The following is a 57671-nucleotide window of genomic DNA, read 5'->3' on the forward strand; positions in this document are numbered from 1 at the left end:
TTGAACAATGTGAAGGCCAGCGTCTTTAGGCGCTGGTCGGTAACAGCCCCTTATAGGGGCAGAGCAAACCACCCGTTAGACGGGTGGTGCTGATTCTAGAAATGGCAGAGAGCATGAAAAATAGACAAGAGAGCAGGAAATTGTCTGCTAGCTTTTTCCTGGCTCATAGGGATCCTCTTCATAATCAAACTCTGTTTTTTTCATAGTTGCTTTGTTAGTAAAGCATTTGTATTTATTATTATTTTTGCTTATATTTTTCAATCGATCATAATCATCTTCTTCATAATCAAATTCTGTCTTAAAAAAACTATTTTTACTGATAGTAATCACACCCCTTCAAATATGAGAAAAATCGCAAGATAAATATTTAAAAGTATTCTAGTGTATTTTATCACATTAGAGCTTATAATGTCCAAAGATATTGAGCTAAGTATATATCAACGAAATATATATACTTTTTTTATGTCAAAACAAGATGTTTGTTGAGTATAATACATGTTTTTATTATTTGATTTACTTAATTCACTTTTTTAAGGGTATCTTCTTTTGAATATTTGTTATATAATGGAAGCGGATACAAATCATATACTAATTTATTAAAAATTAGATGTGATAAAAAGACTAAAGTCAAACATTGTAACTTGAGGGCAGGCTTTATGATTTTTAATCAACTATTAGTGGTTATTGGAGGAGTGTAAAATGGTGGTCAAAAAACTTAAGATTATATTTTTCTGTCTAATATCAGCATTTACTTTACTACTTATTGGCTGTTCAAAAAATGATGAAATTGATGAAGTCAATAGCAATGAGGTAGAAATCATTGAAGACGATACTACTGAAACAAGTGATATTAATAAAGAAAATTTAGGTATAGAGCAAGAAGAGTATGATGAAGACATTAATAGTTCAATTGATTCGAAAATAAATGAAATACCTAAGAAGATTTCAGGAGAAAGCTATGTACCAAAGTTTGTTGCTCAGAAAGATGGATGGATTTACTATATCAACATAGATGAAAATAATGAATTATACAAAATCAGAGAAGATGGAACTGGAAAAGCTAAATTATGCAGCTATAGTATGAACATAGAAAAAGAAAAGATAGAAAGATTAAGCTATGGTGCAGTTACTAACTTAAACATTGCAGATGACTGGATATACTACAGCAACCTATCGGAAGATGGTAAGATATATAAAATGAAATTAGATGGAACACTGAAGACAAAAGTAAACGATGTTGAATCAAGCTATATGGTTATTAACGATAATTGGATTTATTTCTGCAATGGTAAAGATAATAATAGCATATATAAAATCAAGATAGATGGAACTAATATGGAGCAGATTAATACAGATAAGAGTAAAGATATTATGGTTTCAAATGGATATATATATTATTTGAACATGAATAAGCATGATGTATATTCATATCTATATAAAATGAAGCTTGATGGAGGACAAAAAACAGAACTTAAAGAAATATCTATAGCTAGTTATACAATGGCAGGAGATTGGATTTATTTTGTAGATGGAGAGGATATGTATAACAGTATCTATAAAATGAAGAATGATGGAACAGAAGTTACTAGATTATATTCTTCAGATTGTGGCAATATATATGCTGCAGATGGCTTCATTTATTATGAGGGACAAGTATACGATTATAAAGAATTGTACTGCTTAGATATAACTGGATTGGAAGAGAAATATATAATAAGCTATGGTAATCCTAATAATTTTGATATTAAAGATGATTGGATATTTTATATAAACGGGTTAGATGGTAATAAACTATATAAGGTAAATATTAATACTTTAGAAAAAGTAAAAATAAGTGATGCAGGAGTATCATATTCAGAGATTTACAAGGATGATATTATTTATATTACTGAGACTAAAGAGAAGAGCATGTATAGTATGAACTTAGAAACTAATAAAACTGAGTACTTAGACAGCAATGTTACTGATATAGTTAAAATACAAGATGACTGGATTTATTACACAAATGAATCAGATAAACTATTGTGTAGAATTAATATTGAAGACATAAATGAAAAACATATTATTAAATCACCATTTGTTAAAGATATACGTGGCGGAGGTACAGAATTTTATACACAATTACAGCTAGAAGCAATCAAAGTAGAAGGAGAGTGGATTTACTACCTTAATAGAGAAGATAATCATCGATTATATAAGATGTCATTAGATGGAACCAAGGATACAAAGTTAACTGATTATTACATAGATGGGTTTGTTATATATGAAGATCAAATTTATTATACAGACGAACAGATAGAAAGTATATATAAGATGAATATAGATGGAAAACAGAAAACTAAGCTATCAGATGCTTATTTTGTTCAAAACATTTTAACAAAAGATAACTGGGTATATTATAGTCCATCTGATGATTCAATTTGTAGGATAAAAAATAATGGAAGTGATAAAACAGTAATAGAAAATGACAAAGCTTATGATATTAAGATTAAAGGAGATAGTCTTTACTATATAAAGTATCGTGTAGGAAGCATTCCAGATGATGATTATTTTGAAGTTATTAAATCAGATTTAGATGGAACAAATAAAACAACGCTTACTAGTGCAAATGGAGTGATTGGAAACCTGAAAATACAAGATGGTAAAATCTATTACTGTAAATACCTAGAGGGTAAGAAGATTATAAAAATGAATATGAATGGGAAAATAGTTCAGATTATTGACTAAATATATAATACCAAAAAGGAGATATAACAAAATGACTTTTTTAAAACAAATAGATCCTAAATATGGATTTATAGCTATATATCTGATTTCTTGAGATTAAACAAGTTGTATTATATTGAAGAAATAATTATATGTGCATCTTGGATTATTTTGTGTGCTTATAATATAGTTGTCCAACTGAAGAATGGAGAAGTAAGAGAACGAGGGATTAATACAATCAAAGGTATGCTTAAATGGGAAGATATAGAGAGTTACGAACTATCAGAGAATGATGTATTACAATTGTTTACAAACAAAAAAACAATATTAACTAAGAAATATAAAAAAATAAAATTTGAAATCAATGAAGAACAAGCTGAAAAAATCAAAAAAACATTAGATAAGTTTATTTCTTAAAATCACCCACTCATTATGAGCGGGTGATTGCTGGATATTAATTTTGTATTTTACTATTAATAATTTGTATTTTTCTTTTCCAAACATTATATTGAATGAACCAAACGATAATATAAATTATTACAAAGATTAATAAATAACTTATCAAACCCCAAATAGAATGCCCCATCCAATTACAAACATAAGCTATAGGTAACATGACCAAAGTAGAAACACAAAAATGGACAAAGGTTTGCTTTAAAATACTCCAGCTATCAAACTCCCAAATGATGGACGCTGATGCAAAAGCTATTCCTAAAGCACCCGACAAAAGGAATTGTAATATAACTGCATTAATTTCATTCTTAGATATTTGAATGACAGATGGTACAACTGGAGAATAATAACCATTTGCCCAAACAAGTGAAATCAATATAGAAATAGTGTAGCTAATGAATACACCTAAAATGAATCCCAAACCTCCGCGCTTAAGTGCTTTTCTTAACATAATAGTTCACCTCATACTCCTAAGAATTTTTTTATTTTCATTACATAACGTCGAGAAACATAGGATTTATCACCCGATTTAAAAATAATGCAAATAGTGCCGTTATAGCTTATATCAAGATTCTTAATCTTTTTAAAATTAACAATTTCTGAGTTTGATATACGTATAAAATTAGAAGAGTATAGTTTGTTTTCTACTTCGTATAATCTCAATTTGAGTGTAAAAACATCCTTATCTGTTTTTGCATATACTTTTTGTTGCTCTGCATAGATGCGGACAATTTCATCCAATTGTAAAATTTCTAATTTTTCATTTTTATAACCAATAAGGTTAAATGGCTGTTTTTCTGATAACCTTTCCACTAATTCATTTATTTCTGTCGTTATCTCATTTGTATGTATTACTATTTTGGGGGTAGTACATTTTTCATCAATTTTTACTTCTACCTCCATACGATTCACCTCCCATAGCCATACCAGTTAACTGTGATTTTATTATAGTGTATTTTGAATTATAGTGCTACAAATTTAATATAAGTGGTTAATCTTAATCAATAAGTGGTAATAAAGAAGTAATAAGTGTTCTTGTTTGGTACTATATATAATATTGGACATATCACTTAGAGATCAAATCTAATAACAATATGATAAAAACTTTCTAAGCTAGAAGAGAGGGGAGAAGAAAAATGTATAATTTTGATGAGGTCATAGAAAGACGAGGAACAGATTCTGTTAAATGGGATTTGTTAATAGAACGATATGGTAGAGATGATTTGCTATCTCTATGGGTTGCAGACATGGATTTTAAACCATCCATTGCTATACAAGAGGCTTTAGAGAAAAAAGCAAGAGACAGTGTATTTGGATATACTTTTGTTTCTGACTCGTATTATGATGCTGTAATAAGCTGGATGAAGAAAAGGCATAACTGGGATGTAAAGAAAGAATGGATCAAGACTACTCCTGGTGTAGTAACAGCACTTAGTCATGCAATAAAGGCCTTCACTAACCCTGGAGATGAAGTTATTGTTCAAAGTCCAGTGTACTATCCTTTTTATAGTGCTATAAGGAATAATGGATGCCAAATAATAAACAATCCTTTAATATATAAGGATAATACATATGTTATGGATTATGAAGATTTAGAAAGGAAAATAAGTCCTCGGACTAAATTGTTATTTTTATGCAATCCACATAATCCTGTAGGCAGAGTTTGGACAAGAAATGAATTATTAAAGTTAGGAGAAATTTGCCTTAAAAATAACATAATAATAATATCTGATGAGATACATTTTGATTTGATTCATAAAGGATATAATCATACAGTAATGGCTACAGTTTCCTCTGAGATAAAGGAAAACTGTATAGTTTGTACGGCTCCTAGCAAAACTTTTAATATTGCTGGATTACAAGTATCAAATATAATTATACCTAATGATAACTTAAGAAAAGTATATAACAATGAATTAGAAAACAGCTCTATTACAGAACCTAATTTATTTGGAATGGAGGCTTTGAAAGTAGCTTATAGCCAATGTGAAGACTGGTTAGAAGAGGTGCTGGAGTATGTAGAAGGAAATATAGACTTTTTTACCAAATATATAGAAAAGAACATTCCTCAACTAAAGGTGATTAAGCCTGAGGGAACGTATTTAATATGGGTAGATTGTTCAAAGTTACATATGAATCCTAAAGAACTTAGAGACTTTTTTATTAATAAATGTAGAATAGCTTTGGATGATGGAGAAATATTTGGAAAAGAAGGAGAACAATTTCAAAGATTTAATGTAGCATGTCCTCGTTCCATATTAGAAGAAACTTTAAAAAGAATTGAACAAGCTGTTAAAGCTTTATAAAAGATCGTATCTTCATGTTAGTAATTCACTAATAGTTGAATCAGTATATTAAAGGTAATAAAAGATGAGTATCATATCTTATAAACATTAGTATAGATATGATACTTGTCTTTTTATATGTAGTTAATTTTTAATTATTACAGTAGAAAAAATATTATTTAACAGTAAAATTTGAGTATTTATTTACATCTTTTTTACTCTATATAAACTAGCTCGATTAGAGAAATTAATATAATAAATATAATAGCTGAATACTTGAACATCCTTAAATTCGTCTGGTAATCTACAGCTATGTAGAAATTTCTCTGAGGAACAATGTATAAATTAAATTTAACCAAACTCTCTCTGTAAAAGGTGAAGACTAGAATATATACTTAATATAGATAGATTAAGAGGGATGCATTAGCTATGTTTAAAGAAAAAATGAGAAATTTCTATCGAGAAGTTAAGGAGGGTAAGCAATGAGTGATAGTAGTAAAGTATACGATATTGAAACTTATATTGCTGAAATTTATGATGAAATTGAAAACTTTACCGACGATGTTTTATTGATAAAAAAACTTATACATAATAAGAAAATGAATATTTTAGAGCCATTTTGTGGAACAGGAAGAATAACATTATCACTAGCTAATGATGGCCATAAAATTGTTGGAATTGATAATGCTAAGGGAATGATTGATTGGTATAAAAGAAAACTAAAAAGCGCAAGCTCACCGATAGAAAATGTTGAGTTAATACAAGAAAATGTATTAAATTATGAGTGGCCAGTTGGATTTGACCTAGTCATATTAGGTGGAAATTGTTTTTATGAGTTGGCTTCACAGGAAGAACAGGAATTATGTATTGAAAAAGCATATAAAAGTTTGAATGCAGAAGGATACATTTATGTAGATAATGATCATATGGAAGGTGATCTAGACTCTAGTTGGCAGGAAGAAGGAGTAGTTAGGAAGTCTTTATGTGGTACCACACAAGATGGTTCTATTGTTGAAACGACAAGAAAGACTATTTGGTATGATATAAAAAATCGATTGGCCAAATTTGAAAGAAAGGCAAAAATAACGAAAAAAACGGGAGAAATAATTGAAAGTATGTATATCCAACAAAAGCATCCAGTAAGCACGTATGAAGTACAGTCATGGCTAGAAAAACATGGATTCAAAATCATAAATAAATACGGCGATTGGAATGGCAAAACCTATACAGAAGACTCGAAACGAGCTATTTTTTGGGCTCAAAAGAAAGGATAAGCTGCTAGACAGCAGATAACAGCTTAATCTTGACAATTTATATAAGACATATAAAGATTTCTCTTCTTTATAATTTTAAGTATTTATCCAATGAACACTTTATTTTTTTAAGAATAAAATAATCTATGAGGGAAATGGGTGGCATTTTGGAAAATATTTATTATTATGTAAAGGGGAGAAAATCATGAGCTTTATAACTAACGTTATTGCAGATAGATTTAGAGATAAAAGCTTTGATATAGCTAAACAAGATTATAAATTCATGAAGATAAAAATGGCCAAAGAAGAAATCAAAAGAAAATACCCAGATAAAGAACTAATCGATATGGGCGTAGGAGAGCCAGATTCACCTGCTGACCCTATGATTGTTGAAATGCTTTCAAAAGAAGCAGGAAAACCAGAAAATAGATTTTATGCTGACAATGGAATAATAGAATTTCAAGAAGCGGCAGCAAAATATCTTAAAGAAGTTTATGGAGTGGATGATATTGACCCTTGTAGTGAGATTTTACATGGTATAGGGGCTAAGTCAATTTTATCTATGATACCACTATGTTTCATAAATCCAGGAGATATTACTATTACTACATTACCAAGTTACCCTATAATATCAACTCATACCAAATACTTAGGAGGGGTTGTGTATAGACTACCTCTAACTAAGGAAAATAATTTTTATCCAGACTTTTCTAAGATACCAAATATAATATTATATAGATCAAAGCTTTTATATATTAATTATCCCAATAATCCAACAGGACAAATTGCAACAGAAGATTTTTATAAAAGAGTAGTAGAGTTTGCACATAAAAATAATATTATAGTTGTTGCGGATTCATCCTATGCAGCATTAACATTTGATGAAGTCAATCCGCTTAGCTTTCTATCTATCGATGGAGCTAAGGATATAGGGGTTGAAATTCATTCATTATCTAAAGCATTTAATATGACTGGATGGAGACTTGCCTTTATTGCAGGAAACTCTGAAATAATAAACATATTCGGCAATGTTAAGGCTAATTGCGACTCTGGACAATTTAGAGCTATTCAAAAAGCAGGGGTACTTGCACTTAATCATCATGAAATAACTATGAGATACTGTGAAAAGTATTCAAGAAGATTGGATATGTTAGTTGCTGCCTTAAACGAAGTTGGATTCGTTGTGGAAAAACCTAAAGCAACCTTCTATTGCTATGTTCCTATTCCTAAAGGAACTAGATCGGGAGAAATATTTGAAAATGCAGAAGATTTCTCACTATACCTACTAAATAAGGCATCCATTTCTACTGTTCCATGGAATACTCCAGAACCATACATAAGATTCTCAGTAACCTTTGAGGCAAAAGACCACAAAGAAGAGATAAGAATAATAAATGAGATAAAGAATAGACTTTTAGAGCTTGAGTTAATGTTTTGAACTTAGTTGGTAGTGAGAAAATCAGTTGTTTACTATACAATTAGATATAAAACTAATGAAAGAAGTAAATGACTATCTAGAATCTAATGTCATTGAAGAGTTGGCAGGTATTTAGAGGTCATTTATTCAATTGTTAGGCAAAGGATACATCAATAGACGAGCTTGAAAGTATTAGAATAAAAAAGAATATAAGAAGAGAATGTTTCTAGCATTCTCTTTTTTTGAGATTAGAAACTGCTTTTGGGTATAACTTATATAAGGAATATACATACTTTTATATAGATACTAATAGATTACAGACATCAAATATTTCTTAAGTATGTAATAAGGAGGCTGCCATGAGCAAGATTATTGATTTGAATAAGTCTGTTTATGAACTATACAAATTATATCCAGAAACAATTGAAATAATGAAGGAGTTAGGGTTTGAAGATATATCGACACCAGGAATGATAAATACAGCAGGTAGATTTATGACAATTCAGAAAGGTGCAAAATTAAAAGGCATAGATATATCCAAGATTAAAGAGGCTTTTATTCAAAATGGATTTAAAATTATAGAATAGGAGGATTTTTATGAGTGAGTTTATCAATAACAGAGAGTATAGAAAGAAGGTATTAAAGGAACTTATAATGGAGCTTCATAACGGTAAAAAACTTGAAGAAGTGAAACCTAAATTTGAAGAAACCTTCAGTGATATTTCTTCAACAGAAATTGCAGAAATTGAACAAGAAATCATAATGGAAGGTATGCCAGTTGAAGAAGTACAAAGGCTTTGTGATGTCCATGCTTCCATATTTAAAGGAAATATAGAAGACATTCATAGACCACCTGCTGAAATCCCGGGGCACCCTGTGCATACGTTTAAGCTAGAGAATAGAGCACTCGAGAAGCATATTAATGAAGTTATCACTCCACATTTGGATGCATTTAAAGAATCAGACAGCAAAGAAAATATTTATCAATTAATTGAAGATATTAACCTGCTTCTAGACATTGATAAACATTATAGCAGAAAAGAAAATATACTGTTTCCGTACTTAGAGAAGTATGGTATTACTGCGCCACCGAAGGTTATGTGGGGCGTAGATGATGAAATAAGAAGTGAAATTAAAGAGGTCAAAAAATTATTACAACTCTATAATTGTGATAAAGAAGAGATACTTAACAAATATAAAGCAGTACTAGAAAAAATTAATGAAATGATTTTCAAAGAAGAAAGTATACTATATCCTATGGCATTAGATACATTAACTGAAGATGAATGGGTTAATATAATGAATGAGAGCTCTCAGATAGGCTATTGTCTAGTGGAACCACAGGATAGATGGGTACCTGAAAGAGTAGATGTTGAAAAGAAAGAGGAAGAAGAGGGTAAGTACGCTTCAAATGGTTATATTAAGTTCGAAACAGGTATATTGACAGCAAATGAAATAAGCAATATATTTAATCATCTTCCATTTGATATAACTTATATTGATAGAGATGATGTTGTAAAATATTTCTCCCACGGTAAAGAAAGAATCTTTGCACGAACTAAATCTGTCATAGGAAGAACAGTTCAAAACTGTCATCCTCCTGCTAGTGTTCATATCGTTGAAAAGATTCTGGAGGATTTCAAATCAGGGAAAAAGGATCATGAGGACTTTTGGATTAAGATGGGTAATATGTTCGTATATATAAGATATTTTGCAGTTAGAGACAAAAATGGAGAATATATGGGTACTGTTGAAGTAACTCAGAATATAAAGCCGATACAGGATATTGAAGGCGAAAAAAGACTGCTCTCAGAATAATTTTACTTTACAAATATTATAGTTTGCGAAAAATAAAATAAGAATTGGAGGACGCTACAAATGAAAACTGAAAAGCTTGCAGATAAAATGGTTTATTCAGAACAGAGTTTTACTAAAAGACTATTATTTAGTGAAGAAAAAGTACTTAACTTTATTTTAAACCTCATGCCAGAACAGGAGATTCCACCTCATAGACATGAGGACAGTGATCTTATACTTCACGTTTTAACTGGAGGAGGATTACTTACTGTAGACGATAACACGCAAAGTATAACTTCAGGAGATGTTATATACTGTGTGGGAGAAGAAGAGTTTAGCCTTAAAAATAATTCTAATGAAAATCTCTCTTGCTTTGTTGTTATAGCACCAAGGCCAATACCTAAAATATATGCCGAAGAAATTAAAGATGGTCAATAGGAACAAGAGAAACGTCTACTCCTGTTGGTAGTTTTAAGATAGTACAAAAAGGTATGAGGGGAAAAAGGCTTAGAACTAGATGGATGGGTATAAACGTACCCTGGATTATCAACTTATAGGAATACTATGCTAACAAATGGCTAAATATAGCCATCGATGTTTCTGGAATTTATACCAAATATACAGGGGTGTACAAGCGTATAAGATTAAATTACTACCTGCCTATATAAAATTGAGAGGATACCTTTTGGTATCCTTTTGTTGTTTATGAAATGAGGAGTTAGTTCATAGAAAACTAGCATAGGAAGTTTTAAAAAACTTGATGACATGAAACGACTATATTAGACAAAGGTTATTTTAAATATATGTAGAATGAAGTACTATAGTAAAAATTCATGTAATTGATTTCAGTAGCATTATTGAAAGAACTATTCTTTAATACTTTAAATTGAGTTTATCAAGGTTGCCCTAAATTGAAGAAAAAGTGAATTAGAATTAATAATTTAAAACTATATACAACAAATGACAATAAATACCAATACAAAGGTATGATTATAATGATAAGAGAATCATTTACATTCAGTGCATAATCCATAACAAAAGCTATTTCTAGATAACATCCAAATAAGATTAAACTTACAAGAGAGGTTGTATTGTGCTTTGTTGACATTTTACGTTCAGAACAACTATAATAAAATCGAGAAATTGTATATTTTGGATATTACTTTTAGAATTTTTATTATCAGAAAATGGTCTTTGTATGAAGAATAATTGAAAATCAAGTTCAAAAGCTTTGTACGACAAATATTGATCCTAGTGTTTTATGCAACTATATGGGGATGTAAAAATAGAATGCAGAGTGGAGGACAAAAAAATGGGTGAAATAATAAAAACGATTGAAAAAGAGACATATGGTATGAGTTTCAAGTCATATAAGTATTGCCATGATACTGAGGAACGCTCTGGTATTCAATATGACGATAATACCAATGTAGAATGGAAAGAGTACGGAGAAACGGAAAAACATAAAAAACCTGTTAATTTAAAATTAGAAGCTGATAGACGGAAAGGTTTAAAATCAATTTTTACATATTTTTTGGATGGGTCTCGTCATACTTATAAAATTGATGATATGTCATATAACAAAAATGTATACCCTGTATTGGCAGGACAAGTTGGCGTAGGTTGTTGTAAACGTGAGAATAAAAAACTATCTCCAGAATTGTTCTATAGAAAAATGGTAATCGTTCTTCCTAATATCGCTTTTAGAGATGGGTGGGACGAGAGAGTAAGGGCTGCTGACTTACTTAAGCAAGTTAACGGGATACCGAAACTCTGTAAACAATTTAATATTCAATTTGATGATATTTTAACTTATACGAGAGATAAAGATGATAAACTAGAAAAAAAGGGCGTTGCTGTTATACAAGACTATATGGTATCGTTAGAAAAAGATATTGTTGCAGAATTGGTCTTAGGTGGAAAGTTAAATCAGGATAATTATTTAATCAAAGATGGGTCTATTGATTACCAGAAGGTATCACATCATAAAAATAAAAATGCTAAAAATTTAAGTGATAAAAGAATTGCTAATTACTATAAATATGTAATCGGTGTTTCTAAATCCTTTGACCCGACTAAGTGTTTTGTTAAGGGTGGAGGGTCAAATTCTGACTTTATTGCACAACTTAAGCCTTTCGAGCGAACACCAGCTTATATGTATCAGTCTACAAGAGCAGGGGAAGATGTATATTTTTGTATTTGGTATTTACGTTTAAGGGAAGCTAGATACACGCAAAGTATATTTGATGGAGTTGTAAAAATAGAAAAACTGGTTGTCAAAGAATTTGAAAAACAAAATGGTATCCCGTCTGACGAGATTGATAATATATCTGCTTTCTTATTGAATGAACGTAATCCTGTTTGCTATGGTACGGATTCACGATGGGCGAATCATATTTATCCAGTGTATTTAACTGAATCTTTTGTTAAGAGTAAGTATCTAAGTAATAATATGTTCATGAAATTATTTTAGGAGGGTCAAATAATGAGTTTAATAGGTCGTGTGATAGCTACAGAGAAAGTACCGACAACCATTGATGACTTTTGCTTTTGGACAAGTAAGGACTTAATTTTGAATCCTTTTGATGTGGTTAAGGTGAAACATGTAAATCAAAGTAATACTTTTGCGGTGGTTGAGGAAATATCCCATATTACAGATTCAGCTAGTTTTTTGTCTGATTTTATATCAAATGATTTTGGCGATGTTGATGCAGAAGCGGGTACATTCCGCATAGGAATGAACTATGTAAAGGCCAAAGTTGTTGGAAATACCAAAAATATTTTTATTCCAGTGCAAAGCAATGCAAAAGTATTTTTGGCAACAAAGGAAGAAGTAATCGAAGCACTGGGTTTAGATAATATAAAAAATCCGTTGGTATGTGGTTATTTAGAAATGTATGAGGGAACTAATGAAAAAGAAAAAATCATGATTCCAGTTAACATTGACGCTAAATTTCTTATAGGACCAGACGGTGCTCACCTGAATATATCGGGTATTTCTGGTTTAGCAGCTAAGACTTCCTATGCAATGTTCCTTTTGAAATCTATTCAAGATAAATGTCTCGCTAGTGAAGAAACTGAAGATATTGCGTTCGTTGTGTTTAATGTAAAAGGTAAGGATTTGTTAGCTCTTGACGAACCTAATGATTTTGATAATAATATTAAAGAAGAGCACAATACAAAAGAATTTTATAAAACACTTGGACTTGAAACATCACCATTCAAACAAGTTACTTATTTGTATCCTTACTCAAATCAAAAAAAATCTAACACTTATGTAGATAAAGAACTGTTTAAAAAGCAAACTGATTTGAATAAAGCCTATCAGTATAAATTTGAATATGAAAAAGATAAAGAAAGTCTTGATTTAATGTTTTCCAATATTGATGATTCTACTCAAACAATGGACTCTATTATTAGCCGTATTATAGATAATCAAGATGGATTTGGTTCAATTTCAGATTGGCAGTCATTTATTTCTAAGCTAGAAGATCGCTGTGAAGCAGGAAATTCAAATAATAAAGACATATCTGTTCTTAGTTGGCGAAAATTTACTAGGATGGTTAAAAAATCGATTAAGAATAATTATTTATTTTCTAATGTAAATGAACATAACCGAGAAGTGCGAATTGCAGAGAAAATTAAAGATATTCAAAGGAATGACGTATTTGTTATTGATATTGCAAAATTAGACTCAGATATGCAAGCATTTGTTTTTGGTTATACAGTGCGTGAGTTATATAATATTCAATTAGGAGAAAAAGATACAACTGAAGGCAAAAAACCACCATCTAAGATTATTATTTTTATTGATGAATTAAATAAGTTTGCTTCTACTGAAACACCTAAGGATTCACCAATTTTGAAGCAGATCTTGGATATAGCTGAAAGAGGACGTTCTTTAGGAATTATTTTATTTGGAGCAGAGCAATTTAAGAGTGCAATACATAGTCGTGTGACTGGTAACAGTTCTACCTTTGCTTATGGTAGAACCAACGCTATTGAGCTATCCAAGGGTGACTATAAATATATCCCTAATGTATACAAAAACATGATGACTCGATTAAAGCAAGGCGAGTATATTATTCAAAACCCTATATTTAGATCTTTACTTAATATTAAATTTCCAAAACCATTGTATAAACAATTTAAGTGAGAGAGTAGGCGAATTTTATGCACGGCATCAAAATAGGAAAAAATGCAATTGAAAATTTAACGATTGGTATGTATTCAGAGTCAAAAATTATTTTTAGGGAATATATTCAAAATGCTGCAGACCAAATAGATAAAGCTATCTCAACTAATATGTTTCCAGAAGAAGATTTGTGTATTGAGATTAATATTGAACCTAATTTAAGGTATATTGCTATAAAAGATAATGCAACAGGAATTCCACGTGTTGATGTTGCAAAAAAGTTAGCTTATGTAGCAGACTCAGAAAAAGAAAAAGGTGTTGATAAAGGCTTTAGAGGTATTGGTAGATTAGGAGGATTAGCATATTGTGATACTCTTAGATTTATAACATCTTATAAAGGTGAAAGAGTAAAAACAATCATGACTTGGGACGCTAAACAGTTAGTCCAATTAATAGAAGATAATACTGTGAAAGATAGCGCTGAGGAAGTACTTCAGGAAGTGATTAAGTATGACGAAGAACCTTGTGGTGAAGAAGAACATTTTTTTATTGTGGAAATGCTTGGAATACGCAAGGAAAATAGTGAATTACTTAATATTGAAGCGGTTCGTAAATATGTATCTAGTAATGCTCCGATAGCATATCAAAGTAAATTTTATTTCCGAACTAAGATATATGACTTTCTTAAAAAACATAGTCTTCCACTGAATGAATATAAAATTTTCATTAATGATGAAGATGTATTTAAGTTATATACTACTTATTTATATGATAATAAAACAGGACAGAAACGAAAATATGACGATATCTTTGATATCCAAATAAAAACTTTTGAAAGGAGCAATGGTGAATTATTGGCATGGATGTGGTATGGTATTAGTTCATTTGAAAAGACTATACCAGAGTCTGTGAATGATATGAAAGGCATTAGACTTAGACAAGCTAATATACAACTAGGTGATGAAAGGACACTTTCAGGATTTTTTAAAGAACCACGGGGTAATTCTTACTTTGTTGGTGAAATTCACGCAGTACATAAAGAGCTTGTTCCAAATGCACGACGTGACTATTTTAATGAAAATATAGCTAGAGTAGAACTCGAAGCGCATTTAAAATATTATTTTGCCGATACCCTTCATAAATTATACCATGGTGCTAATAAGGCTAAGAATGCTTTCAAAAAAGATATTAGTTTGAAGCAAAAGCAAATAGAATATCAGGAAAAGCAAAAAAATGGTTTTGTAGATAAAAAAGAACAAGAAAAAATTGAACATGAAATAGAGCAGAAAAAAGCTGAAAATGAAAAGGCCATAAAAGAAATAAGAAATTTGAAAGCTAAAGTGGCTTATGGTGAGCCTCTTGATAAAGTTATTAAAAAGATTGAGAAAAATTACCAACAGAAAATCAAAAGTGATATGATATGTAAAACTACTGAAGTTAATGAGCCCCCTGCTCAACCCCTTGAAAAGCAATCGATTAAAAGGCCTACTTTGATAGTAGATGAGCTTTCTAAATTAAGTAAGAAAGAACGTAAATTGGTGTCCAAGATATACAGCATAATTAATGATATTTTGCCTCCAGATTTAAGCCAAAATTTAATAAAAAAAATACAGGAAGAGTTGAAGAAATGATGGCAAGAAAAGTACTACTAGTTGAACCAAATTATAAAAACAAATATCCTCCCATGGGACTAATGAAACTCTCAACATATCATAAAATGTTAGGAGATGATGTAAGGTTTTATAAAGGTGATTTACAACAATTTATACTTGAAGAAACTTATCAAGAATTACTTCAGAAACTTAAGAATAATGATAATAAAGTTGATTGGACAGAGCATAAAGAACTGATTTTAGGGTATTTAAAAAAAGGACTAAGAAAAAACTATGAGCAATTATGTCAGCTTAGTCAGGATTCTATCGTTCATGAGAATCTTAAATTCTATCGTGATTATTATTCCAAGAAGAAATATTTTGAGAACCCAAAATGGGATAGAATTTGCATTACTACTTTATTTACATTTTATTGGCAACAAACAATTAGTACAATTAACTTTTTTAAAAAATTATGTAAAGATATCAACGAAGTAAAAATAGGAGGAATTGCAGCTTCCGTGGTTCCAAATGAAATTGAAAGGGAAACCGGTATTTATCCATTTGTGGGTTTATTGGACAAAGGTGGAGAATACGACTCTGACAATAGCATTATTATTGACCACTTGCCGCTAGATTATTCTATTTTAGAAGAGATAGACTATGTATACCCTGAGCATGACGGATATTATGGATATATGACTAGGGGATGTGTAAACAAGTGTGCTTTTTGTGCAGTTCCCAAAATAGAGCCAAGATATAATAACTTCATCAGTGTTAAAGACCAAATTGAATATGTAAAAGAACACTTTGGTGAGAAAAGGAACCTTTTACTCTTAGATAATAATGTTCTTGCTTCAGAGAGATTTAATGAAATAATTGATGAGATTAAAGCATGTGGATTTGATAAAAACACTAAATATGTTGCACCTAATCAATATGCTGTTGCCATTAAAGGGTTGCAGTCAGGATATAATGATAGGGGATATATTAAAAGTATAGTTAAGCAATACAAACAATTAAATACAAAGGTTAATGACGAAGACCAGATAGCAATGTTTGAGATTTTAAAAGAGAACAAGTTATTAGAAGAAAATACTGCTCAAAAAGACTTAATAATGAGCTTGAATGACTACTTTTCTCCATTTTTTGAGCGATTTTATAACAATAAGCCGAAAGAAAGGTATGTTGATTTTAACCAAGGAATTGACGCAAGATTACTTACAAAAGAAAGAATGAAAAAATTAGCTGAGATTCCTATACGTCCTCTTAGAATAGCTTTTGATGACTGGAAACTGAGAGACATATATGAGAGAGCTGTTCGTGTAGCAGCTGAATTTGGAATAACTAATATGTCTAATTACTTGTTATATAACTACAATGACTATCCAGTCGATTTATATTATAGAATGAAGTTAAATATTGATTTATGTGAAGATTTGGGCGTCAGTATTTATTCGTTTCCAATGAAATATCATCCTATTCAAGACCCCGATTATTTTAGAAATAGAACATATACAGGCAAACATTGGAATAGAAAATTTATTCGTGCTATTCAAGCAGTACTAAACTCAACTAAAGGGAAAGTTGGAAGAGGAAAGTCATTTTTTGAAGAGGCTTTTGGTATAGATGAAAAAGAGTTTGAAAAACTTCTGTATATGCCAGAAACCATGATAGTATATCGCATGCATTATAAAAATAGTGGAATGACGGAACAGTGGTGGACAGACTTTAATAATATTGATTCTAAAAAGCTAGATGAATTAAAGAGAATCATTCATGCTAATGACTTTAACAATATTGAAGAATTAACGAGTGATAAGGATATTTTACATGTATTAGAATACTATACTATTCAGAGAGAAGATGCTGAAAAGGTGTTAAATCTTAAGAAATAGAAAGCTCATTTTTCTTTTATTATGTAGGTATATTAAGTTGTGTTTATATAGAAAAAATAGACTATTTGATATTAAGTAGATAGCGTAGAACTGTATTATTTCATATTACCTACGATATTTGTTGGAAAATAAGAAGTGTATTTTTATTAAGTTATTTATTTGTATGAGCAATTAATATTTGATAACTATTTGAAGTGAATATTAGTTGGTATGCATTCTTGAGAGCATACTATATTATTATAAGAATTATAATAGAGCTAGAAGATACTACATAGTATCTTCTAGCTCTATTATATTAAATTTACCTTATGCAATTAGTATTTATATCTAATTAAACATTTATGCAAAATAGTGTATATTATTTCTTTATACAACAAAGTTATTTACATACTTTCATCCTTAAAAAATTGAGTAATATTATTCATAAGCACTACCTAAGAAAATATATTCGAAGTATTATACAGACCTAATACTTGTTCTGCTAAAAGTACATAGAAAGGAAGCCGTAAATCTATCTGGAATTCGCTATTATGTACAATAGTTTTTCCTGTCTTGAAGTCAGTTATTTTAACTTTATCATCATTTCTAATAAAACTCTTATCTATTACGCCACATAAAATAAACTGTTTGCCCATATCTCTTTTTACAGTACTTTCTATCATTAGATTTTTCTTACCATTGTTTAAAGGATAATAATAGTAATTAGTTAACAGATTTAACACCTCTAGTCCAAAATTTTTTTCTTCTTCTTTATCTTTATAACCTTCCCTAATCCATAGTTTTTCTATGTGTCCTAATTCTAATCCCTAATTTTTTATATGCGTTAGACATAAGGCGTAGAGTAGTTTTGACTTGAAAATTAAAAGATATACTTAGATATATAAGCATTATAGAATAACTTTGGGTATATTGATACTGAATAATTGAATGAATTGGTTAACAATCACCTGCTAAACTAAAAAAATTTTCATTAAAAAGAATATAATACTATACTTAGAAATTATTATAAAAATCTAAAAAATTAAGCAGGAATTATTAGATGAGTACAGAAGATGTATATGGTTAGATTGTATTTAGAATTTAAGTACTGATAAAAATGAATAGATTTGATGTGAGGAACTTATATGCCTATAAAGAGTATTAAGATTAAAAATTGCAAATCCATAAAAGAAATTAGTGTAGAACTTAATAATATTAACTGCATAGTTGGTGAGAATGGGACCGGCAAATCTAATTTAATGAAAGCAGTTACTCATTTTTATAAAAATTTAGTTGATATTAATATTGATAAAAATATTATAGATAAACTTAATCCTTATAATTATTATGGTGAAATTACAGTTACATATGATTTTAATAAATTATTAATAATTGCTAATAATAGAGAAAAAAAAGATGAAGATCTCAATCCATTTTTTAAGAAAGTTTTTTCTTTTACTGCAAAATTTGCTGATGAAAATGGACTAGTTAAAGCTACATTAAAACATTATAAAGACAATACTCTTATATGGAATATACCTTATGATTTAAGAAGTTTCTTAAAAAATGTTTTCCCTATTTATATGATTGAAACAAGACATATCAATTTAACCGATTGGGACGAATTGTGGGAAATAATTGGAGATTTAAGCAAAATAAAATCTAGTATTGATGATGAGCTAATAGATAAACTATCATCAGTATTTAAAGAATTTTATGGCGATAATTTTTTAAAAGTTCTAAAGTATATTAAAAATGAACTAGATACTAATAATATTGATTTGAAAAAATTTAATTTGAAACAAAAATTCATTAATTTTTATCAAATTGAATTTGGGGGGAAAACATTTACCCAAAATGGACAAGAGTTAAACTTCTATTCAGATGGTATTAATTCATATAACTACATAAAACTATTTATTAGTTTGATATCTAAGATATCTCAAAGAAAAATAAAAGAGCCATTGTTGGTAATTGATGAACCAGAGATTGGATTACATCCGAAGTTTATAGATGATTTGGCAGCTACATTTGAAACACTACCTAGTTCAGTAAGATTACTTATTTCTACACATTCTCCTAGAATGGTAAGAAATATAATGAATGGTATAAATGAAAATAGTATTTTTCACATTTCATCTCAAAATGAATATACAAGTTTAAAAAGGATGAGAAATTTATCTGATAAAAGACAAAACTATAAAATATCGGAGAAAGAGGCAAGTTATTATTTTTCACGAGCTATAGTTTGTGTGGAAGGAGCTACTGAGATAGAATTATTCTCGAATAGAAACTTGAATGAGTTGTTTCCATTTCTGAAAGAAGTTGATTTTTACTCATTTGACTCAGATAATGTTAAATTGAAAACTATCCTTCCAAATGAAATGAATATAAGTATACCGTATCTGCTAATTATTGATTTAGATAAAGTAATTAATTATAATGTAGGAAAAGGACAGTTCAACATTAGAAGAGACTTTTTGGTTAATCCTTTAGGCAATAGCTATATTCAAAAAAAAGAAAAGTACTATTATGGAATTAAAAGAAGTAATACATATTTTTTAAGAAAAAGAATAGATGGTATACTGAAAACTTGTATTTTTGATCCAGATAGTGATTGGGGATACATAGAAGACGATTATTTTTGGTTGCTTAAAAAATTAATTAATGAGTATTGCTTGCAATACAATGTTTTTACATTTGAAACGACTATTGAAGGAGCCATAATAAATAACAATATTAATGAAACTGTTTATGATTGGCTACTAAAAAATAGAGACCAATCCATACTTAATGAAGTTTATACTCATAAAGAAGACACTTGCTATAGGAATACAGCATTGAGATTAATTTTTGAAGGCAAATATGATAATCTTGTTACCAAAATTGAAACACAAAGTAGTGATGCTGAAAAAATAAAATTTAAGATAAATGAAATAAAAAATCAAAAAAAAACTAACGGATGGGTTACAGAGTTTGTTAATTATTTTTTTGAGAATTATATAAATAATTGTAATCATACTAAACAAGCTAGAATTGATTCTTTTAAAGATTACTTCCCAGAATTATTTAAGTTGATTGATAAAATTGAAGAGATAGTAAAATAGTAAAGTGAGTAGCAATCTCAGTATTTATTACTGAACCTTGATGTATGTTGATTCTGAATTGGCCTGACAAGCTCTCAGTTATATCAAAAAACCAAGGTGTTTTTTAAAGACTAATGGTACTAGTATTAGATTACTTGTTATCAGTCATGTGCCTGTTTACGCTTACGCGAGGCTTTGAGAAAGTACTCACTCTATTGTAATATATTATGTAAGTGAGGTGACATCTATACTAATAAGTACTATATACAATGAAGATTTTTTCTTTAATAAGATTATTGAAGCTAAAAAAGAAACAGTTATTGAGGTTATTAAATATAAGAATGATTTTTATACCACATTTGAAGTTGCTAAAAAGTCTGGTAAAAGAATTATTAGTTGTATAGCAGAGGATAGTTTACTCTATAGAATACAACGAAATCTAACGAATAATTTTTTTAATAATATTCCTATAGCAACAAGTGTATATGGTTTTGTTAAAGGATATTCATATAAAGACTTTTTAGAGCCTCATATTAATAAAAAGCAAAGCAAAAAATATTATTTGCGAGTAGATATTAAGAATTTTTTTGATTCTATTGATTCTGAAATCATTAGAGAAATATTAGAATATTATTTTAACTTAGAGAATGATAAAGAAAATGAAGATTTATTAAATTTAGTTATTGATATAATAACCCTTGGAGACACATTACCTCAAGGTGCTGTAACATCACCTGTTTTATCAAATATAGTTTTTAGACCATTAGACTTAAGAATCCAAAAATATTGTGAGAAGTTAAATGTTACATATAGTAGATATGCTGATGATATGCTTTTTTCGAGTTATGACAGAAGAATATTTGATAATTTTTTTCTTGGCATGATTTGTAATATTTTAAAGACTAAAGGATTTTTAATAAATTACTTAAAATTAAAACGTGGGACAACACAAATATCATTAAATGGATTTGTAGTTGGGAAAAACTTAAGAATCTCAAGAAGTAAATTATATGATATTTCAAAAATATTGTTTTTATTTGATAAGGGTGGTAAGCCTACTAATATTAAAGAATATTTAATGAGATTAAATAGTACTGAATTTCATTTTCGTAAAGAAATGGAAGATGGCTATTTTAAGAATAAAAATCAATTAGTTAACTACTTATGTGGTTATAGGTCTTTTCTAATTAGTTGGTTACCTCAAAGAGATGAAAAATATACTTATGAAAAAACTAAAAGACTTATTAATAGAATAGAAAACTTAGTTGATCAAATTGAAATACTAGAATAGATTGGACGAGTTATTAGTAATTATAATCATATATCATGGTGAATAATTATTTAATAGGAAAATAGTTGTTTTAAAGTATACAATTGTTATTGAAGTTATTAGAATAAGTTAATATTATTGTACATAGGACAAGTATCATACTTAATATACATTAGTATAATTATGATACTTGTCTTTATTATATAGGCAGGTAGTTATCTGAAATACACAGTGAGGATGAAGATATATGAATGATTTCTTTTCAGATAATTACCGAGGAGAAATATATAATGCTGCAATATACTGTAGATTAAGTAGTGAAGATGATGATAAATCAGAATCCAATTCTATCAGTAATCAAAAATCCATTCTAACAAAGTATGTTATGGAAAAAGGATGGAATATGGTTGATATTTATGTTGATGATGGATTTACTGGCTTGAATTTTGTTAGACCTGGATTTAATAGGATGCTAGAGGATATTAATGTGTTATTTATTACCACATTTCAATGTACAAGTTTTATTTTTCCCATCCTCACCATATAATTAAATAGATAAGGAGGGATGGGATGATAAGACGTACAGCTTTAATAGCACTTGGATTTGCTTGCATATTAACAGTTATTATACTAGGAAGCTTTATTCATAACTGGATAACAGATGATGAATACATAGATTATAAATTAAAAGAAGTGTCTTGGCTTTCAGATGAAAGCCTAAAAGATAAAAAGCTAGCAATACTAGTTGAAATTGATACAAAGATGCTGTATCTAATAGATACAGAAAGCAATACATTAGTCAAGAAATATGTGGTGGCAACAGGAGCAAGAGAAACTCCTACTCCTATTGGCAGTTTTAAGATAATACAAAAAGGTATGTGGGGAGAAGGGTTTGGAACTAGATGGATGGGTATAAATGTACCCTGGGGCAAATACGGTATACACGGCACAAATAAACCAGGATCTATCGGTTACAACTCATCTCATGGTTGTATAAGAATGAGAAACAAAGACGTTGAAGAGTTGTATAGGCTAGTTAAATATCACACACCTGTGACAATCGTTGGTGGACCTTTTGGACCTCTTAATCATGGATATAGAACTTTAGCTCCAGGTGATAGAGGAGCAGATGTTCAAGAGGTACAGAAAAGACTTAAGATGAAGGGGTATTATTATGGTTCCATAGATGGTATATATGGAGATGGGATGAAGTCAGCGTTATTTAGATTTTTAAAGGATAACAACATGTCGATTACTGATAGGGTAGGGCAGAATATATATAAAAAACTAGATATTATAGTGATGGAGTAGGTTTAATAATTCAACCTACTTTTTTATTTTGAATTTTAACTGTAAAAAAATAGATATGTATTAGTATTGTGTATACTTCAGCCCATGAGGGGATGAATGTGTAAATATTATGAAATAACAGAAGGATATTAAAGTCATAAATAGAATTTATAGTAACTATTAATGGAATACAAATACATTTATTTTAACTGGGGGGCTATTAAAATGATAGGTAGGATTGTAGGTGCTATAGGACTAATTGCTTCTGTTATTGCAATAATTGATAAATTAGATGTAATAAAAATTCAGATAAGAAAGCTAAAACTTAAATTAGAAAGAAGTAAATTGTTTCAAGGTAAAAAGCAACGGAAAATGAGTGAGTCTGCAAAAAATGATAACGATACTGACTTTGATCCTTTCTATGAAAAAATTCCTGGAGGAATTATACTAAGGAGTAGTCTAAAAAAGAATAAAAGAATTACAAATGAAGTTTTTGCTATTGAGTTATTAACAAAAGATATTTATTTAGATAAAAATGGAGAAAGCATTAATGTTTCAATTGATAGAGGAGATGTAAAATATGCGGCTATAACAAACAGAGGTAAAGATAATTTAGTTCAAGAAATAATAAGAAAACAGAAAAAAACAAAACAACTAACGCAAGAAGATAAAGAGATACAATCTTTTCTTAATAATACAGATAAAAGTATTTATAAGAAAATTAGATTAAAAAGTGATAAAAAGTTCCTTAGGTGGGCATCAGGAGGAATAATTTCAATAGTAGAGTATAAGGGAAAATGCTGGATACCAATGTTTTTTAGGGATAAGGAGCCTTATGGTTGGAATGTATTTCTTGGTTCGAGCGAAAGAAGCTTTGATGAAAATGGCAAGCTAATACATAGTATTGATGAAGAACTAAATAATCCTACAAAAATTATGTATAGAGAATTTGACGAGGAACTGATAGTTTTTAAAAGCGAACCTAATTGTGATAATAGAGAGAATGTCGTTATTCCAATTTCTTACCCGTTTTATAATGGAGAAAATTCAATTAACTTTAATGAAAAGCATATAAAGTTAAGAGAGAAATATGATGATTTAAATATTCGTATAGATGATGAATATATATATTGTACTCAAGTAAATACAAATATGTCATTACAAATAAAAAAACATGATGGAAAGATGCTAAATAGATTGTCTAATGTATTAGTCTGCTTTAACATGCTGGAATTAGGTATAGAGGTAGTTCAAGTAATAAAATTTAAATTAGATGATAAAAATGTACTGCTTGATGGAGAAATATTATCGTATTTTGATGAATCTAAATACAAAGATGAACTTGTGAGAATGCCAATAGCTTTGATATCCTGTGAGTTTCTAAAAAAGCATTTTACCGGAGATATAACAAAATTACAGTATACTTCAGGCTTAAATTCATCTATAAAAATTGATGAGTGCATTGAAAGTGAGAACATGATGGTTTTTGACTATGACCTAAAGCAGCGCTTAAGAGTAATTAGAGACGAAAAAGAGGACGCTGGTGACTTAGAGTTTAAAAGATATAAAAAGTCCTTTGACAGTTTTTTTGAAGAAATTTATGCAGATAGTAATACTAATTCAAATAATTTAAAAGTATGCATAAAAAGAGATTTTACTAGATACTTTACTCCAGCAACTCCTAAGCTCCTTAATTTATTCTTTAATCAGATAGATCCTGCAGAATATACTATCGAGGAAGAGGACTAGTTCTTTAGATTGCGAGGCTTTTTTAAATTAATTACATAAAATTAGTTGTAAATGCAGGATTTTACTATAATGTATAGAAAAAATAAATTAATAATAAAAAAATAAAAATGAGGGAGTGGGAAGCTATGAAATATTTCAAGAAGCTTGTAGGTGATAGAATTTATTTATCTCCGCTTAATACTGAAGATGCTGAAAAGTATGCAGAGTGGCTAAATGATCTTGAAATGTCAGTCAATTTACAATGTGCACCTAGGATTATTACTTCAGATAAGAAAATAGAAGTTATGAAACGTATGATTAATGACGGGAACAATTTTGCAATTGTTGATTTGAAAAATGATGAACTTATAGGGAATTGCGGACTTATGTTTACTGATTTTATAAATGGAACAGCTGAACTAGGTATACTCATAGGTAATCCTAATTATTTAAATAATGGCTTTGGGACTGAAGCTATTAATTTACTACTAGATTATGGCTTTAATTTACTTAATTTAAACAATATTATCTTAAGAGTTCTTTCTTTTAATAAAAGAGCAATAAAATGCTATGAAAAGTGTGGATTTAAAATTATTGGAAGAAGAAGAGAGTCAGTAAATATTGGTGGAGAAAAATACGATGATATATACATGGATATATTAAATAATGAGTTTAAAGGAAAGTTAAAAGATTTTATAAAAGAAAAAGTGATAGAAATATAATAGGAGAATAGTATGAAAAAGATAGTATCATTTTTATTTATATTATTATTTATTATTGGAATATTCTTATTTACGCATAATACTGATATAAATGCTTCTGAAAGAGAAGTAGAGAATTTAAGATATGAGGGCGAGGTTGGGAAAGTAAGGCTTTCTTGGGAATTAGATAGAACTAAAGATATAAAATCAATTGAAGTTTTGCGTAAGCTGTCATTTATGAATGATTATAGAAAAATTGCAGATCTTGCAGTAAATGAAAATATGTATGAGTCTGAAGTGGACCCACTTGTTGAGTATGACTTTAAGATTAGACTTGTTTTTAAGGATGGAACCGAAAGTCTAGGAGAGACAATAAGTGTAGCTGGAAAGCATGAAAGAGTTATCATGGATGAAGTGTCAGGGAGGAAAATTTTAATTTATTTACCTCCGAGTTATAACACATCTAATAAAAGATATCCAGTGGTTTATATGCACGATGGTCAGGAGCTTTTTGAGAAGTCAATAGCTTCGTATCGTGAGTGGAAAGTTGATGAGACTCTTGATGAGTTAATACGAGCAGAAAAAGTAGAAGAGATGATTGTTGTAGGGATATATAATTCTTCAAATAGAACCGAAGAATATGTACCCTATATAGATCCATGGATAATAACCGAATTGAACGTAGATAGTTCAGGAGCTAAGGAGTTTTCGGGATTTGTTGTAGACAATATTATTCCTTTCATAGATACTAATTATAGGACAATACCAAATAGGGAGAATAGAGCAGTGATGGGGTCCTCGTTTGGAGGATTACTTTCATTGTGGATGGGCTATAACTATAGTGATACATTTTCAATGATTGGAGCTATATCACCAAGTTTATGGGTAGCAGACAGACAAATTATCAAAGAATTGTCTACTGAAGCAAAAAAAGACTTAAAAATATGGATAGACTTAGGAACAACTGAATGGGAAAATCATTGTAGAGAAGCTGTTGATGTACTAATAGATAAAGGATATATTTATGGTAAAGACCTTGTATACTATGAAGTAAATGGAGGGCGGCATAATGGATTATCATGGTCAGAGAGAATAGCATATCCATTTATATTTTTTAGAGGGAAAGAGGCAAAAGAAATTAAATCTATTAAAACAGAAGTACAGGTAGTATCAGATGGAACTGCCAAAGGAATATTTAATATATTGAACCCTGTAGTAGAGATGGATAATGGTATTAAATATTCATTATATAAATTTGCTGATTTTTCATTAGAAAATGAGATTGATGGCTCCATTAATGATAAAGGATTTTTTGAATTTACTACTAACAAAGACCTTAAAGCTATGGTAGAATATAAAGACTATCAAGAAAAAATTGCTATTTCTTATGAGGATATACAAGATAAAACTAATAATGTTGAATAGAATTGAAGCAATTAATATATTTGTAATACAAAAAAGTCTTTACAAATGAATAAAATCGGAGTATAATTATGAACTTGTAGTGGTTTTTTATTGTTTTTTAGCTTATAAAAAGCAACGAAAGAGGGATTTATTATGAACAAATGCAAAAGATATGAGATAAAAAGAGGTCATGTACTATATAGAGAAGAGTTAGAGTTCAGAACTATACTTCACGAAATCATATGGAAACTGATGATGAAAAGAAAAGGATGTAAAGTCAAAGAATTCTTAGGCATAGAGTAAACTGGGGAACAGCTCCTGCTATTATAAAAATAGAGTAGGGGCTTTTTATCTGTTTAGATTCCTTCGTAAAAGTGGTATACTATAAAGTGGTTAGAAATATAATATTTGGGTATATACATAATAGCTTAGTCACAGTAAAAAATAACATAAAAATAATTAGGAGGTATGAAATATGTTATCAGAAAAGTTATTAAAATCTTTAAATGATCAAGTGAACTATGAATTTCTGTCAGCTCACTACTATCTTGCTATGGCAGCTTATTGTGCAGACCAAGACCTAGATGGTTTTGCACATTTCTTTATAGTTCAAGCTGAAGAAGAGAGATTTCATGCTATGAAGTTCTATAATTTTATAAATGAAATGGACGGAAGAGTTACATTAACAGGAATAGATAATCCAGAGAATGAATTTAAATCGTTAGCAAATGTGTTTGAATCAGCACTAGAGCATGAAAGATCAGTAACAAAAAGAATATACAACCTTATGGACATAGCTACTGAAGAAAGAGAACATGCTACAATAAGCTTATTGAAATGGTTTGTTGATGAGCAAGTTGAAGAAGAAGCAAGCATAAAAGCTATTCTTAAGAAACTAAAAAGATTAGGCGAAGACAGCCATGGTATATATATGATGGATCAAGAACTTGCTCAGAGAGTTTTTACACCACCAGTAAATGAATAAAAAAACAAAGATAGGTGATTTCACCTATCTTTGTTTTTTTATTATTATATTTTATAAAATAAGCAGATTATCTTGTAGTTCCGCCCATGCTTCTTTCAGCCATTTCAACTAATCTCTTAGTCATGTAACCACCAACATAACCATTTTGTCTAGCTGTTAAGTTACCTTTATCCATTGATTCATAGTTAGTCATACCAAGCTCACTAGCTATTTCAGTCTTCATTTGATTTAAAGCTTGACGTGCAGCTGGAACAACAACTTTATTACTAGTAGTGTTATTAGCCATTCTTTTTCACTCCTTTCATATGAAGATTTACTGCTTGTTAGTATTATGTGTAGAAAATGAACGACTAATCCAAGTAATTTTAGCTATTGTTACAATACCATACTAAAATATGAACAAAATATATATGTTGGATAAATATTGAATATTTATTTAAAAGATTATCATTTTTAATCCAAATATTATTAGTATTATTCCCGCTAAAAAATCAGCATATTTCTTAATAAATTCATTTTTTTTTGCTTTTCTGCTTATTACAAACGCATTTAATGTTAAGAAAGAAGTTATAATTCCTATTACAACTGTATTATTAAGAATAAGCTCACTTATATTAAAATCATTGAATGTTGAAAAGCCAACAACTAATGCATCGATACTCACACATATTCCAAGTAATATAATCATAAAGCAATTCATCTTAATAATTTTCCCTTGGTTCGATGATCCTTCTCTGAACATTAAAAGTCCTACTAATAAAATGATTATTCCACCGATAACAGATGGAAGATGGAATATATATTTATTAAACATATTTCCAGTGATACCGCCTATGCTGGCAAATAGAAATTGAAAAAATCCAAAGGATATAATAAAGGCCATAGCTTTTTTACGAGTTATTTTTTTATCCAGACCTATAGAAAGAGCAACGCCGAAGGCATCTAACCCTAGAGCTATAGAAATCATACTCAAGTCAATAAAAGACATAAGATTCCTCCTAAATGGCTTATGTTTTTTTATAACGAATAGGAAAGTTCTACTTTTATATTATTAATAACAAGAACTTTCACTAGATGAGTTTCAAAAAAGGCAACATTATAATGCTTCTTTAGAAGCCTTTTTTATAATAATATTCAAACTTGCTTTAAAATACACATACTAAAATATAGTCTTTTTTTTCTATAAATATGATATTAGTTAAGAAATGTATAATAATATTATTACTTGTAAAAATAAACAATTAATAATATAATTAGAATAAGTGGAAAAAATAAAGGGGAGTAGCTGGCAGATTTACTGCTTAATTAGTCGTCAACACGGTTAAATACCCGGCTGATTATTCTATTAGAAGGCAAGACCTTTATTTAAACATCTATCATGTTTAAATAAAGGTCTTTTGTGTGCAAACTATTAAACCAAAGGAGGTCAATTTATTGGAGCAGCTATTATTAGGAGTAAAAACCTTAACGTTTCAACAAATTATGATGTTTGTCGTTGGTGGGGTGTTGATTTATCTTGCTATCAAAAAAGAATTTGAACCAATGCTATTACTGCCTATTGGTTTTGGAGCTATTCTAACAAACATACCAGTTATTGAAGGAATACCTGGAATAGCTAGTGATGAGGGAGTATTAGGCATACTTAGAAATGCAGGTATTATGACTGAGTTATTTCCCGCACTTATATTTATTGCAGTAGGGGCAATGATTGATTTTGAACCGCTTTTAAAAATGCCTTCCATGCTTTTCTTTGGAGCAGCTGCACAGTTTGGTATATTTCTAACTCTTCTTTTTGCATTAGCACTTGGGTTTGATATAAAAGATGCAGCTTCAATAGGAATAATAGGAGCAGCTGATGGGCCAACTTCAATCTTTGTAGCCAATAAGTTCTCTCCTAGGTATTTAGGGGCAATATCAGTAGCAGCATATTCATATATGTCGTTGGTGCCTATCATACAGCCACCTATTATAAGGTTATTAACATCTAAGGATGAAAGAAAAATAAGAATGGAGTATAAAGAAATAAAGATATCTAAAACAGTCAAGATTCTATTTCCAATACTCGTTACCATCATTGCTGGTATAATAGCTCCAATAAGTGTGACTTTAATTGGATTACTTATGTTTGGCAATCTCATAAGAGAAGCAGGAGTGCTAGAGAGATTATCTAAATCCGCTCAAAATGAGCTTGCTAACTTAGTTGCTCTTTTATTAGGAATAACAATAGGTTCAACTATGGAAGCAGAGGCTTTTATAAGCTGGGATACTGCAATGATACTTGGACTTGGATTATTTGCATTTATTTTTGATACAGCTGGCGGTGTATTGTTTGCAAAGTTTTTAAATCTATTTGTTAAGAAAAAATATAACCCTATGGTTGGAGCAGCAGGAATATCTGCATTCCCTATGTCAGCAAGAGTTATACAAAAGATTGCAAAAGAGGAAGATCCTACAAACTTTATTCTTATGCAGGCAGTTAGTGCAAATGTAGCAGGACAAATAGGCTCAATCATAGCTGGCAGTGTAATATTAGCACTACTATCAAAAGGAGGGTTCTAATATGACAAATATAGATGCTGGATTAACAATGATGCTATATGGTATGGGTACTACATTTAGTATATTGATTATATTTTATTTCATGATAAAGCTTTTAGCTAAGGTATTCCCACAAAAATAGTTGCATAAAATCATCTCTTGTCAAATAAGCATATACTAAAAGAAAAGAGGTGATTTCATGCTGTCACCAAGCTCGGAGGATTACCTAGAAGAAGTATTTAGACTTAGTTCAAATAAAAAAGAAATTAGAATAAAAGATATAGCTGACTGCTTAAATGTTTCTATGCCATCTGTAGTAAAAGGGCTTAGAAAGTTAAATAGATTGGGATATATTATTTATATGCCTTATGAAAAAATAGAACTGACAGATAAAGGAAAATATAAAGGAAGATTTTTAGTAGAGAGAAATAAGATATTGCGTGATTTTATAGATATAATTGGGGCAGATTGTGATATAAAACAAGAAGCAGAGGCAATGGAGCACTATCTTACAACAGCTACAATAAGATCAATAGAAAAAATAGTAAGGTTTTTTAAAAATAACGAAGATTTTCTTCAGCACTTTAACGAGTTTCAAATTACAAGTGTATTAGATGAGAATGAAATGAATTGTGATTGAATAAAGGGATATACCACTATGTTAAAGGTGGATATCCCTCTTATTTTATTAAACCAAACCTAGCAGATTAGCAAGCATATTGATTGTAAAGGTGACTAAAACAGCAATTCCTGTAGTCAAACCTAATGTAAATAATGTCCACTTCATCCCATTTGTTTCTTTTCTTATAGTTAATAAAGTAGTAGCACATGGAAAGTGCAATAATGAAAATAGCATGAAATTTAGCCCTGTTATCCAAGTCCAGTTGTTTTCAATAAGTAAATTTTTCAATGCTTGTAGATTATCTAGTTCTAGCATTGCTCCTTGTGACATATAGCTCATAATAAGTATTGGTAAAACTATCTCATTCGCAGGTAATCCTAACAAAAAAGCCATTATTATAAAACCATCAAGTCCTAGGAGCTTTCCAAATGGCTCTAGAAAAGCTGCACAGTGGTTTAATACACTGACATCACCTATCATTATATTTGCAAATATCCAGGTTACTGCTCCAGCAGGTGCAGCAACAACTATTGCGCGGCCTAATACAAAAATTGTCCTGTCGAGAAGTGACCTGACAAGTATTTTACCAATCTGAGGCTTTCTATATGGTGGAAGCTCTAGTGTAAATGATGATGGTATACCCTTAAGAACTGTCCTTGATAGAAACTTGGATACTAATAGAGTAACAGCAATTCCAATTAAAATCATTACAACTACAGATAACGATGCAAATACTGAACTTAAATTAGCTACTGCTATTCCACCGAAAAATATGGTAGATATAGCTATCAACGTAGGGAATGCGCAACCACTGTAAGGGCAATTTTGATTTATACGACGAATAGAGCGCTGACAATTCGCTATTCGCCGTAAATAAAAATATGTAAGTCTTGCCCATCCCATTCAATCTTTTGAATTAGTAGTCTAATAAGATTTCGTTTCTCATAAATAGTTAAATCTTTAAAATTGTCTTTAAGACTGCTAAGTGCCTTTGAAATTATATCTAACTGAATAGATTTATCATAGAGTGTGCTTACGCTGCTTTGCAAGTTTAGTTTTTCTTCATTTAACATTTTAACTTCACTGTCTAGCTTTGAAACTTGCTCATTTATCCGTTGTATAAATGAAGGATCAAGGTCAGAGTATGATAAGGTTTTTATAAGGTTATCAATTTGGTCATTTAGCTTTTTTATTTTGGTATCTATTTCTTGTATTGGATTAGACTTTATTTCATTTTGGAAGCTACGCTTTAAGTATTCCAGTAGCTTATAAATATTGGAGTTTTCATTTGTATAATCCATTAAATACTCGCAAACCATATCATCTGTTTGCTGGCCATTCAGATTTTGGCAGCTACATAAATCTAATCCACCACGCATTTTACTATTACATATGTAGTCAAATAAATCAGCGTTATTGCTACGGAACTTAGCAAACATTTTGCTTCCGCATTGGGTGCAGTAAATCATGCCTGATAATAATGAGTAATCATTGTGAGCCTTTACACGGTTTGGTGAAGGCTTATTATTTTCGAGCATTTCTTGAATTCTCACCCAGGTTTTACCTGAAACAATACCTTTGTGCTTGCCTATTGAAATAATCCATTGATCTTTAGAATTACGAGGAACATTCTTTTTGGTATAGTCCCTTTTATTGTAAGAAAGCAATCCAAATTTATCTGAGCACTCATGTTCTTCAAAACATACATCTGAATCAAAACTGATAAAATAGTCTCTAACATCTTTGTCAGCAATACAATAAACAGGATTCTGGAGAATTTCTTTAATACCAAGTAAAGAATAAAACTTTCCATTACGAGATTTAACATTATTTTTTATTAGGTACTTACTAACAGCTGAAACTGAATTAAATTCTAAGTATTTATCGTACATAGTCTTAACAATTTCTATTTCATCAGGATTAGATTTCAGTTTACATGAGTGTTTTATTTTACCATCTAAAGTCATAAGACCTTGAACCTTTTCTGAAGTAAAGCCTGTAGGGGTGGTACCACCTAACCATCTGCCAGTTTTAGATAGCATCAACATATTATCACGTACACGTTCTGCTATGGTTTCTCGCTCTAATTGTGCAAATACAGAAGCTATATACATCATAGCTTTACCCATAGGTGTAGTTGTATCAAACTGATCCTTGATACAAACAAAGTCAATATTGTGATCGTTTAGTTCTTCTATTAAGGCAGAAAAATCACTAACACTACGACTTATACGGTCTAATTTGTAGCAGATGACATAATTAAAACGTTCTTTTCTGATGTCTCTTAACATTTTCTGAAAATGAGGTCTTTCTGTGTTCTTGCCAGAGTACCCTTCATCTTCGTAAATAACAATATCAGCTACATGTGAATCTGTAATATTTGCGGATATGTAATTTTTACACATCTCTATTTGATTTTCAATGGACTCACCTTTGCCTGTATATACTGATTTACGTGAATAGATTGCTATTTTCAAAAAGTATCAACCTCCTTTGACTTAATATAGTCGTTTATTATTTTCGAACAAAGATTAGATATGGATCTTTGCTCTTGAGCGGATAATATTTGTAATTTGATTTTTGTTTCTTTAGAAATGGTAACTAGTATTCTTGTGTTTTGGTCTGAAACAGCCATTTATTTACATCACCTCTTTTGAAATTATATCACAGTGATTCACTTTTGCGAAGATAAATATATATATTTATTTCTTTGGGTTGTTTAGATTATAAAGGGCTGAATAGAATTATAATTCTGTGATTGTAGTAAGAAATGAGTAAACAGTATTCATTAAATAGAGCTGCATTTTTCTATAAAGTCATATAAAGAGAACAAGTTGCTTAAAATAGCTAAACTGATATATAATAGGGTAGCATCAAAGTCAGCTGACCTGTCCTAGTTTATTTGAGTAGTTTTTTAAAATTTGAAAAGGTGGTTATGACTCTCTAGTGCAAATTAAATATATATCTTTTCGAAAACAAATGTACGCGATAAAGTATAAAAATATTGTAATCGCCTAATATTTTTGATATAATTAAATTGTGATATTGTTAGAGGAGGTACTGTATGTCAAGCTTATGTTATAAAAAATTGTGGAAACTTCTTATTGATCGTAATATGAAAAAATGTGACTTGCGTAAATTAGCGGATATTAGTCAGTCAACAATGGCTAAATTATCTAAAGGTCAGAATGTTACTACTGAAACGCTGGTAAGAATTTGTATAGCATTAGATTGTGAACTCAACGATATTGCAGATGTTATACGATAATAAATTTTTCAGGAGGATAAAATGGACTTAATTAAAAATGGTTCAATTAGATTATATAATGATGATGCGCTGTCTTTATATTCTACATGGGATTCGCCTACAGTTATCATATCAGATGGCCCTTATGGCATAAAAGGCTTTCCAGGAGACTTAGTATCTACAGATGGACTAGGGGAATGGTATGAACCACATATAATTCAATGGTCAAAATATTCCACTCCGCAAACAACTTTATGGCTATGGAATACAGAGCTAGGCTGGGCTAATATACATCCATTTCTGGTTAAACATGGTTGGGAATATAAGGCTTGTTGTATATGGGACAAAGGGATGAGTCATGTTGCTGGGAATGTAAATACAAAGACAATTAGTAAATTACCTGTTGTAACAGAGGTATGTGTACAGTATGTTCGAAAACCTGAGTTTTATATTAACAGTGAAGTTTATAGTATGAAAGAATGGCTTCGTTATGAATGGGGACGTACAGGATTACCATTTTCAAAAACTAATGAGGCATGTGGTGTAAAGGATGCGGCAACACGTAAATATTTTACAAAATGTCATTTATGGTATATGCCTCCTGCTGATGCGTTTGAGAAAATAGCAACATACGCAAATACATATGGAAAATCAGAGGGTAGACCATATTTTAGTGTAGATGGTGAACGTCCAATTTCAGGTGATGAATGGAAAAAGTACAGGGCTAAGTTCTATTGCCCAATGGGTTTAACCAATGTGTGGTCGGAATCTCAATTGAATGGTAAAGAACGCTTGAAGAAGGGCACAAAAGCTGTACATTATAATCAAAAACCGCTCAAATTAATCGAAACAACTATCACGATATCATCGGATGAAGGTGATGTTGTATGGGATCCATTTGGCGGCTTGTTTACTACAGCAATAGCTTGTTATCGTCATAATCGTCAATGTTTTACAGCTGAAATTCGCCCAGACATGTATAGTCAAGCTATCGAACATGTAACATCAGTTATTAATCAATCTGAGCAACTCTCTATCTAGAGTGTCATCTTGGCGAGATAGTATTCGTGACCATTGACGAATTGTATATCCTTTAAATTCTGTTTCGAGAACACGAGATTTGAACTCCTCAAGAGATGCATGTCCAATCCTGTCCATTTTAGCAAAATTAGTATCTAAGCGGTATGTAAAGTTGCCAAGCAAACCTTGTAACTTGACTTGATAGTCATGAGAAGTACTATAGGTACGACCATCTTCACCCCATGAATCTACTATTTGTTTCGCACGAGCAAAGTCAGCAGAATTACCTTGAAATTTATATCCATTTGTGTTTGTTTGTTGTAAATTGGATGTGCGATTACTTGTATCTTCTGGTTCAAATACTAAATAATCTGGTGGACGATGATAATGTGCATCACGAGCAGATGCAACACTTGATGCACTACCAACCCATGTATCAATAATTACAGGCTTTCCCCACAGTACATGTTCAGGAAGCCAAGCAATCATAGCCACATTAATCTGATCGTCTGCAAAATGTAATACACTATCTTTAAAGCGAGCTGTTATTTCTGTTGCAAAAGGGAACCACGTTTTGATTTCAATTCCTGGATTTGGGAGGATCAGATTGCTTTGAAAAATTGCATCTGGAAAACCGGGGTCTTGACGTTTCCATATACCTGTACCTTTCCAATCATATGTGTTTAGTAAATCTACTGTTGAAAACTCAATCATGTTACCTAAGAGTGGAGACAATTTTGAGACTACCTTTGACAATTGGCGAGCATAATCAAGTGTAGGTGGCTTTGCAATATCTATTACTGGCAGGAATTCGCCTTTTAGAGCAGTTATTTCATTACTAGCAATATTTAATACTTCAGTATAATTCATCTTTTAATACCTCCTTGAACGCTGATTTTCAATTGATATTTATATATTAATACACTTTCAAGAGTGTTTGTCACGAGTTATTTCCATAATATCTCCAACGTCACATTGTAGTGCATTACAAACTTTAACAAGGATATCGGTCTGCATATTTTCACCTCTAGTCATTTTAGCTACTGATGTGGCACTAATTTGTGCGGCAACCATCAAGTCTTTCTTTTTCATATCCTTATCTATTAATAGCTTCCAGAGCTTTTTATAACTAACGCCCATACGACTCACCTCTTTATATAAAGCATTCTATCAAAATAACTCGTAGAACACAATAATAAAGTGTGAGTTTTCATAATTAAAGAAAATAATTACCAATATAGTACTTAGAATGTTGGTGTTAGTTTTATATATAGCGCATTTTGTAAAATGTATTTTCATAGGTCAATTTTGTAAGGTCTAATTGACATAAGATTTCAAGAAAGAGAGCTGCGGTAATTAATGTGGCTTTCTTTTTTTGCTTTTTTCTAAAACATAACATACAACAGACTAGTTGATAAACCCAAAGAAGCATTGACAATTTCCGCTAAGACATTGGCACGCTGCAATGACTAGTTAGAAGTTTTATTAAAACATGGCATTTTGTGTAAGACATTGAGCCGCTTAAGGGCAATCATCCTTCGTTTACTTCATTATCTGTATTTAGATATTAAACCTAATGTAAGTGTAAACATCAAATCAAAATTTAGATGATTCATTTACAAAGGGGGATTTTTAAATGTGTAGGATATTGAGGGTTGGTAGAAAGCAGGTCAAGGAAACAGGGTTTAGCAGGATAATAAAAGTAAGCTACTGCTACAACCAAAGAAGTGAAGGAAATGAGCTCACTGACTTAGTAGGCATTAATACTAAGGATGGAGGTGCTCATTGATGGCAGAAAAGAAGTTGATTATAGGGGCAACCGAAACTACAGAGGTTATTTATATTGGTTCAAATCTTAAGGCCAAAGGTGGTAAGAGGGAAAAGCAGGGTTATAGTTTAGGCGATAAGACTTCTGAATTCACTTACGATAAAGATGGCCATCAAGTTCACGAAAAAGAAATTATTGTAGGTAAATATCATGTTAAGAATTATAAGCAACGAAATAAAAATAGACGCAACATTGTTAAAGAACTCATAGAGAATAATTTTCAAATAAGAAAATGTATGATGATAACTCTTACATTTGCCAATGTAGTAAGAGGTCACCTAGAGAGCACTGGTTTAAGAAGTGAAGAAAATAAATTATTCCAGGAGATTTATCAAAACTTGGAAATAGTAGAAGACAATTTCTTAAAAACAATGAACGATATTTTTACACCAGAGAATGTAATACAAAACAAAGAAAAATTAAACGAAGTAACCTATGACAATAAATATGATGATCTAAAAACCTGCAACAAAGAGTTTAAAAAATTTATACAGAAAATGAACTACAGATATGAAAATTTTAAATATGTTGCAGTTATGGATAAGCAGGAAAATGGCAATTGGCATTACCATATTATATGTAATCTTAACTATATAGAATTTAATGAACTTAAAGGAATTTGGAACTTAGGTGGAGTGTTTATAGGTAAAATTAAAAGCAAAAATCAGCTACATAAAGTAACGAACTATCTTAAGAAAAATATGGTGAATGCAAGATTATATTTGAAAAGTGAAAAGGGTTATCTGGCTTCAAAGGGGTTAAAAAGAAATATTGTCCTCCGTTCATGGGCACCAAATGAACAAACAGAATTCCAAGAACAAGCACAATACCTCGATGAAATAAAGAAAGAAGTTGAATATAGCAAAAAACGCATTTCTGAACATAATTATTCTACATGGGAAACGTGTGATGGCTATCCTATAGAAATAAATCGCAATTGTATATTTAAATACTATACCTATCCAATTGAATCTAAAGAAAACTTTACACTTATGGATACTGCCATAAGAAAACATGGTCGATAGCATAGTAGCTTCTTTATTTATCAATAATGATGTGAATTAGACGAAAGAATCTTTTTAAAAAAATAAGAAATATGAGAGAACCCAAATACCAAAGCCGCAGCTTGGGCGGCACGATGTAAACTGAAGGGTAAAAAAGAGGTCTGCTATATAAAAAGCACCTCTTTTCCCCCTAAATGATATGACATTCTATAAATTGATACAAGCCAGCCCCCAAGCGTAGTTCACAATAACCAAAAACCAATAAAGATTGGAGGGAATGCCATGATCATTCTGCCAGAGATATCAATAATTTTAGACATTGATAGCAGGCTGACAGAGACACCAGCCATGTGGTCGCTTGCATTGGCATTAAATTGCACTCTTGGATATTGCACAAGGGAAGATAATAAAAAAGTGTTACATGCTATTTATAATGATCAATCAGCAATCATGCCAGAGAATGGTGCAGCAATGATTTTGCAAGCAGTCACTAATCACGAAACTATTATTCTGACGGGCAAGGCTGTAAAAGAAGGCTCGAAGATAACTATATTGACACAGCTTAGATTTGATGTTTTTTTCTTCTCAGTCTTACAAAGCAATTTGTTACAGTCACTGCCGGTGGTAACAGATGATTCTTTGCAGCATGACTTAAGATTATTAAAAAGGATAAAAAATCCAAGTGTTGCTACGCAAAAGTTATTTCATGGCATGTTATTAGAGATGAGAGGTGAAATGAATGATACATATTGATATGACCAAAACAAATTTGACAGATAAGCAAGCGGCAGAGTTTATGCTGGATATATTAGAACTATCTAGAAAGGAAGAATTGGTGGTTAATGACATTCGATTTAAAAGCAGAACAGCGCAAGTAAAAGAAATGATTCGCGTTGAAAAAGGAAGAGAAGTTTTTTTAAATGCTTTGGAAGAGCTAGTTGAAATTGCTGTTCGGCTTAAAAGTTCTTCCAGTATGGCTTCTAATGCTCAAATTGCTAAGCTCCGAGAAGAGGGGGAGGCATTAAAGAGTTTAGCGGTCAGTATGGAAAATGCACAAAATGAAGATTGTAAGGATAATTGCTGCATTCTGATAACTGGTTATGAAAGCAAATAAGCATTTTTCTGTCCCCTACCCTGTTCATTCAAAAGGAAATACATGCAATATGGGCGAGTTCTGCCATATATCAACTGAATAATTATAAAGATAGGTTTTAGTTAGATAAAATTTAGTTAACTAACTAAATTTTAATTTAATATGAGTGTAAAAATGGGAATGTAAGGTGAGAAAATTGGTGTTTGAAGAAAAATATTTGCTAGAATAGAAAAATATATGTGAAAGGGTGAGATAGAGAGATGACAGAAAAGAAAATTTCCATAGAAAACATTGAGAAAAAAATAAATGAGCTGCTTGCTAATCAGGAATTATTGCTGAAGCATTTGCAATTGCAATCGGGCAGAAAATTAAAAGGTTATAGCCTTAGAGAGCAGGTAAAATACTTAACGGAACAAGGCTATTCTATACGAGAAATAAGTTCTATGCTCAAATGCTCAACTACTACAGTGTCAACCAAAAGAGCAGAGATTAAGGTAATAGATAGTTTAGAAGTGCAATAAGTAGCGTTATGTTGTAATTATCTGGATTATGCCAACATAGCTAAAATCTGAAATATCGAGAATTATTGCTCTGAAATTATAAAAGGGTGTTAAATAGTACAACGCTCTAAAAGGTGTTCCAAAATTCCAATATAGTTTTATTGAAACGGTTTTTGTGCCATATGAGTATATTGGCGGTTTGCTCTATTAAGGTATAGTCATATGGACAGGGTGACTTTTTGAGTTTTGGTGCTTTAATAATACTTGTTATATGGAGGAATTGGCTATGAAGGTAGGATATATTCGTGTATCAACCACAGAACAAAATACGGAACGGCAAAAAGCAATTATGGAAGGTCTTGGGGTAGAAAAATTATATACTGATATGCTGTCAGGGAAAAATACGGACAGGCCACAGCTTAACGCACTGCTGGACTTTGTTCGTGAGGGTGATACCGTAGTGGTTGAAAGTTATTCAAGGCTGGCACGTTCCACAAAGGATTTACTGGACTTGGTAGAAAAGCTGGATCAGAAAAAAGTGCAGTTTATCAGCCAAAAAGAAAATATTGACACATCAACACCACAGGGGCGATTGATGTTTACTATGTTTGCAGGACTGGCACAGTTTGAGCGTGAATGTCTCTTGCAAAGGCAGCGTGAAGGCATTGAAATAGCGAAGCAACAAGGTAAATACAAAGGCAGACCTAAAAAATCATTAGATAACTTCCTGGAGCTATATGCTTCTGTAAAAAATAAAGAAATAAGCATATCTAAGGCAAGCAAGCTATTAGGTGTATCACGCTCAACCTTTTACAGGAAAATGAAGGAGCATGAGGATAGCAGTGAGATTGATTTTGGATAACCTCTCCCCCTTCTGCCCTAGAGAAATCCTTGGTATACAGTATGGGAAAATTGAATAACAGGAACTACTTGTCTACATTATGTTAAAATTCAAGTCGATTGTGAGTATTTAATTGGTTTCTAGAATCAGTAAAAAGCAATGTAATAAAAAAGTATATCAATATTAATTTTCCATATAGTACAGTTTGGATTAATTGGTGTTACAGTGAAATGAAAAGGACTTATATTTAAAATAGTAAATTTCTAAAGTTTATCGGGATTAAGAAAATGGAGGTTAAAGGCATGAATTATATGAAGTACTACGAAAATTATAATTTTGATGATATGTCACAAGAGGACTTAGTGCAAGAGATATTGCGATTAAATTTGTTTTTAGATGAAATGCAAAAAAACATTGATAAGCTTGAAAAGGTAAACGATACATTAATGAAAAAACACCCTGCATTTAAGGAAAATATAAATGCTGATGACATTATGGATAAACTGGTGGCTGGCGATAGTCTTACTAAAATAGGTAAATACTATGGTTGTGATAAAAAGACTATTAAAAACCGCCTATATCGGGAGCAATATACAGATAGAGATATTGCCAAACTAAGGCAAGGAATTGATGTGCGCAAAGAGGATTGGTTTAATAATGGATATTAACCGATAGACGGTAGTATAAAGATATATACATAGGAAGAAAATGTTCGGGGAAAACAGATTCACTGGGGTAACAATTGAAAGATTGATAGAACAGAGTAGCCATAAAATTCAAGCATGCTGGGTTTTATGGCTCATCTTCTTTCTGTTCCCTAAATAGATATAAATCAACCAACAAACAAAACTAGTGGAAGACATAATTGCTTATTTAACCAAATAAATTTCTTACTGCATTAGTGGAAATATATGTTATAATAAACACTAACGGATTATTCTGACAATAACGGGAAGTTATATAAATTATCATAAAATATATAAAAAGTAAGGAGGAGGTTATTATGGGAGGAAAAGAAGCGTCCCGAGGATTCTTATATCAAGCCTTTGCTTCAGTTCTTGAAGCTTTGTACAAAGAGAGCTGGGATAAAATTTATATAGAGATGCACTCTGCTAACGATAAGGTTGATATTGCATTAGAAGAAGACGGAAAAATTATTAGAAGTATTCAAGTTAAATCGACAGTAAATACTTTCAGCAAAGAATCTGTGAAAAAGTGGTTACAGGATCTTATCAAAGATGATGTAGGTACGATAGAATTTGAGCTTTTTTTAATAGGACAATGCGATGATGAGGCTATTACATTTATAAATTCTATGGACAAACTTCAAAGTGACAAATTGGATGGTAAAGCGAGAACATCACTAAAAGGATTTGATACAAGTATTATTAAAGGTAAAATAATAAAGTTTACATGTCTTCCATTTAATGTTAACGTATTGGAAAAGATTGTTAGGGATTCTTTGCATCAATACATTTCATATAGCAATCGGACTATGACATTTGATCAAATAAGTTTCATCGCTTCGGCTACTGTAAACGATCAGATGATTTCTTCAACACACGGAAATGGTATTGATAGAAAAGTATTTGACGAAGAATTAGAAAAGCGCATTTTTCTAGTCGCAGATAAATATACACCTAAAAGGGTATCAATCGGGGTAAAAAGTTTTTTTCGTGGCACAGAGCAATTGGAAAATGAAACTCAGAGTTGCTTATCGCTCATTGATAAATTTGATGGTCGCAATTTAAAATATGGTTATGACTGGAATATAGATATTTATAAAGAATTGGATGGATTCCTGATTTCCAACACATGTAATAAACAAGCGTATCAAATATTTTTAGAGACTCACTCATCTATAGCTTTTGCCTCAGGAAGATTATTTGATAGTAAGTCGGGAGTTAATATTTTTCCAATACAAAGATCATCAACTAATGGTACTATATTATGGGATGTAAAACTATCATCTAATGAAAGTTACCCTAACTGGGATATTTCTCACGAAGGATTTAATGAAGGTCAGTATGATTCTGCATTAATATTAAATGTTACACGAAATATATATGATGACGTAATACACTATATAAAAGAAAATAATTTGTCAATTGGGCGTGTTATTAAATGTACGCCAAATATAAACGGTGCTACAAACTTCTCGATTAAAGACGGAACGCATGCAACTGTTTTAGCTAATTCAGTTTATAGCGCTATCGCACGAAGAAGCACGGCTGAACGGCGTGCAACATTACATATTTTTGCTGCTGCACCAAATGCATTTATGTTTTTCTTAGGACAGAATTCAAGAGGATTTGGTAAGTGTATTTTGTACGAATATGATTTTGACCAGCGAGACTCGTGTTCGTATTTACCATCAATAGATTTTACAAATTAAAGGAGGATTATTATGTCTACTGTACCATCATATTTTAAAGATTTTTTATCCAACATCCGCTTAACAGACAATCAGGTGAGGGATTTGAAGACAGGACATACAACATTAAGGAAGAGATTAGAGGAAGATGAAACATTATCTGAAATAATAGTTAGCACCTTTCTACAAGGTAGTTACAGAAGATCAACAGCTGTGAAGCCTAAAAATGGGAACAAGTCGGATGTAGATGTTATTGTTGTAACTAAATTAGATTCTGAGGAGTATACACCGGAAGAAGCTTTGAATATGTTTATTCCTTTTTTAGATAAGTATTATAAAGATAAATATAGAATTCAGGGTAGGTCAATCGGCATAAGTTTAAGTTATGTTGATTTAGATATTGTGCCAACCTCGGCACCTAGCGAGAGTGAAACAGGCATACTCCAAGATAACGCTATAATTTCCGAGTATACTATTGAAGACTTTCAGCAAAAGTCACTTATGAAGTCATTTGACAAAAACTTATTTGAAAGTGTTTATAACATATTTTGTGAATCGGACAGTGAACCTCAATGGAAATCCGAGCCGCTTTTAATTCCTGATCGTGAAGCCGAAAAATGGGATGAGACACATCCGCTTGAGCAAATTCGCTGGACGGTTGAAAAAAACAAGAATTGTAATTCTCACTATATAAACGTTGTTAAAGCATTAAAATGGTGGCGCAAAACCCAGTACCCAGATGTAAAGCACCCAAAGAGTTATCCTTTGGAACATTTGATTGGAGATTGTTGTCCAGATGGCATTAATAGTGTGGCCGAAGGCATAGTGCTAACACTTGAAAAAATTGTTGCTGAACACCCTACCAAACCATTTTTAGCTGATAGGGGTGTCCCGGAACATGATGTTTTTGAAAGGATAACAGATGATGAATATTCTGATTTTTACGATACTGTTTGTGATGCTGCAATAGTATCACGAGAAGCTTTTGATTGTACTGAATTATACGACAGCGTTTGTAAATGGAGAGAATTATTGGGAAGCGAATTTCCTCCTGCTCCAGAGCCTTCAAAAACCAATTCTACAACGGGTTTTACTGCTCGTACTGAAAAGTCAACCGCTATTCCAGAAGGAAGATTTGCATAAATGGAAGAAAAACAAGTTCTTGATATTTTAAATCGTGCTCGAAGAGCTTTGGACTCTTTATCACAGGTTGAAATACTAGATGATTGGCAATTTGAAAACGAATTAAAGGTTTGGTTTTTGCACTTAGGCATATCGATTGAATATGAGACCTCCTATTTTCCACAAAGGTCACAGTGGTATATCGTTGTTGAATCTAAGTATCCAAAGGGAAGAATTAAAGTATATCCTGATGTAGAAAACAGTATAAAAGTGACTTTATATCATCAATCTAACAACTCCAAAATTGAAAAAAATGGGCTGTGGAGAAAAGGGGCATTATGTCTAGAAGTAAATACATTATCCAATTTCCAATCAGAACCATATAGTGTTGATGAACGCTTGCTATATCATGTAAAAAGGGCAATTGGCTGGCTCGAGTTAGCAGCAAAAGGCATATTAGTTTCAGATAACGAGCCATTTGAGTTACCTGAATTTACCTTGAGCAATATATTGGAATTACAATTTGCTTTTTCGGAAGATGTGGTTACTTATATGCAATGGGAAAGTACCGACTGTCGGTATGGAATAGCAGAGTTAGATGTGTATAAAAGTAAACCATTTGTATACTATGTTAAGGCGTTTAAGTCATTAAACAACAATATCGAACATTATACACAATGGGGTAAGCATCTTTCTAAAAAGACTATATTCCCTCCGATTAAAGCTCCATGGATACTTTTGAAACAACTTCCAGTGATTAACGAATGGCAAGCACCAGAAACATTTGGCGATTTATTAGATGCGTGCAGCAAACAGGATATTGATATCATTGGTATTCTGCAAAAACTTGTATCAGAAGTCCGAGATGGGAAGCGGCACTTGCTATTACTTGGCTTTCCTATTCCTAAAGCTTTCGGAGGGGAAACTGAGATTATTTCTTGGCAGGCACTTTATTTGCCTGTTGTATCATATGGTAAAAAGACAGCAAAAGGATTTAGAACAAATGAACATGGGTGGTGGATGCGCGACAAATGTGAAGTGTTTACTAAAAACACCAAATTGGAGTGGATTGTTTCGGAAAATTGGAACCAACAAGAAATATCGCAAAGAGGAAAAATGGATGATTTATTACAGCGAAAAAGTATATTGCTTATTGGGGCAGGTTGTATTGGCGCATCAATAGCAGAAATTCTTATTAGGGCAGGTATATATAATCTTACTGTTTCTGATTCGGATATATTTGAAATTGGAAATTTATCTCGTCATACTTTAAACCTAAATAATATTGGGGAACTTAAAGAATTATCATTATATAATCATCTTAATATGCTAAACCCACATGCCAATGTTGAAGTGATTAATAATAAACTTGATATGGACGATAACCTCAATATTAATATTGAATTGGATAAATACGACATAATCATTGACTGTACTGGCACAAATAGTGTGCTTGAAATTTTTCAAAAAAATAAATTTAAAAAAAAGTGCATTTTGGCTTCGGTATCTGTAGGTTTGGGAGCAAAACATTTATATATATCCATTATGCATGGTACATCTTTCAATTTTGATGCTTTCAATGAATTAATTTACCCGTATATTCAAGAGGAAAAGGAGTTATATGATAACTATAATTTGCCAAGGAACGGGATTGGTTGTTGGCACCCTACTTTCCCTGGGCGAAGTGATGATATTTGGCTTGCAGCGTCAACTTCAGTAAAGGCAATCGAAAGTTATATTTTGAGTAAATCAGAGAAGACACTGTCCCTTATTTATGAGCAAAAAAATGAACATGGAATATTTGAAGGTTATCTGTTGGTGAATAGAAATGAAAATGAGTGATTTGTTTTTTCAGGACAAAAATCAATTATATAGTATCAATCTAAATAAAAATGCATATGAGAAGATGCTTAAATATTGTACTAAATCAAATCCTTATGAAACAGGTGGTATTCTACTTGGTAATTATTCAGCAGATCAATCAACGGCAAATATTTTACAAGCTACTCCACCACCTAAGAATTCTAAACATTTAAAATGCAATTTTTGCAGAGGCACTGATGGATTACAGAAAGTCTTAGACTCGGCATGGATTCAAGGTCAATATTATATTGGAGAATGGCATTACCATCCCAATTCATTACCTATACCTAGTAGTACGGATATAAACCAAATGATAAGTCTAGCAAAGGATAAAAAACTAATGTGTCCAGAACCAATATTGATTATTATTGGTGAGCGTAATCTTAATTGGAGTGTTCATGCTAGTATCTTTACAAATTGTGGTTATACCATCCTCCATAAAAAATAAAATTTAAAATTTGAATTGCGCATGGAAAATTTATAACAGCCTAAAATCCAAGAGTAACGGATTAAAGGCTGTTTTTTATATTTAAAAAATATTTTTTAATTTCTAGGCTATAAGCAAGGCAATAAAATCAGCTCTCTAAAAACTAAAAGCATAGCCCCAAACATTTTAAAATAGATGTCTAAACCTTCCTTTAAGGTTAAATTTGGAGGGGTTGAATTCCTACAGAATCGGCGTTATTGTGGTTTTAGGAGGTGTTTCAAATAAATGGAAGTAGAAAACAAGAAAGTTACTAAACAAAGCAAAAAACCAAAAGAATCTGCGATAAAAGATGCTGAAAACCTTGTTACCAAAGAGGAATTCTCAAGTTTAAGCGGCAGGTTAGATTCTATACTTGAAAGATTTGATGGTATAGCCACTGAACTGAGAATGACCAATCATATTTGCAGGATTCTAATTGAATTGGTTGGTGGAGTAGGCCCGGGCAGAAAGAATCTAACTAATCTTGAACTTGTTAAACTTCGCAATGAAGGTGTCAAGGTCAAGGATTTAGCGAGAATGCAGGGAATTAGCCAATGTGCCATGGGCAGAAAATTAAAAGAATTAAGAGAGGCAGGTGTGTTACATGATCGAGAAGCAGAAAACGATTGAAGTAGCAATCAAAAATATGCTCAATAGCCATATTAAGAACTATAGTAAAGATTTAATTCTATGTGCGGAAATATTAAATCAGATTACAGAGAAAGGATTCGTGTTTGATTATACAAGGTTTAGCCTGGATGATCAAAAGCTGGCAAGTGATATAGCATATCAAATATTTCAGATGGACGAGATGGTAAACAGTGTAATCAAAAATGAACGAAATAATCGAAGCTATGCAGACGAATACGAACATATTGGAGAATTATACTGTGGCGATGATGAGGCTGACCAGCCAGAGAAAGAAAATGAGCCAAAGTTTGAATTTGACGACATTGGAGACTTCTTCCCCATCACGGATAATTGTGAAAGTTTATCTGAGGTTTTAAGCTGCATGGAGATACCTCATATTATTTTTGACGGCATTGGGTACTGTTTTAACGGTAATTATTATTCCATTGTTGATTCTGGAATTGAACGGATGGTGCTTAAGGTTACCAGAATTCAAGAAAGCAATATAGACCCTCTTTGTTTGGAGATTCTTAAAAATCAGATGTAATTTCATGGTGTAAAAGTGAAAAATGAATTTTACCCATATAGAGATTGTTAGAAATAGGCGTAACTAATGTCCAGAACTAACCCAAGGGGGTTCCAGAGGGTTATAGTGTATATCTAAGGGTTAGTTATGGATTTGGTGATCAAAATTGACCCAGAGCAAACCAAGGGGTTTTAAATGTGCTGAATGGAAATGAAAAAATCTATACAGGAGATATGTTTATAAATGAAGGTGGTTTATGTAGAACCAAATAAAATAGCAGAAATCAGGGAGATAGGTTCGGGGCTTGAAGCCATGCAAGCAGCCGTAGACGGTTATATCGAAGCGCTTTATCCATTTGCAGACCCTGTAGCAATTGTATGTAATGAAGAAGGTAAAATAAACGGATTAGAATTAAACAGAGGGCTGGCAGATAATAAAGGCGATTTATATGAAGTTATAGCTGGTACTTTCTTTATCTGTTTAGCAAAGTCTGATAGCGAAGATTTTGAAAGTCTTACAGATGAGTTAGCCAGCAAGTATTTGGAAATCTTCAAATATCCTGAAGTGTTTATGATGTCCAATGGGAAATTGATATCTATAAAGTGGGATAATGAGGAATGAAAAGATACCCAGTGGGTAAGGAATGCTGGTCATTATTTAAAAAATAGGTTTATGTGGTCTGAAAACTCGAAGTAAAAACAGGCGGTCAGTTATCGTATTAAAGATAGCTCCGCCTGTTTTTTTGATTTTATTAGAGAATCCCACTTAACTAGTTGATATTTTGGCATTACTTGTTATGTGTTTTGTTATGCTAGTTGGTTTTCGAATATGCTTGTCAAATGCTTTTTCACAACATCATAAAGATGGGACAAACGTATGTGAAAAAGCCCTTATCATTGGGAGTTTGGTGCTTAAACTATCGTCACGTCATCTTTTCATTACATAGCGTAAATCAAATTTAAGGAGAGATACGCTATGCAATTATTGGAAGGAACTGTTTTAAGAAAAACAAGTAATAATGGAAAAGCCCTAAGCAATATATTTAGTAATACCAGTAGTTTTAGGGGGGAAGGGGTGATGGTCAATAAACAAGTGCAAAAAATAGTAATTCATTTGGTAGAGCCACCTGAATCTGATACATCTATCCCTGATAAAATAAACGAATTACATGTTGATATTATAAGGAGAAGGCTCGATCAAAACAATTTAACAGCGGAACAGAAAATCATCATAATAGACCAGATTATTAAGAATCTGAAATCAAGAGAAACGGCAGATATCATTACATAAATTCCTGAAAAGCTTCCATATATGATATGGAGGCTTTGCTTTTTTTTGCTCCCATGACCTTAAGGTGAATTGATTTACACCCAATAATTCTGCTAATTCGACTTGTTTTATACCATGTTCTATGCGATATAGTTTTAGCATTTCTGCATAATCACTGTAATCATTGATATTTAAGGTTGTTTTAATAGTTTCTTTTAATGTGTCAGCTGTAAGGAATAATTTTGTTGCTCTTTGTGTGGTTGTGGAAATCTTCCGTTACATGGGACAAAGTTATTTGTAATCATAGCTATAAGTCTTTCTCTAGGGGAGTCAATTATTCTACACGCAATTATTCCTGCTGCGTTACATCCAAATCCCATACTCATAGTTAAGGCTTGCTTACCGTGAGTACCAGCTTTTCTAAAAGCGTTATCTAGATTAAAAGCAACTCTTGGCAAATACCCTAAGTCTTCAAGCAATGTGAACAATGGGAAGAAAATTGCCATTGGAGGCAGCATTACAGATACAACCCATGCAAGGGTTCTGTACATCCCTAAAATCAGTATGCCATGAAGCCAATCAGGTGCGCCTAAATATATAAACAAGTCGGTAAGCTTCTGCTCAAAACTAAATAATAAATCAGCCAGCATAGCAGAAGGATAGTTTGCTCCAGTTATTGTAATCCAAAATATTAATCCTAATAGTAGAAGCATAATGGGATATCCAGTAATTTTAGATGTTAATATATCATCTAATTTTTTATCCCAGTTGATTTTTCTTTTGTCGTTGATAGTTACAACATCTTTAGCAATAGACTCTGCTTTCTCGTATATAGTTGCAACAATGTTATCCCCAAAATTCTTGTTATCTTTTGTTTTATCAGATATTATCACATCAATACTATCTAAAGACTTCTGTAATGAATCCTGCATTCTCTACACCTCGGCTTCCACAATGTTACTCATTGATATAAAATTCTTGATTGACTCTAATATAGCTTTATCTCCATCTATTAGTCTTAAAGCGATCCATCTTGCATTAAATCCAGAATTAATAAAGTCTGGAAGTACTCTCTTAATCTCTTTAATAGCAGCCTCTATTTCATCATTATATATGACTTTATAAGGATTTACTTTAAGATTTCCTTCTACTATCATGTCTATTGTTTCTTTAAGCTGTTCTACACCGATTCCGTCTCTGGCTACCATTGGAATAACAGGAACGCTAAGCTGTTCTTGTAACTTATCTATGTTTATACTAATTCCTTTACGTTTTGCCTCATCTAGAAGATTTAAACACACTATTACATTATCTGTTATCTCCATAACCTGTATTACTAGATTAAGATTTCTTTCAAGACATGTTGAGTCAGTTATAACAATAGTTATCCTAGGGTTTCCAAAACATATAAAGTCCCTAGCTACCTCTTCTTCAGCTGAGTTAGCTAGTATAGAATATGTTCCAGGTAAATCAACTAATAAGTATTCCTTATCCTTATGCTTAAAAACTCCTTGAGCATTTGTTACAGTTTTTCCAGGCCAGTTTCCAGTATGCTGGTTTAGGCCTGTAAGATAATTAAATAGTGTGCTTTTTCCTGTGTTTGGATTTCCTGCAAGAGCAATAACTATTTGTTCTTCATCTTTAGTTGATATGTTAAATTTATCCTTGAGTAAAGATAATCCGCTTGATTGACCAGTGAGCCCCATTGAATTCCTCCTTTATTTCGCATGTGATTGATTACTGAGATACAGGATGCAAGTATAATTTTTTACTTACATCCTGTATATTGTGTATAAAATCTATAATGGTCTAACTACAATATTTTGAGCTTCTTCTTTTCTCAGCGCAATTATGGCACCTCTTATATTGAAAGCAATAGGGTTACCTGAAGGGCTAATTCTTTCAGCAGAGACTAAAGAATTAGGTATTAATCCTAGATCTAGTAATCTTCTTCTTGGTAATCCACTATTTAAAAGAAGCTTAACTCTAGCAGTCTTACCAACTGGCAAGTTGTTAAGCAATATGTTTTCTTTTTCAAGCTGCTCAAATGTAATAGAAGTATTACAAATATCCATATTCATTCCTCCTGTAGATTTTAAATAATGTTAGCTTAGGCTAATGATTATAATAAAAAAATATCAATAGCATTTATTATTTAATAGAAAGTTAGCTTTGGCTAATTGTGATAATAAAAAAATAAACTTATTTGAATATTAAGTCCATATAGTTATTTTTTTTGGGGTACTTATACTGTCATTATATTTTTTATGAAAAGTAAGTGTTACAAATAAAAAACAAAACATTATTATATTTTAACTTACATTTTATTTGAAAAAAGGCATTGAAGCTTGAAAATATATAATACATTAAAGTCTTAATACCAAGACATTTAAACAATAAGAAAGAAGAGAAGACATTTATTTAATATAGATAGGAATGAATGTAGTGGCTGTTTTATTAAAAAATGTTGCATTTTATATAAAAAGAATATAATATATAAATATATTTAGTATACGAAATATTAGTATACTAAATTATGACATGCTATCAAAGAATATCAAGATAAAATAAAGGGAGGAATTACTTGTGTTATTAATTCTAGCAATAATCGCAATTATATTAGCATTAATATGCTATACATTTGGCGTATGGGGAGAAAAATTGTCTGGAAGACTAGATAAAACTAATCTAGCGTTTTTTTGGATTGGACTCGTATTTGATACTTCAGGAACTACAATGATGTCTATACTAAGTGACAAACTTGAGTTTAATGTACATGGAGTTACTGGATTATTAGCAATACTGTTAATGCTGTTTCATGCTGTATGGGCTACAATTGTTTTTGCAAAGAAGGATGAAAAATTAATGGTGAAATTTCATACATTTAGCTTAGTAGTTTGGGCAATTTGGCTCATACCTTTTATTACGGGTATAGTAATGAATATGATTTAATTATATAAAAATGGAAAAAACTAGTTTTTTCCATTTTTATATTTTGATAATATCATTTATTTTCAGGATGTGCTTTAAATCAATGTAATGTAATCAATGTCTATACAAAATATCCGATTTTAAAGAAAGAGAACCGATGCTAGTTTGATCATATGCATTATATGGAAGTTAATGTTACAATATAGATATTCTATAAATTAATACACACTTATAGAATAAAAAAATGATTTATAATTTGTGAGGTGAATATTTTTGAGGAAAGCAAGAATATCAGAAGTAACAGCATACTTCAATTCTGATATAAGGTATGTTTGGGATGTAGTTACCAATAATAGTGATTGTAAGTGGCGTAGTGATATTGAAAGAATCGAGATTCTTAATGATGGGAAAGAATTTATTGAATACACTCATAGTGGAAATGCCACAAAATTTATCATTACCAAAAAAAATGAGTATAGTGAATATGAATTTAGCATGGGAAATAAAATGTTCAATGGTTTTTGGACTGGATATTTTTCAGAAACAGAAACAGGCGGAACGAAAGTAATTTTTAAAGAAAATATCTTTATAAAGAACCCTGTCATTAAGATTTTGTCTTATTTTCTCATGGATTTAAAGAAAATGCAGAACATCTATATTTCAGACTTAAAAAAGAAATTAGGTGAACAATAATGACAAAAAATGAAATAATAGAATACCTAAATAAGATTAGTTCTGATAAATTCAAAAATAATGTAATCAAGATGGGAATTCCAAAAGAAAATAGTATAGGTGTATCTACAGGAGATATTAGAAAACTTGCAAAAAAACTTAGAGTCTCTCAAACGCTATCTAATGAATTATGGGAAACAGGATACCACGAGGCAAAATTACTTTCAGTCTTAATTGCTGATATAAACATGATTAATTTTACTTATATTGATAAAATTATGAAAGATGTTGCATCATGGGATTTGTGTGACCATATATGTAAAAATCTAATTGTAAATATACCAAACTACGAACAACTTATTTTTGAATGGTGTAATGATAGCAGAATATATTATAAAAGAGCCTCATATTGTTTGATAGCAACTATAGTAATACATAATAAAAATCTTGCTGCAGAAGAAATTGATAAATATTTAGATTTAATCAAAACTTATTCTGATGATGATAGACCTCATGTTAGAAAAGCAGTCAGTTGGGCATTAAGAGAAATTGGAAAAAAGGATTTTCAATGCCAAGATAAAGCAATTATTTTAGCCCATGAATTCTGTGAGAGTTCAAGTAAAAATATAGTTTGGATAGGCAAAAACGCTTTAAAAGAATTAGAAACTTTAGTTTCTGTTGAACAGCGTGGCCGATTAATAACATCAAACTCTAAAATGGGCAAACAAAACTAGAATATGGGTATAATTTATAGTCTCAAAATTGATATATATTTTCAAAAATACGAGTTAAGGGAAGTCAAAATGACTCCCTTAAAACTGATAAGTTACTAATACTGTTCTAAAACATAGCTCTTTAAAAGAATCAAACTATATTTATAATATATACTGTAACCATTACTAGATATATCAATGGCAATATGAATATATAATTTTTATAAAGCTTCTTCACATTTACCTCAAAATACTCAAGAGTTAAAACCTGACACAGATGTAATGGAGAAATATAGTAAAACATAAATGCAGATGTGTATATGAACATAGCATATAATAGCTTAGTATCATAGTCTGGAGCTAAAGGCAGTATCATTGGGAACAGTATTGCTATCCCTGGCTGAGTTGAAGCTAGTGGAAATGAAATCATTGCACAAGCAATAAATATTAACAACTCTATTGGCATTCCTTTGTCTAGCATTGCATTGAGTTGTACAAATATTTGATCTATGTCATTTACCACATTCTTATATACCATTATACCTAAAATTGCTATAACCATAGCTGGTTTTATTCCTTTATACATGGTTTTAAATACATTTTCTTCAACTTTATATTTGTTATCATGTCTTATATCATATTGATTGATAAGAATGCTTATAGTGATACCAAATAGTAAGGAAATATAAAAAGGTAATTTTAAAAGTACTACACCTAACAAACTTACTACTATAGGGGAAGAATACAGAAGAAATTCAGCTATTGACTTAAGATACTGTTTAAATCCAATTTTTTCAGCCTTTTGTTCACTATATCCTCTAACGAAAAAGATATATCCTAATATATACATAGCTAGAGCAATAGGAAGCTGAAGCTTAACAAAATCCCAGATGTTAAATCCACCTATTTCAGACGCCAGCATTATTGTAGGAGCTAAAGGAAAAATGAAGTATAGAGCATGTCTAAATATCAGGTTAATAGTAGCTCTTTTATGATTCGGTATACCTAGCTTATCTCCTAGAACTTGTACTACAGGGCAAGACATCAGTGCGCCCCCTGTAACTAGTAATGTCCCAATTATAGCAGGAGCAATCAGTATAGTAAGCTTAGCACTTCTAAGCATTTTTTCCAGAGAATTTATCATTCTGTCTAAGATTAAGTACTTTTCCATTAGATGACCTAGTATGGTTATTAAGGCTATTATAGCTGCTAGAGATATGGTTGTTGGATCAGTTAGTGTTTTAAGTAAAGTTGCGAATACATACTTTATACCTTTTCCATTTAGTAGAGCAAGTATTATTGCGCCAGTAATAAGAGAATATCCTATGTTTATTTTCTTATTAACTAAAAAAAGTGTAATTGCTATCGAAAGTATTAAAGATATAAATATCATTTTGTCCCCCTTTGATCTGTATTAGATTAATCTAATATAATATATCATAAAAATCAGTATAGCAAAACACCTAAACATGTGATAATTTTGCTAGGAGTAAATATTGCAGCACTACAATTTATTTACACGTATAACTTACCAATATTTAGAGGATTTAAGTAATTTAAGTAGAAGAATATATTGTTCAAAAATTTTTATGGGTATGTGATAGAGATATGGAAGAAGTGGCAAGATCTATGTAAGAACTAAATCTGATGATTAATGACTTGTCTAAAGCCATAGAGATTTTTAAGCTTTAGTGAGGTTTTAATGAGAAAGACAGGACTTTTAGTCCTGCCTTTCTGTGTATTATTCTACTTCTACAATCCATCCCTCTGGAGCTTCTACATCTCCAAACTGTATACCATAAAGAGTATTGTAAAGCTTTTTAGTTATAGGACCTACTTCTGTTTCACTATGAAAAACATGAAGCGTGCCTTTATATTCTATACCACCTATAGGAGTTATTACAGCAGCAGTTCCACAAGCACCTGCTTCTTTGAATTCATCTAAATTGTCTATGAGAACGTCTCTTTCTTCTGCTCCCAATCCTAAATATTCTTTTGCTACATGTAATAGTGAATACTTAGTTATACTAGGAAGAATAGATGGAGAAAAAGGAGTAACGAACTTATTGTCTTTAGTAATTCCGAAGAAATTAGCTGCTCCGACTTCTTCAATCTTTGTATGAGTTGCTGGGTCAAGATATATACAATCTGCAAAACCTTTTTTTACTGCTTGTTCATGAGCAAGAAGACTGCCGGCATAGTTTCCTCCAACTTTTGCTGCACCAGTTCCGTAAGGCGCTGCTCTATCATATTCTGAAACAGTGAAGTTTACTGGAGCCATTCCCCCTTTAAAATAAGGGCCAACTGGCACACAAAATACACAGAATAAGTACTCTGGAGCTGGTTTTACTCCAAGATTATCTCCAACACCTATCATGAAAGGTCGTAAGTAAAGTGTAGCTCCAGTTCCATATGGAGGAACATAAGCTTCATTTGCTTTAACAACTTGAATACATGCGTCTATAAACTTGTCCTCAGGTATTTCAGGCATTAATATACGATTACAGCTTTTATTCATACGTTTAGCGTTTTGATCAGGTCTGAAAAGCTGGATATTTCCATCTTTTCTACGATAAGCTTTTAGTCCTTCAAAGCATTGCTGTCCATAGTGAAGGGCAGTCGAAGCTTCGCTTATAGAAAGATTATTATCTTCTACTAGCTTACCTTCATCCCATTTACCATCTTTCCACTTTGAAACATAGCGAAAGTCGGTCTTCATATAGCTAAATCCCAGTTTGCGCCAATCGATGTTTACAGTTTGACTCATATAATCTCCTCCTATTTTAAAGATTCTTAATTTTTAGTGAATAAAAGATACACATTAAGAATTGTGTGAATATAGAAATGTAAGCTTATATTGTATGTATATTACTATACATAACAAAAGATATACTATTTATATAATTATATCATAAAAATATACTTATGTACTATGACGGTAAAACCGTCTAGTATTGACTCAATTATAGAACGCTAGCAAACTTAATAAATGCAGTCAAAAGTTTAATTAAATTTAACTATACATTGACGAATAAAATTAGTTATTATATAATATGCTTACAAAGTTAAATCAAATTAAACTAAATGGAGAATGGGGGAGAAAAATGAGCAAAATATCAAAAACTGTTAATTGGGAAGAAGCTATAAACGAGTCAGAAGTAGTCAATATTGGTGGTGTAGCTCAATACATACTTATACGAGGGAACAACAAGAATAATCCAATAATCCTTTTTTTACATGGGGGACCAGGTATCCCTTATAGTACAAATGCATCTGAATTTCAAAGAAAGATAGAAGAGCATTTTGTAGTTGTAAACTGGGATCAAAGAGGAACTGGAAAGTCATATAATCGTGATATACCTAAAGACTCAATGAACTTAGAACAGTTTATTTCAGATACTAATGAGGTTGTTGATTATATTTTAAATAAATTTAATAGAGATAAGTTATATTTAGCAGCGCAGTCATTTGGGAGCGTACTAGGAATTATGACAGTGAATAGGTATCCAGAAAAATTTTATGCTTATATTGGAATAGGTCAAGTAGTTGATATTAAAGAAAATGAAAGAGTATCATATGAATTTTTACTAAATGAAGTAAAGAAACAAAAACATACTACCGCAATTAAAGATTTAGAAGAAATAGGGCATCCACCGTATAAAAATTTTTTAAGGGACATGTCAAAACAAAGAAGATGGTTAAATGAATTTGGTTACGTTGAGAGAAATTGTAACATATTTAGAAGTTTCAAAGAAAAATGTAGTGAAGAAGAGATTGAAAGGATTATGGAAGGTAGTGAATTTACTGCAAAGAATTTATTAACTGAAATAATTGAAAAGGAAATTAGTTTTTTTGAAAGTATAAAAGAAATAAAAGTTCCTGTATATTTTTGTATGGGTAGATATGATTATACATCACCTTCAATAATAGTAGAAAAGTACAGTGAACAATTAAAGGCACCTAAAAAAGAAAGCATCTGGTTTGAAAATTCAGCTCATTTTCCTGATTACGAAGAATCAGATAAATTTTCTGATGTACTACTAAAAATTCTAGAAGAAACTTATAAATAGAGAGCGTGTAAACGCTTTTTTTGACTAATATAATTTTTAATACTTAAATAATCTTCTACGATGAAATGTACCATAAATTAGCTTATAGCCGTGTTTATTCTATTTAAAAGGAAGTCCTTTAAGATCATCCTCCATATCATTTGCCATTTTTAGATATTTAAATGCAGTTTCAAACTCTTTAAGCTTATGATATATTTCACTTATGCTTTTGTACGCAAAAACGTGATAAATAGAATTTTGGAAAACTTCTAGCTTTGCAATACCAATATGCATTTCCTTTAAAGCCTCATTATATTTTCCTAATTTAAATAATGTAAGACCATGATATATTTTAGCTGACCACATAAAAAGATAGTCATGTTT

General features: G+C 31.0%; 63 protein-coding genes (1 of these 63 running past the window's edge). 45 read left to right on the top strand and 18 right to left on the bottom strand.

The window, feature by feature from the left end; all coding sequences use genetic code 11:
• Positions 1-147 precede the first annotated feature (147 nt).
• The gene (locus HNR33_RS18450) at positions 148-330 is read right to left on the bottom strand and encodes a hypothetical protein (RefSeq protein WP_429086276.1); all 183 of its coding nucleotides are present in this window, start codon (positions 328-330) and stop codon (positions 148-150) included.
• A gap of 369 nt (positions 331-699) precedes the next feature.
• Here HNR33_RS18450 and HNR33_RS18455 point away from each other — a divergent pair, with 369 nt between their 5' ends.
• Both HNR33_RS18455 and HNR33_RS18460 read left to right on the top strand, forming a co-directional pair.
• On the top strand, positions 700-2727 hold the full coding sequence (locus HNR33_RS18455; RefSeq protein ID WP_429086278.1) for a DUF5050 domain-containing protein: 2028 nt from the start codon (positions 700-702) through the stop codon (positions 2725-2727).
• A 90-nt stretch (positions 2728-2817) separates the two neighbouring features.
• The gene (locus HNR33_RS18460; protein ID WP_429086280.1) at positions 2818-3123 is read left to right on the top strand and encodes a DUF5673 domain-containing protein; all 306 of its coding nucleotides are present in this window, start codon (positions 2818-2820) and stop codon (positions 3121-3123) included.
• 37 nt (positions 3124-3160) lie between these two features.
• Here HNR33_RS18460 and HNR33_RS18465 read toward each other — a convergent pair whose 3' ends face one another.
• Positions 3161-3610, bottom strand: a complete 450-nt coding sequence (locus HNR33_RS18465) for a DUF3021 domain-containing protein (RefSeq protein WP_429086282.1) — start codon at positions 3608-3610, stop codon at positions 3161-3163.
• An 11-nt stretch (positions 3611-3621) separates the two neighbouring features.
• Positions 3622-4062 carry a LytTR family DNA-binding domain-containing protein gene (locus HNR33_RS18470; protein WP_429086285.1) on the bottom strand — a complete coding sequence of 147 codons (441 nt, stop codon included), beginning with the start codon at positions 4060-4062 and terminating at the stop codon, positions 3622-3624.
• A 233-nt stretch (positions 4063-4295) separates the two neighbouring features.
• Between HNR33_RS18470 and HNR33_RS18475 the strand changes: the two genes are divergently transcribed.
• The 10 genes from HNR33_RS18475 (at position 4296) to HNR33_RS18520 (ending at position 17536) form a co-directional block, all read left to right on the top strand.
• A complete protein-coding gene (locus HNR33_RS18475; RefSeq protein WP_429086287.1) occupies positions 4296-5465 on the top strand; it encodes a MalY/PatB family protein in 1170 nt (389 codons plus the stop codon).
• A 461-nt stretch (positions 5466-5926) separates the two neighbouring features.
• A complete protein-coding gene (locus tag HNR33_RS18480) occupies positions 5927-6718 on the top strand; it encodes a class I SAM-dependent methyltransferase (RefSeq protein WP_429086289.1) in 792 nt (263 codons plus the stop codon).
• Between the two features lie 184 nt (positions 6719-6902).
• Positions 6903-8135 carry an LL-diaminopimelate aminotransferase gene (locus HNR33_RS18485; RefSeq protein ID WP_429086292.1) on the top strand — a complete coding sequence of 411 codons (1233 nt, stop codon included), beginning with the start codon at positions 6903-6905 and terminating at the stop codon, positions 8133-8135.
• A gap of 338 nt (positions 8136-8473) precedes the next feature.
• On the top strand, positions 8474-8701 hold the full coding sequence (locus tag HNR33_RS18490; RefSeq protein ID WP_429086295.1) for a DUF1858 domain-containing protein: 228 nt from the start codon (positions 8474-8476) through the stop codon (positions 8699-8701).
• A 10-nt stretch (positions 8702-8711) separates the two neighbouring features.
• Entirely contained in the window at positions 8712-9932 is a 1221-nt protein-coding gene (locus HNR33_RS18495) for a DUF438 domain-containing protein (protein ID WP_429086298.1), read from the top strand.
• A 60-nt stretch (positions 9933-9992) separates the two neighbouring features.
• Positions 9993-10349 carry a cupin domain-containing protein gene (locus tag HNR33_RS18500; protein ID WP_429086301.1) on the top strand — a complete coding sequence of 119 codons (357 nt, stop codon included), beginning with the start codon at positions 9993-9995 and terminating at the stop codon, positions 10347-10349.
• Positions 10350-11208: 859 nt separating this feature from the next.
• Positions 11209-12384 (top strand): hypothetical protein, encoded by a 1176-nt coding sequence (locus HNR33_RS18505; protein WP_429086304.1) that lies wholly within the window; start codon positions 11209-11211, stop codon positions 12382-12384.
• A gap of 12 nt (positions 12385-12396) precedes the next feature.
• Positions 12397-14067, top strand: coding sequence for an ATP-binding protein (locus HNR33_RS18510; RefSeq protein WP_429086306.1), 1671 nt, complete (start codon positions 12397-12399; stop codon positions 14065-14067).
• A 17-nt stretch (positions 14068-14084) separates the two neighbouring features.
• Positions 14085-15677, top strand: coding sequence for an ATP-binding protein (locus HNR33_RS18515; RefSeq protein WP_429086309.1), 1593 nt, complete (start codon positions 14085-14087; stop codon positions 15675-15677).
• Positions 15674-17536 carry a radical SAM protein gene (locus HNR33_RS18520; RefSeq protein WP_429086312.1) on the top strand — a complete coding sequence of 621 codons (1863 nt, stop codon included), beginning with the start codon at positions 15674-15676 and terminating at the stop codon, positions 17534-17536. The genes HNR33_RS18515 and HNR33_RS18520 overlap by 4 nt, the downstream gene beginning before the upstream one ends.
• A 434-nt stretch (positions 17537-17970) precedes the next feature.
• Here the strand turns inward: HNR33_RS18520 and HNR33_RS18525 are convergent, their stop codons facing one another.
• Entirely contained in the window at positions 17971-18258 is a 288-nt protein-coding gene (locus HNR33_RS18525; protein ID WP_429086315.1) for a hypothetical protein, read from the bottom strand.
• A gap of 402 nt (positions 18259-18660) precedes the next feature.
• Between HNR33_RS18525 and HNR33_RS18530 the strand changes: the two genes are divergently transcribed.
• From HNR33_RS18530 to HNR33_RS18570, 9 genes are all read left to right on the top strand, one after another.
• Complete coding sequence (locus tag HNR33_RS18530) at positions 18661-20622, top strand: retron Eco8 family effector endonuclease (RefSeq protein WP_429086317.1); 1962 nt, start codon at positions 18661-18663, stop codon at positions 20620-20622.
• Positions 20623-20839: 217 nt separating this feature from the next.
• Complete coding sequence (locus HNR33_RS18535) at positions 20840-21892, top strand: reverse transcriptase family protein (RefSeq protein ID WP_429086320.1); 1053 nt, start codon at positions 20840-20842, stop codon at positions 21890-21892.
• A 226-nt stretch (positions 21893-22118) separates the two neighbouring features.
• On the top strand, positions 22119-22418 hold the full coding sequence (locus HNR33_RS18540; RefSeq protein WP_429086323.1) for a recombinase family protein: 300 nt from the start codon (positions 22119-22121) through the stop codon (positions 22416-22418).
• Positions 22419-22441: 23 nt separating this feature from the next.
• Positions 22442-23182, top strand: a complete 741-nt coding sequence (locus HNR33_RS18545) for a L,D-transpeptidase family protein (protein WP_429086325.1) — start codon at positions 22442-22444, stop codon at positions 23180-23182.
• A gap of 204 nt (positions 23183-23386) precedes the next feature.
• Positions 23387-24910 (top strand): hypothetical protein, encoded by a 1524-nt coding sequence (locus HNR33_RS18550; protein WP_429086327.1) that lies wholly within the window; start codon positions 23387-23389, stop codon positions 24908-24910.
• A gap of 125 nt (positions 24911-25035) precedes the next feature.
• Positions 25036-25611, top strand: a complete 576-nt coding sequence (locus HNR33_RS18555) for a GNAT family N-acetyltransferase (protein ID WP_429086330.1) — start codon at positions 25036-25038, stop codon at positions 25609-25611.
• Positions 25612-25623: 12 nt separating this feature from the next.
• Positions 25624-27015 (top strand): alpha/beta hydrolase, encoded by a 1392-nt coding sequence (locus tag HNR33_RS18560; RefSeq protein ID WP_429086333.1) that lies wholly within the window; start codon positions 25624-25626, stop codon positions 27013-27015.
• A gap of 132 nt (positions 27016-27147) precedes the next feature.
• Positions 27148-27297 carry a hypothetical protein gene (locus HNR33_RS18565; RefSeq protein WP_429086336.1) on the top strand — a complete coding sequence of 50 codons (150 nt, stop codon included), beginning with the start codon at positions 27148-27150 and terminating at the stop codon, positions 27295-27297.
• Positions 27298-27469: 172 nt separating this feature from the next.
• Positions 27470-27979, top strand: coding sequence for a ferritin (locus tag HNR33_RS18570; RefSeq protein WP_429086339.1), 510 nt, complete (start codon positions 27470-27472; stop codon positions 27977-27979).
• 67 nt (positions 27980-28046) lie between these two features.
• On the opposite strand, the gene HNR33_RS18575 is transcribed toward HNR33_RS18570, so the two are convergent.
• Positions 28047-28265: an alpha/beta-type small acid-soluble spore protein gene (locus HNR33_RS18575; RefSeq protein ID WP_429086342.1), complete on the bottom strand. Its 219-nt coding sequence runs from the start codon at positions 28263-28265 to the stop codon at positions 28047-28049.
• A gap of 150 nt (positions 28266-28415) precedes the next feature.
• Positions 28416-28967 (bottom strand): manganese efflux pump MntP, encoded by a 552-nt coding sequence (locus HNR33_RS18580; protein WP_429086344.1) that lies wholly within the window; start codon positions 28965-28967, stop codon positions 28416-28418.
• Between the two features lie 446 nt (positions 28968-29413).
• Between HNR33_RS18580 and HNR33_RS18585 the strand changes: the two genes are divergently transcribed.
• Genes HNR33_RS18585 through HNR33_RS18595 form a run of 3 tightly spaced genes read left to right on the top strand, consistent with a single transcriptional unit; the run spans position 29414 to position 31157 of the window.
• The gene (locus tag HNR33_RS18585; protein WP_429086346.1) at positions 29414-30538 is read left to right on the top strand and encodes a sodium ion-translocating decarboxylase subunit beta; all 1125 of its coding nucleotides are present in this window, start codon (positions 29414-29416) and stop codon (positions 30536-30538) included.
• A 1-nt stretch (position 30539) separates the two neighbouring features.
• Complete coding sequence (locus HNR33_RS18590; RefSeq protein WP_429086349.1) at positions 30540-30659, top strand: OadG family protein; 120 nt, start codon at positions 30540-30542, stop codon at positions 30657-30659.
• Between the two features lie 57 nt (positions 30660-30716).
• Entirely contained in the window at positions 30717-31157 is a 441-nt protein-coding gene (locus tag HNR33_RS18595; protein WP_429086352.1) for a metal-dependent transcriptional regulator, read from the top strand.
• Positions 31158-31205: 48 nt separating this feature from the next.
• Here HNR33_RS18595 and HNR33_RS18600 read toward each other — a convergent pair whose 3' ends face one another.
• From HNR33_RS18600 to HNR33_RS18610, 3 genes are read right to left on the bottom strand one after another with little or no spacing between them, the layout of a single operon-like run.
• Entirely contained in the window at positions 31206-32042 is an 837-nt protein-coding gene (locus tag HNR33_RS18600) for a nucleoside recognition domain-containing protein (RefSeq protein WP_429086355.1), read from the bottom strand.
• Complete coding sequence (locus tag HNR33_RS18605) at positions 32000-33616, bottom strand: recombinase family protein (protein WP_429086357.1); 1617 nt, start codon at positions 33614-33616, stop codon at positions 32000-32002. The genes HNR33_RS18600 and HNR33_RS18605 overlap by 43 nt, the downstream gene beginning before the upstream one ends.
• Positions 33613-33774 (bottom strand): hypothetical protein, encoded by a 162-nt coding sequence (locus HNR33_RS18610; protein ID WP_429086359.1) that lies wholly within the window; start codon positions 33772-33774, stop codon positions 33613-33615. Before HNR33_RS18610 ends, HNR33_RS18605 begins: the two co-directional genes overlap by 4 nt.
• Positions 33775-34203: 429 nt before the next feature.
• On the opposite strand from HNR33_RS18610, the gene HNR33_RS18615 reads away from it, so the two are divergent.
• Both HNR33_RS18615 and HNR33_RS18620 read left to right on the top strand, forming a co-directional pair.
• Positions 34204-34407 carry a helix-turn-helix domain-containing protein gene (locus HNR33_RS18615; RefSeq protein WP_429086362.1) on the top strand — a complete coding sequence of 68 codons (204 nt, stop codon included), beginning with the start codon at positions 34204-34206 and terminating at the stop codon, positions 34405-34407.
• Positions 34408-34428: 21 nt separating this feature from the next.
• A complete protein-coding gene (locus HNR33_RS18620) occupies positions 34429-35427 on the top strand; it encodes a DNA methyltransferase (RefSeq protein WP_429086365.1) in 999 nt (332 codons plus the stop codon).
• On the opposite strand, the gene HNR33_RS18625 is transcribed toward HNR33_RS18620, so the two are convergent.
• On the bottom strand, positions 35392-36276 hold the full coding sequence (locus HNR33_RS18625) for a hypothetical protein (RefSeq protein ID WP_429086368.1): 885 nt from the start codon (positions 36274-36276) through the stop codon (positions 35392-35394). The two genes, HNR33_RS18620 and HNR33_RS18625, sit on opposite strands and share 36 nt — an antisense overlap.
• Positions 36277-36333: 57 nt before the next feature.
• Positions 36334-36546: a helix-turn-helix domain-containing protein gene (locus HNR33_RS18630; protein WP_429086371.1), complete on the bottom strand. Its 213-nt coding sequence runs from the start codon at positions 36544-36546 to the stop codon at positions 36334-36336.
• Positions 36547-37042: 496 nt separating this feature from the next.
• Between HNR33_RS18630 and HNR33_RS18635 the strand changes: the two genes are divergently transcribed.
• From HNR33_RS18635 to HNR33_RS18705, 15 genes are all read left to right on the top strand, one after another.
• Positions 37043-37195: a hypothetical protein gene (locus tag HNR33_RS18635; RefSeq protein WP_429086374.1), complete on the top strand. Its 153-nt coding sequence runs from the start codon at positions 37043-37045 to the stop codon at positions 37193-37195.
• Entirely contained in the window at positions 37195-38259 is a 1065-nt protein-coding gene (locus HNR33_RS18640) for a rolling circle replication-associated protein (RefSeq protein WP_429086377.1), read from the top strand. The genes HNR33_RS18635 and HNR33_RS18640 overlap by 1 nt, the downstream gene beginning before the upstream one ends.
• Before the next feature lie 261 nt (positions 38260-38520).
• On the top strand, positions 38521-38991 hold the full coding sequence (locus tag HNR33_RS18645; RefSeq protein ID WP_429086380.1) for a hypothetical protein: 471 nt from the start codon (positions 38521-38523) through the stop codon (positions 38989-38991).
• On the top strand, positions 38978-39352 hold the full coding sequence (locus HNR33_RS18650) for a hypothetical protein (RefSeq protein WP_429086382.1): 375 nt from the start codon (positions 38978-38980) through the stop codon (positions 39350-39352). Before HNR33_RS18645 ends, HNR33_RS18650 begins: the two co-directional genes overlap by 14 nt.
• Positions 39353-39591: 239 nt before the next feature.
• Entirely contained in the window at positions 39592-39852 is a 261-nt protein-coding gene (locus HNR33_RS18655; protein ID WP_429086384.1) for a hypothetical protein, read from the top strand.
• Positions 39853-40117: 265 nt separating this feature from the next.
• Positions 40118-40693 (top strand): recombinase family protein, encoded by a 576-nt coding sequence (locus tag HNR33_RS18660; protein ID WP_429086386.1) that lies wholly within the window; start codon positions 40118-40120, stop codon positions 40691-40693.
• Between the two features lie 281 nt (positions 40694-40974).
• A complete protein-coding gene (locus HNR33_RS18665) occupies positions 40975-41340 on the top strand; it encodes a hypothetical protein (protein ID WP_429086389.1) in 366 nt (121 codons plus the stop codon).
• Between the two features lie 335 nt (positions 41341-41675).
• Entirely contained in the window at positions 41676-43067 is a 1392-nt protein-coding gene (locus HNR33_RS18670) for an SAVED domain-containing protein (protein WP_429086392.1), read from the top strand.
• Between the two features lie 12 nt (positions 43068-43079).
• Positions 43080-44189, top strand: coding sequence for an SMODS domain-containing nucleotidyltransferase (locus HNR33_RS18675; RefSeq protein ID WP_429086394.1), 1110 nt, complete (start codon positions 43080-43082; stop codon positions 44187-44189).
• Positions 44190-46010, top strand: a complete 1821-nt coding sequence (locus HNR33_RS18680; protein ID WP_429086397.1) for a HesA/MoeB/ThiF family protein — start codon at positions 44190-44192, stop codon at positions 46008-46010.
• Positions 45997-46479 carry a M67 family metallopeptidase gene (locus HNR33_RS18685; RefSeq protein WP_429086400.1) on the top strand — a complete coding sequence of 161 codons (483 nt, stop codon included), beginning with the start codon at positions 45997-45999 and terminating at the stop codon, positions 46477-46479. Before HNR33_RS18680 ends, HNR33_RS18685 begins: the two co-directional genes overlap by 14 nt.
• 264 nt (positions 46480-46743) lie before the next feature.
• Positions 46744-47127 carry a hypothetical protein gene (locus tag HNR33_RS18690; protein WP_429086403.1) on the top strand — a complete coding sequence of 128 codons (384 nt, stop codon included), beginning with the start codon at positions 46744-46746 and terminating at the stop codon, positions 47125-47127.
• Entirely contained in the window at positions 47102-47674 is a 573-nt protein-coding gene (locus HNR33_RS18695; protein WP_429086405.1) for a hypothetical protein, read from the top strand. Before HNR33_RS18690 ends, HNR33_RS18695 begins: the two co-directional genes overlap by 26 nt.
• A 222-nt stretch (positions 47675-47896) precedes the next feature.
• Positions 47897-48274, top strand: coding sequence for a DUF3846 domain-containing protein (locus tag HNR33_RS18700; RefSeq protein WP_429086408.1), 378 nt, complete (start codon positions 47897-47899; stop codon positions 48272-48274).
• A gap of 456 nt (positions 48275-48730) precedes the next feature.
• The gene (locus HNR33_RS18705) at positions 48731-48943 is read left to right on the top strand and encodes a hypothetical protein (RefSeq protein ID WP_429086411.1); all 213 of its coding nucleotides are present in this window, start codon (positions 48731-48733) and stop codon (positions 48941-48943) included.
• Here the strand turns inward: HNR33_RS18705 and HNR33_RS18710 are convergent.
• From HNR33_RS18710 to HNR33_RS18725, 4 genes are all read right to left on the bottom strand, one after another.
• A complete protein-coding gene (locus HNR33_RS18710; RefSeq protein WP_429086414.1) occupies positions 48914-49084 on the bottom strand; it encodes a helix-turn-helix domain-containing protein in 171 nt (56 codons plus the stop codon). The genes HNR33_RS18705 and HNR33_RS18710 overlap by 30 nt on opposite strands.
• Before the next feature lie 53 nt (positions 49085-49137).
• Positions 49138-49854 (bottom strand): nucleoside recognition domain-containing protein, encoded by a 717-nt coding sequence (locus tag HNR33_RS18715; protein ID WP_429086416.1) that lies wholly within the window; start codon positions 49852-49854, stop codon positions 49138-49140.
• A 3-nt stretch (positions 49855-49857) separates the two neighbouring features.
• Positions 49858-50628 (bottom strand): FeoB small GTPase domain-containing protein, encoded by a 771-nt coding sequence (locus HNR33_RS18720; protein ID WP_429086419.1) that lies wholly within the window; start codon positions 50626-50628, stop codon positions 49858-49860.
• A gap of 93 nt (positions 50629-50721) precedes the next feature.
• Positions 50722-50997, bottom strand: a complete 276-nt coding sequence (locus HNR33_RS18725) for a FeoA family protein (protein ID WP_429086422.1) — start codon at positions 50995-50997, stop codon at positions 50722-50724.
• Positions 50998-51508: 511 nt separating this feature from the next.
• Here HNR33_RS18725 and HNR33_RS18730 point away from each other — a divergent pair.
• The 3 genes from HNR33_RS18730 to HNR33_RS18740 all read left to right on the top strand — a co-directional run bounded on the left by HNR33_RS18730 (position 51509) and on the right by HNR33_RS18740 (position 53259).
• A complete protein-coding gene (locus HNR33_RS18730; protein ID WP_429086425.1) occupies positions 51509-51874 on the top strand; it encodes an HsmA family protein in 366 nt (121 codons plus the stop codon).
• Positions 51875-52126: 252 nt separating this feature from the next.
• Positions 52127-52546: a hypothetical protein gene (locus HNR33_RS18735; RefSeq protein ID WP_429086428.1), complete on the top strand. Its 420-nt coding sequence runs from the start codon at positions 52127-52129 to the stop codon at positions 52544-52546.
• A complete protein-coding gene (locus tag HNR33_RS18740; protein WP_429086431.1) occupies positions 52546-53259 on the top strand; it encodes a DNA alkylation repair protein in 714 nt (237 codons plus the stop codon). The genes HNR33_RS18735 and HNR33_RS18740 overlap by 1 nt, the downstream gene beginning before the upstream one ends.
• A gap of 130 nt (positions 53260-53389) precedes the next feature.
• On the opposite strand, the gene HNR33_RS18745 is transcribed toward HNR33_RS18740, so the two are convergent.
• Both HNR33_RS18745 and HNR33_RS18750 read right to left on the bottom strand, forming a co-directional pair.
• Positions 53390-54631 carry a DUF401 family protein gene (locus HNR33_RS18745; protein WP_429086434.1) on the bottom strand — a complete coding sequence of 414 codons (1242 nt, stop codon included), beginning with the start codon at positions 54629-54631 and terminating at the stop codon, positions 53390-53392.
• A gap of 348 nt (positions 54632-54979) precedes the next feature.
• Complete coding sequence (locus HNR33_RS18750) at positions 54980-56005, bottom strand: branched-chain amino acid aminotransferase (RefSeq protein ID WP_429086436.1); 1026 nt, start codon at positions 56003-56005, stop codon at positions 54980-54982.
• 337 nt (positions 56006-56342) lie between these two features.
• Between HNR33_RS18750 and HNR33_RS18755 the strand changes: the two genes are divergently transcribed.
• Positions 56343-57308, top strand: a complete 966-nt coding sequence (locus HNR33_RS18755; protein WP_429086439.1) for an alpha/beta fold hydrolase — start codon at positions 56343-56345, stop codon at positions 57306-57308.
• Positions 57309-57407: 99 nt separating this feature from the next.
• Here HNR33_RS18755 and HNR33_RS18760 read toward each other — a convergent pair whose 3' ends face one another.
• Positions 57408-57671, bottom strand: partial view of a helix-turn-helix domain-containing protein gene (locus HNR33_RS18760; protein ID WP_429086442.1) — the final stretch only. The gene runs 1053 nt beyond the window's last position; the window shows 264 of its 1317 coding nt (coding positions 1054-1317); the start codon falls outside the window, past its right edge; its stop codon occupies positions 57408-57410.

Origin of the sequence: Brassicibacter mesophilus, assembly GCF_050433385.1 — a bacterium.
Taxonomy (GTDB): domain Bacteria; phylum Bacillota; class Clostridia; order Tissierellales; family Proteiniboraceae; genus Brassicibacter; species Brassicibacter mesophilus.

Bases quoted from the DNA above. Each gene is read 5' to 3' on its own strand.
- HNR33_RS18685 (WP_429086400.1), top strand. From the start codon at position 45,997: ATGAAAATGAGTGATTTGTTTTTTCAGGACAAAAATCAATTATATAGT.
- HNR33_RS18630 (WP_429086371.1), bottom strand. From the start codon at position 36,546: ATGGGCGTTAGTTATAAAAAGCTCTGGAAGCTATTAATAGATAAGGAT.
- HNR33_RS18470 (WP_429086285.1), bottom strand. From the start codon at position 4,062: ATGGAGGTAGAAGTAAAAATTGATGAAAAATGTACTACCCCCAAAATA.
- HNR33_RS18665 (WP_429086389.1), top strand. From the start codon at position 40,975: ATGAATTATATGAAGTACTACGAAAATTATAATTTTGATGATATGTCA.
- HNR33_RS18695 (WP_429086405.1), top strand. From the start codon at position 47,102: ATGATCGAGAAGCAGAAAACGATTGAAGTAGCAATCAAAAATATGCTC.
- HNR33_RS18465 (WP_429086282.1), bottom strand. From the start codon at position 3,610: ATGTTAAGAAAAGCACTTAAGCGCGGAGGTTTGGGATTCATTTTAGGT.
- HNR33_RS18620 (WP_429086365.1), top strand. From the start codon at position 34,429: ATGGACTTAATTAAAAATGGTTCAATTAGATTATATAATGATGATGCG.
- HNR33_RS18720 (WP_429086419.1), bottom strand. From the start codon at position 50,628: ATGGGGCTCACTGGTCAATCAAGCGGATTATCTTTACTCAAGGATAAA.
- HNR33_RS18655 (WP_429086384.1), top strand. From the start codon at position 39,592: ATGACAGAAAAGAAAATTTCCATAGAAAACATTGAGAAAAAAATAAAT.
- HNR33_RS18600 (WP_429086355.1), bottom strand. From the start codon at position 32,042: ATGGGATGGGCAAGACTTACATATTTTTATTTACGGCGAATAGCGAAT.
- HNR33_RS18675 (WP_429086394.1), top strand. From the start codon at position 43,080: ATGTCTACTGTACCATCATATTTTAAAGATTTTTTATCCAACATCCGC.
- HNR33_RS18635 (WP_429086374.1), top strand. From the start codon at position 37,043: ATGTGTAGGATATTGAGGGTTGGTAGAAAGCAGGTCAAGGAAACAGGG.
- HNR33_RS18595 (WP_429086352.1), top strand. From the start codon at position 30,717: ATGCTGTCACCAAGCTCGGAGGATTACCTAGAAGAAGTATTTAGACTT.
- HNR33_RS18485 (WP_429086292.1), top strand. From the start codon at position 6,903: ATGAGCTTTATAACTAACGTTATTGCAGATAGATTTAGAGATAAAAGC.
- HNR33_RS18550 (WP_429086327.1), top strand. From the start codon at position 23,387: ATGATAGGTAGGATTGTAGGTGCTATAGGACTAATTGCTTCTGTTATT.
- HNR33_RS18510 (WP_429086306.1), top strand. From the start codon at position 12,397: ATGAGTTTAATAGGTCGTGTGATAGCTACAGAGAAAGTACCGACAACC.
- HNR33_RS18570 (WP_429086339.1), top strand. From the start codon at position 27,470: ATGTTATCAGAAAAGTTATTAAAATCTTTAAATGATCAAGTGAACTAT.
- HNR33_RS18740 (WP_429086431.1), top strand. From the start codon at position 52,546: ATGACAAAAAATGAAATAATAGAATACCTAAATAAGATTAGTTCTGAT.
- HNR33_RS18575 (WP_429086342.1), bottom strand. From the start codon at position 28,265: ATGGCTAATAACACTACTAGTAATAAAGTTGTTGTTCCAGCTGCACGT.
- HNR33_RS18645 (WP_429086380.1), top strand. From the start codon at position 38,521: ATGATCATTCTGCCAGAGATATCAATAATTTTAGACATTGATAGCAGG.
- HNR33_RS18750 (WP_429086436.1), bottom strand. From the start codon at position 56,005: ATGAGTCAAACTGTAAACATCGATTGGCGCAAACTGGGATTTAGCTAT.
- HNR33_RS18490 (WP_429086295.1), top strand. From the start codon at position 8,474: ATGAGCAAGATTATTGATTTGAATAAGTCTGTTTATGAACTATACAAA.
- HNR33_RS18590 (WP_429086349.1), top strand. From the start codon at position 30,540: ATGACAAATATAGATGCTGGATTAACAATGATGCTATATGGTATGGGT.
- HNR33_RS18500 (WP_429086301.1), top strand. From the start codon at position 9,993: ATGAAAACTGAAAAGCTTGCAGATAAAATGGTTTATTCAGAACAGAGT.
- HNR33_RS18475 (WP_429086287.1), top strand. From the start codon at position 4,296: ATGTATAATTTTGATGAGGTCATAGAAAGACGAGGAACAGATTCTGTT.
- HNR33_RS18610 (WP_429086359.1), bottom strand. From the start codon at position 33,774: ATGGCTGTTTCAGACCAAAACACAAGAATACTAGTTACCATTTCTAAA.
- HNR33_RS18515 (WP_429086309.1), top strand. From the start codon at position 14,085: ATGCACGGCATCAAAATAGGAAAAAATGCAATTGAAAATTTAACGATT.
- HNR33_RS18670 (WP_429086392.1), top strand. From the start codon at position 41,676: ATGGGAGGAAAAGAAGCGTCCCGAGGATTCTTATATCAAGCCTTTGCT.
- HNR33_RS18580 (WP_429086344.1), bottom strand. From the start codon at position 28,967: ATGTCTTTTATTGACTTGAGTATGATTTCTATAGCTCTAGGGTTAGAT.
- HNR33_RS18660 (WP_429086386.1), top strand. From the start codon at position 40,118: ATGAAGGTAGGATATATTCGTGTATCAACCACAGAACAAAATACGGAA.
- HNR33_RS18710 (WP_429086414.1), bottom strand. From the start codon at position 49,084: ATGCTAAAACTATATCGCATAGAACATGGTATAAAACAAGTCGAATTA.
- HNR33_RS18545 (WP_429086325.1), top strand. From the start codon at position 22,442: ATGATAAGACGTACAGCTTTAATAGCACTTGGATTTGCTTGCATATTA.
- HNR33_RS18555 (WP_429086330.1), top strand. From the start codon at position 25,036: ATGAAATATTTCAAGAAGCTTGTAGGTGATAGAATTTATTTATCTCCG.
- HNR33_RS18540 (WP_429086323.1), top strand. From the start codon at position 22,119: ATGAATGATTTCTTTTCAGATAATTACCGAGGAGAAATATATAATGCT.
- HNR33_RS18640 (WP_429086377.1), top strand. From the start codon at position 37,195: ATGGCAGAAAAGAAGTTGATTATAGGGGCAACCGAAACTACAGAGGTT.
- HNR33_RS18495 (WP_429086298.1), top strand. From the start codon at position 8,712: ATGAGTGAGTTTATCAATAACAGAGAGTATAGAAAGAAGGTATTAAAG.
- HNR33_RS18455 (WP_429086278.1), top strand. From the start codon at position 700: ATGGTGGTCAAAAAACTTAAGATTATATTTTTCTGTCTAATATCAGCA.
- HNR33_RS18755 (WP_429086439.1), top strand. From the start codon at position 56,343: ATGAGCAAAATATCAAAAACTGTTAATTGGGAAGAAGCTATAAACGAG.
- HNR33_RS18680 (WP_429086397.1), top strand. From the start codon at position 44,190: ATGGAAGAAAAACAAGTTCTTGATATTTTAAATCGTGCTCGAAGAGCT.
- HNR33_RS18615 (WP_429086362.1), top strand. From the start codon at position 34,204: ATGTCAAGCTTATGTTATAAAAAATTGTGGAAACTTCTTATTGATCGT.
- HNR33_RS18705 (WP_429086411.1), top strand. From the start codon at position 48,731: ATGGTCAATAAACAAGTGCAAAAAATAGTAATTCATTTGGTAGAGCCA.
- HNR33_RS18725 (WP_429086422.1), bottom strand. From the start codon at position 50,997: ATGGATATTTGTAATACTTCTATTACATTTGAGCAGCTTGAAAAAGAA.
- HNR33_RS18560 (WP_429086333.1), top strand. From the start codon at position 25,624: ATGAAAAAGATAGTATCATTTTTATTTATATTATTATTTATTATTGGA.
- HNR33_RS18715 (WP_429086416.1), bottom strand. From the start codon at position 49,854: ATGCAGGATTCATTACAGAAGTCTTTAGATAGTATTGATGTGATAATA.
- HNR33_RS18650 (WP_429086382.1), top strand. From the start codon at position 38,978: ATGATACATATTGATATGACCAAAACAAATTTGACAGATAAGCAAGCG.
- HNR33_RS18520 (WP_429086312.1), top strand. From the start codon at position 15,674: ATGATGGCAAGAAAAGTACTACTAGTTGAACCAAATTATAAAAACAAA.
- HNR33_RS18530 (WP_429086317.1), top strand. From the start codon at position 18,661: ATGCCTATAAAGAGTATTAAGATTAAAAATTGCAAATCCATAAAAGAA.
- HNR33_RS18480 (WP_429086289.1), top strand. From the start codon at position 5,927: ATGAGTGATAGTAGTAAAGTATACGATATTGAAACTTATATTGCTGAA.
- HNR33_RS18700 (WP_429086408.1), top strand. From the start codon at position 47,897: ATGAAGGTGGTTTATGTAGAACCAAATAAAATAGCAGAAATCAGGGAG.
- HNR33_RS18745 (WP_429086434.1), bottom strand. From the start codon at position 54,631: ATGATATTTATATCTTTAATACTTTCGATAGCAATTACACTTTTTTTA.
- HNR33_RS18565 (WP_429086336.1), top strand. From the start codon at position 27,148: ATGAACAAATGCAAAAGATATGAGATAAAAAGAGGTCATGTACTATAT.
- HNR33_RS18625 (WP_429086368.1), bottom strand. From the start codon at position 36,276: ATGAATTATACTGAAGTATTAAATATTGCTAGTAATGAAATAACTGCT.
- HNR33_RS18690 (WP_429086403.1), top strand. From the start codon at position 46,744: ATGGAAGTAGAAAACAAGAAAGTTACTAAACAAAGCAAAAAACCAAAA.